This is a genomic window from Arboricoccus pini (assembly GCF_900187945.1).
GTDB classification, from domain to species: domain Bacteria; phylum Pseudomonadota; class Alphaproteobacteria; order Geminicoccales; family Geminicoccaceae; genus Arboricoccus; species Arboricoccus pini.
Map to the genome: position 1 here is coordinate 1 of NZ_FYEH01000013.1, position 56,599 is coordinate 56,599.

Below are 56,599 nucleotides of genomic sequence, written 5' to 3' on the forward strand. Positions count from 1 at the left end.
AGACGACTTTTTCCTTCGCGGCAGCGAGTACCGCCGCGTTGGTGTGGAGCTATCTATCCCCCACTCTCACCCAACGCAAGAGGGATGGGGGAGAATTTTGACAGTTTTTCGAAAAGGCCGTCCTCGACCTCAGCCCCCACGCTTTTCATGATAGCGCCCGAGGCTGACAAAAAATGGAGGGGCAACCATGCCGCCCGACGACCGAAAACTGCGCGAACGGATCGAGGCCAAGCTCTTCACCGCCGTCATCGGCGACGTCATGGACCAGCTCGGTCTGCTCCATCAGTTCCTGCCGCCCACCATTCGCGGGCTCAAGGATCGGATGCTGATCGGGCGCGCGATGCCTGTTCTCGAGGCGGACTGCCACGGCGACACCACTGGCAACGATGGCTCACCCGCAGCCTTCGGCCTCATGTTCAAGGCACTGGATGATCTTTGCCAGGGCGAGGTCTATGTCACGACCGGTGCTTCGCCCACTTATGCCCTCTGGGGCGGCCTGATGAGCCGCAAGGCGCAGCAAGCCGGCGCCGCCGGCGCCGTCCTGGATGGCTTTCACCGCGACACGCGCGAGATCCTGGCCCTCGATTTCCCTGTCTTCTCGAAGGGCGCTTATGCCCAGGACCAGCGCCTGCGCGGCCGCGTGATCGATTTCCGCTGTCCCATCGGCTTCAAGAACGGCGCCGTCGTCCAGCCAGGCGACATGATCGTCGGCGACATCGACGGTGTCCTGGCGATCCCCGGGGACCGCGTCGAGGAGATCGTCCTGGCCGCGCTCGCGAAAGTGGAGGGCGAGGACGAGGTACGCCGCCGGATCCAGGGCGGTCAGAGCACGGAGGCCATATTCCGCGAAACCGGCATCATGTAGCGCTGAATGCGTCAGCCGATCGGCTGGCTGTCGCCAAGCCTGGCTGCCTCGGCAAAGCTCTCGAGGCGAGCCAGGCCGGGGAACAGGCGGATCCAGAACAGGGCCACTGCGATCGTCCCGATCCCGCCCAGGACCACGGCCGGGACCGCGCCGATGAGGTCCGCGAGCAGGCCCGATTCGAACTCGCCCAGCTGATTGGACGTGCCGACGAAGAGGAAATTGACGGCACTGACCCGCCCGCGCAGCGCCTCCGGCGTTGCCAGCTGCACGAGCGAGCTGCGCACGACCACGCTCACATTGTCTGCCGCCCCCATCACCATCAGGGCCACCAGGGAAAGCACGAGATCGCGCGACAGGCCAAAGACGATGGTGGCCAAACCGAAGGCAATGACGGCCGCGAACATCGTCCGGCCGACCCGCGCGCGGAGCGGTCTGAAGCCCAGGCAAGTCGCCATGGCGATGGCGCCCACCGCCGGTGCCGCGCGCAAAAATCCCAGGCCAAGCACGCCCGCGTGCAGCACCTGGTCGGCATAGATGGGCAGGAGGGCGGTGGCCCCGCCCAGCAACACGGCAAAGAGATCGAGCGAGATCGAGCCCAGAACGATTTTCTGCCGTCTGATGAAGGCGATGCCGCCGAACAGATCCGCCAGCCGCGCGCCCTTCACGCCCTCAAGCCGCCGCAAGGGTCGGATCGCCAGCATGAGCAACGCCGCGGTCAGAAAGCAGAAGGCAGTGAGCGCGTAGGGCACGCCGGCACCGAAGGCGAAGAGCACGCCGCCGGCCGCCGGACCGGCGATGGTGGCCGCCTGGTTGGCTGAGCTCGAAAGCGCGGAGGCGCGCGGGAATTGCTCGGTCGTCACCAACCCCGGCAGAAGGGCCGCCATGGCCGGATTGAGGAAGGCGCGCGCACCCCCGACGACCATGACGGCCGCGTAGATCCAGCCCGTCGTCAGCCAGCCCTCCAGGCTCCCCAGCGTCAGAACGAGCGCGGCCAGCCCGGCACAGGTCTGCGAGACGGCGACGACGTAGCGGCGATCAAAGCGATCCGCGGCCTGGCCGGCCGGCAGGGTCAAGAGCACCATCGGCGCGAACTGCGCCAAGCCGACGAGCCCCAGCGCCATGGCACTGTGGGTCAGGTCATAGACATGCCAGCCCACTGCAGCGGCAACGATCTGCAAGCCCATGCCCGCCAGCACGCGTGCCACCCAGAAGAGGAGGAAGGGTACGTGGCCCGCAAGCGGCGGGCCCTCGCCGGCGGTATCATCGATCATGCAAGGCACTCCGCGCTCGGATCGGCGGGCCGGCTTCCTGTCAAAAGATCGTCCCGCTAACTCGCGGCTGCCGTTTCGGCCGTATCGGCGAACGTGTCCAGCCTGGCGCGAAGATCCCGGATCTCGCGAGTGAGCCTGGCCAGCTCCGTCGACCCGCAGCCCGCGGCCTGGGCGACACGCGCCGGCACCGGGCGCGCGCTGTCCTGCAATGCCCTGCCGGCCTCGGTCAGCTCCAGCCTCAGCTCGCGCTCGTCTGCAGGATTGCGCATCCGGCGAACGAGACCCGCTGCCTCCAGCCGCTTCAAGAGCGGCGTCAGCGTGCCGGAATCGAGAAACAGCGTCTGCCCCAGCGCCTTGACCGTCTGCCCCTCGCTGGCCCAGAGCGCACGCATCACCAGATATTGCGGATAGGTCAGGCCCAGTTTCTCCAGCAAGGGCTTGTAGACCCGGTTCATCGCATGTGCCGCCGTATAGAGCGAGAAGCAGAGCATCTCCTCGAGCGCGATCTCTTTCGTTGTCACCAATGCGTCCTCTCCCAGCTCGAATCCTTGAAGAAATGGGGACGGCCAAGGGATTGCGCGCAATTTATTAGCGCATGCCTGGCATGCGAATGAATTAAATTGTGAGCAATTTAATTGCGCACTATCTGAATTGGCGACGGCGCAACGACCTACGAGGACCGCTGCGAAACGTCAGCCAAAGGAGATCAATCAATGAGCATCATCGGCAAAACCGTGGCAGCGGCGGCGCTGCTTGCCGTCACGAGCGGGGCGGCCTTGGCAGCCCCGGTCCTGGAACCCGCGACGCAAGCCTTCATCGACGCCCTCGCCAAGGGCGGCGGCGCGCCAATCTACCAGCTGAGCCCGGCGGACGCCCGCAATGTGCTGGCGGGAGCGCAGGCGGGCAAGGTCGCCAAGCCAGCGGTCGACATCGAGGATACCAGCTTTCCGGTCGGCCCGACCGGCAAGGTCGCGATCCGCATCGTTCGGCCGCAGCATGCCAAGGGCGACCTGCCGGCCGTCATCTACCTGCACGGCGGCGGATGGGTCCTGGGCGACAAGAACACCCATGATCGCCTGGTGCGCGAGCTCGCCGACAAGACCAAGGCGGCGATCGTCTTCGTCGACTATGATCGCTCGCCCGAGGCAAAATTCCCCGTCGCGATCGAGCAGGCTTATGCTGCGGCGGTGCATATCCAGGACCATGCCCGGTCGCTTGGCATCGATCCCACCCGCCTGGCCGTCGCCGGCGACAGCGTCGGCGGCAACATGGCAGCGGCCCTCACGCTCCTGGCCAAAGAGCGGCATGGCCCTCGCTTTTTGAGCCAGGTCCTGTTCTATCCCGTGACGGACGCGAATTTCGACAATGGCTCCTACCAGACGTTCGCCGACGGACCATGGCTGACGAAGCCTGCCATGGAGTGGTTCTGGAATGCCTATCTGCCCGACGCGTCGGCACGGCAGAATCCGATCGCCACGCCTCTGAACGCCACGATCGAGCAACTTCGGGGCCTGCCGCCCGCGCTCGTCGTCACCGATGAGAACGACGTGCTGCGCGACGAAGGCGAGGCTTATGCAAGAAAGCTCGCAGCAGCGGGCGTGCGCGTCACCTCGACCCGCTACAACGGCACCATCCACGATTTCGTCATGCTGAACGCGCTGGCGGCAACACCGGCCAGCGAGGCGGCGATTGACCAGGCAGCGACAGTGCTCCGCCAGGCCTTCGCCCGCTGAGCGCGCCGTTCGCTTTGTCTTTTGACCTCACCCCAGGGCCGCCGATCCCACGGCGACTCCTCCAAGGAGAAACGATAATGTCAGTCGATGTGAAATACCGTACCCAGGCCACCGCCACCGGCGGTCGCGACGGCCATGCCGCAACGCATGACGGCAGCCTCGACGTCAAATTGACGACGCCCAAGGAACTGGGGGGCGCCGGCGGCCCGGGCAACAATCCCGAGCAACTCTTCGCCGCCGGCTATGCCGCCTGCTTCATCGGCGCCATGAAGTTCGTAGCGGCGACGGAAGGCGGCGCGAAGGTGCCGAACGACGCCAGTGTCACCGCCTCAGTCGGCATCGGGCCGCGGTCGGAAGGCGGCTTCGGGCTCGACATCGCGCTCGACGTCAAACTTCCGGGCGTGCCGGCCGAAGTCGCGCGGACGCTGGTGGAAAAAGCGCACCAAGTCTGCCCCTACTCCAATGCCACCCGCAACAACGTCCCCGTCCGGCTGACCATCGCCGATTAAGTCAGCCAAGCGAGGCCGCCTATGATCCCGGCACAGACCATGGGCGACCTTTGCCTCTCGGGGGACTTTATATACGCCCAACTGTTGCGTATATACACCATCGTCTAGTTAGGGAGCATCGGTCGTGGCCATCGGTCGACCGCGCGCGTTCGACATTGACGAGGCCCTGGACAAGGCACTCCTCGTCTTTTGGCAACAGGGCTATGAGGGGACCTCGCTCTCCGACCTGACGGCGGCCATGGGAATCAATCGTCCCAGCCTCTATGCCGCCTTCGGGAACAAGGAAGCGCTGTTTCGCAAGTCGCTGGATCGTTATTACGCGCGCGCCCGGGAAAAGATGGATACCGCCCTGGCCGAGCCCACGACGCGAGGCGTCGCCGAACGCCTTCTGGCCATCGTCATCGAACGCATCGCCGACCCATGCAACCCTTCGGGCTGCATGATCGTCCAATGCCGCAGCGAGAAGACCGAGGCGATCCGTCGTGCACTGGATGATTGCCGGATCAGCGGCGAGGCGCGGCTTTGCGAGCGCTTCACCAAGGCTCGGGCCGAGGGCGACCTGCCGCCCGATATCGAGCCCCGTGACCTCGCCCGCTATCTGGCAACGGTGATCCAGGGCATGTCGATCCAGGCCGCGGGCGGCGCGGATGCCGCCGACCTGAAGCGTATCGCCGCCTTGGCGATTCGGGCTTGGCCAGTGCCCACCACAACGCCAAAGCGCGCCGGAAAATCCGTCGCCGCCTAAAGGTCGCACGCGGCCTCTCATGATTTTCGTGGGCACGACCTTGACGCAGTGCACCACCATTCTTACTTCGCGCTAATCTGTACCGCTTGGTAAGTAATTCTATTGCTGCCGCGCGGTGTTCTCGATCCGCGAGGCACGATGAGTGTGACCCCTCCCTCTTCCCCTGTCGCGGCCCGAACCAGCCCCCGACATGCCCGTCGCTGGCTGGGAGCCGGCTTCCTGGCTCTTCTGGCCGTCGGCGGTGTCTTGAGCTTCGAGCAGTTCAGCCAAAGCACCGATGCGGCCGAGACCGCCGCAGCACCTCCACCCCCTCAGGTAACCGTCGCCCACCCCTTGGAGCGCCAGGTTGCCGGCTCGACGGAATTCACCGGCCAATTCTCGGCGGTCGACTATGTCGAGATCCGCGCGCAGGTGAGCGGCTACCTGACCGAGATCCATTTTACCGACGGCCAGATCGTCAAGAAGGGCGATCTGCTCTTCGTCATCGATCCCCGCCCCTATGAAATTCAGCTGCAGCAGGCGCAGGCCCGGCTACAGACGGCCCAGGCCAACCTCGAACTTGCCAACAAGCAGCTCTCGCGCACCACCGAGCTGAAGCGCAGCGACTTCGCCTCGGGCGAGTTGCTCGACCAGCGGACCCAAGGGCAGCGATCGGCGCAAGCCGACCTTGACGACGCCAAGGCCGCCATCCGGGCAGCGGCGCTCAACGTCGAGTTCACCCATGTCATCGCTCCCTTGAGCGGCAAGATCAGCACGCATCGGGCCTCGATCGGCAGCCTCGTCAATGGTGGCCAGACTGCTTCCAGTTCGACGCTTCTAACGACGATCGTCTCGCTCGATCCGATCCATCTCGATTTCGAGATGAGCGAGAGCGACTATCTGGCCTTTCGCCGCTACCAGCAGGACGTCGGCCCGACGGCGATCGATCGCAAGGTGGATGTCCGCCTGAGCGACGAGAAAGGCTGGCCCCGCCAGGGCATGCTCAGCTTCGTCGACAACCAGATCGACCGTGCCAGCGGCACCATCCACGCCCGGGCCGACATTCCCAATCCCGATCTCTTCATCGCCCCCGGACAATTCGCCCGGCTGCGCCTGCCTACTTCGGCCGCGCGGAGCACGCTCCTCGTTCCCGATGCCGCCGTCATGCTCGATCAGTCGACGCAGCTCGTGCTGACGGTCAAGGCGGACGGCACGGTCGTCCCCAAGCCCGTCGAGCTCGGGCAACTGGTCGACGGGCTGCGGGTCGTCAAGTCCGGCCTGGCCCCCGCCGACCAGGTCATCATCAACGGCCTGATGTTGGCGCGTCCCGGCACCAAGGTGACACCGGCGCCAGGCTCGATCGAGCCGCAACCGGAAGGCTGAGGAGCCCCCATGCGCCTGTCCCACTTCTTCATCGACCGGCCGATCTTCGCAGCCGTCCTCTCGGTCTTCATCACGATCGTGGGTGCCGCCGCCTATTTCGCGCTGCCGACGGCCGAATATCCCGAGATCGCGCCGCCCACGGTGCAGATCACCACGACCTTCCCCGGCGCATCGGCCGAAACCGTCAGCAAGAGCGTCGCCACGCCGCTCGAGCAGCAGATCAACGGCGTGGAGAACATGCTCTACGTCAGCAGCCAGGCGACCGGCGATGGCAAGCTCACCATCACCGTCACCTTCAGGCTCGGCACCGACCTGGATACCGCCCAGGTGTTGACGCAAAACCGGGTCGCCATCGCCTTGCCGCGCCTGCCCGACGAGGTCCAGCGCCAGGGCGTCGTCGTGAAGAAGAGCAGCCCGGACATGCTGATCCTGGTGCATCTCTATTCGCCCGACCGCTCGCGCGACCAACTCTATATGTCGAACTACGCCACCTTGCGCGTCAAGGACGTGCTGGCGAGGCTTGAGGGCGTTGGCGACGTGCAGGTCTTCGGCGCGCGCGACTATGCGATGCGCGTCTGGCTCGATCCCGACAAGGTCGCTACCTATAATCTAACGGCCGGCGACGTCGTCAACGCGCTGCGCGCGCAGAACGTCCAGGTCTCGGCCGGCATCTTGAATCAGCCACCCATGCCGGGCGGCGCCGACGATGGCGCTTTCCAGCTGAACGTCCAGACGCTGGGCCGGCTGACCGAGCCCGCCCAATTCGCCGACATCATCATCAAGTCCGACGGCCAGGGCCGCGTCACCCGCGTGCGGGACGTCGGCCGGGTCGAACTCGGCGCCCAGGACTATGGCAGCAACGGCTATCTCGACACGCAGTCCGCCGTTCCGATCCTCGTCTACCAGCAACCAGGCTCCAACGCGCTGGCGACCGCCGACAGCGTGCGCGCGACGATGACCGAGCTTGCCAAGGATTTCCCCCCGGGGCTGGCCTATGACATCATCTACAACCCGACCGAGTTCATCGCGCAATCGGTGCACGAGGTTCTCAAGACCATCATCGAGGCGATCGTCCTGGTCGTCATCGTCGTCATTCTCTTTCTCCAGACTTGGCGCGCCTCGATCGTGCCGATCATCGCCATCCCGATCTCCCTGGTCGGCACGCTGGCCGTCCTCCTGGCGATGGGCTTCTCGCTGAACAACCTTTCCTTGTTCGGCCTGGTGCTGGCGGTCGGCATCGTCGTCGACGATGCCATCGTCGTCGTCGAGAATGTCGAACGCAACCTGCATGCCGGGCTCTCGCCCCGGGAGGCGGCGCACCGGACGATGGACGAGGTGGGCGGGGCGCTCATCGCCATCGCTCTCACGCTTTGCGCCGTCTTCATACCCTCGGCCTTCATATCCGGCATCCAGGGCCAGTTCTTCCGTCAGTTCGCCGTCACGATCGCGGCCTCGACCGTCATTTCCTGCTTCGTCTCGTTGACGCTGAGCCCCGCTCTCTGCGCGCTGCTCTTCAAGCCACACGTGCACGAGGCGCATCGTCGCAAGACGCCCATCTATGCGCGGCCCATCACCCTCTTCTTCAAAGGTTTCAACGCCGTCTTCGCCTGGCTCTCGGACCGCTATGGGCGCCTCACCTCGCGCCTGATCCGGCTCTCGATCATCGTGCTTGTGGGTTATGCCGGCCTGATCGCACTGACGGGCTACCAGTTCAACCGCGCGCCCCGCGGCTTCATCCCGAATCTCGATCAGGGCTACCTGATCACGGTCATCCAGCTCCCGCCGGGCGCCTCGCTGGCGCGGACCGACGAGGTCGTCCTCAAGGCAGCGCGCGACATGCTGGACGTGCCGGGCGTTCGCCACGTCGTACCGTTCTCGGGCTTCGATGGCGCCACCTTCACGAACGCCTCGAATGCCGGCGCCATCTTCTCCTCGCTGGCCCCCTTCGAGGAACGGGAGAAGCAGGGGCTGACGGCGGACGTCATCCTGGCCAGCCTGCGCCAGCGCCTGGCGGGCATCAACGATGCCTTCATCATCACCATTCCGCCGCCGCCCGTGCGCGGCATCGGCACGGCCGGCGGATTCAAGATGATGGTCCAGGACCGCGACGGCGCCGGGCCCCAGGCCCTCGAGGCAGCCGCCCAGCGCCTTAGCGCTGCCGCCAATCAGGTGCCTGGACTGGTCGGCGTGTTCTCGCTCTTCAGCACCAAGACGCCCACGATCTACGCCGATCTCGACCGGCTCAAGGCGGAGAAACTGGGCGTCACGCCGGCCAAGCTCTTCGAAACCCTCCAGGTCTATCTGGGCTCGGCCTATGTCAACGATTTCAACTATCTCGGCCGCACCTACCAGGTGACCGCGCAGGCGGACGCGCCGTTCCGCCGCTCGCCCGAGGACATCAGCCGCCTCAAGACCCGCAACGAGAGCGGGGCCATGGTACCGATCGGGTCGATCGCCAACTTCAAGAGCGTCACCGGTCCCTACCGCGTGCCACGCTACAATCTCTATCCGGCGGCCGAGGTCCAGGGCAATGCCTTGCCAAACGTCTCCTCGGGCTACGTCCTATCGGCCATGGAGCAGACGGCGCGGGCGACGCTGCCACCGGGCATGAGCTTCGAGTGGACCGACCTCTCCTTCCAGCAAAAGGTGGCGGGCAATACCACGCTCCTCATCTTCGCGGCCTCGGTCCTCTTCGTCTTCCTCGTGCTGGCGGCCCAGTATGAGAGCTGGACCTTGCCGCTGGCCGTCATCCTGATCGTGCCCATGTGCCTTCTGGCCGCGGTGACCGGCCTTTTGATACGCGGCATGAGCGTCGACATCCTGGCCCAGGTCGGCTTCGTCGTGCTCGTCGGCCTGGCCGCCAAGAACGCGATCTTGATCGTCGAGTTCGCCAAGCAGAACGAGGATGAAGGTGCCGCACCGGGCCAGGCGGCGATCGCCGCCGCGCGGATACGCCTCCGCCCGATCTTGATGACCTCGTTCGCCTTCATCCTAGGCGTGGTGCCGCTGGTCAGGGCGACGGGTGCTGGTGCCGAGATGCGCCAGTCGCTGGGCACGGCCGTCTTTGCCGGCATGCTGGGCGTCACCGTCTTCGGCCTCATCTTCACGCCCGTCTTCTATGCGGTGATCCGCAAGCTGGCGGGCCGCCGCCGGGTCCAAGACGTGCCTAGCAGCGGCCTCGCCCAGCCCGCGGAATAAGGCGGGCTCAGCCGGGCCGGCTTGCCACGAGATCGATCTCGATCAGGGCGTCATAGGCAAGGCCCGTGACGCCCACGCAGGTCCGGGCCGGCAGGCGGCCGGCGGGAAAGAAGGAACTCCAGACGGCGTTCATGGCGGCGTAGTCCTGCTTAAAGCGGGTAAGATAGATCCTGGCCATGACGACGTGCTCGAGATCGAGCTCCAGCCCGTTCAGCACTGTGCGAAGATTGGCCATCACCGCCCGGGTCTGCGCCTCGATGCCCTCCGGCAGCACGCCCGGCGCCTCGGGCGTGTCGGGCATCTGGCCGGTGACAAAGACGAAACCTTCCGCCTCGACGGCGTGGCTGAAGGGGGCCACCGGCCGGGGACCGCCGGCGATCATATGAAAGGCCATCATCGAAGCGTTCCCTTCCTGTACATCAAGCCCATGGTGGACTTCAGGCCTTGCCTTGAAGCCGATGGCGGTCCAAGGCGGGCTCCGGATCGAGAATGCGCGACTTCCAGCACCTCGCATGGCACCGCTGATCACGAGGGGGCCGGACCTCTGCCGTCACGCCGGCGCGTCAGGCGATCAGTCGATCCGCAGCTCCATGGAGCCGACGCCGTCGAAGACGGTCGTGATCTCGACCGGCGCGTCGACGAAGATGGTGCCGGTGGTCGAGCCGGAGGTGACGACGTCGCCGGCCTTCAGGCCCCCATGGCGGGCGGCCACGTGGTTCGCCAGCCAGACGAGGAGCCGCATCGTCTCGCCGGCAGAATTGCCGCCCACTTGGTCATGCGTGACCTTGTGGTCGATCTCCTGGTGCACATGGGTGGCGATCGAGACCACATCCTGCCAGGCGGTCAGCCCCGGGCCGATGACCAGCGCGCCGTGATTGCCCTGGTCGGCCAAATGGACCGGTGCCGGCTGGCTCTTGAAGACCTCGAACCTCAGATCGACGATTTCGATCGCCGGGTGGATCGAGCCGATGGCAGCCCGGACCTCCTCCTCGCCAAAGGGCGCCTCGCGCGCGGGAAGGTCCTTGGCGAAACGGTAGGCGAGTTCGGATTCGATGCCGATCTTGTGGAACATCGCGGCCGGCAGTCGTGCAACGTCGTCGAAGAAGGTCTCGGCCAGGATGGGCGCGCAATTGGGCTCGGCGGTCGGACTGGCCGCTCCCACCTTCCAGGCGACGATCCGGCCGCCCAGCCCGGCCGCGACCTCGTCTTGCACCTGATAGGCCTCAAGGTCGCTGGCCGGCGCTTCCCCGGCCGGCAGACTGGTCAGCCAGACGCCATCGGCACGGGCCTGGAGGAGACGGGCGGCGGCGGGCTTGGGGTCGAAGCTCATGGGCAAAGGCTTTCCCGATTTACCTACTTCCCCACTCCCTTCCTCCCTTGCGACAGGCTTGGCAATCCCGGCAAGGAGACGTCCTTTGCAAGGATCGCGGCTTCCATGCGCGAACACCCCTTTTCCCGCCGCCTCTAAGGCGCCACCCTCGGAGCTTGGCAGGTCATTCGAAGGAGACCACCCTTGGCCGACCCACGCCAGATGAAGCTCGGCTTGTCGCTCCGCTATCTGGGCTATCACATGGCGGCCTGGCGCCATCCGGACGTGCCGGCCGACGGTGCCATCCATTTTGACTATTTCCTCAAGAGCGCCCGCAAGGCCGAGGCCGCCAGGTTCGACATGGTCTTCTTTGCCGACGGCATCGGCGTGCGCGCCGACGACAAGCCCGAGGGCTCGCTTTGTCGCGACATGAAGAATGCCGAGCTTGAACCCTTGACGCTGCTGGCGGCCCTTGGCGCCTGCACCAGCCATGTGGGCCTCGTGGCGACTGCCTCCACCACCTATAACGAACCCTTCCATATCGCCCGCAAATTTGCCTCGATTGACCATATCTCGGGCGGTCGGGCCGGCTGGAACGTCGTCACCTCCTGGTCGGAGCAGGAGGCCTGGAACTTCAATCGCGATGCGCATCTGGGCTACGAGGAGCGCTATGAGCGGGCCCTGGAGTTTGTCGAGGTCGTCACCAAGCTCTGGGACAGCTGGGAGCCGGACGCGTTCATCCGCGACAAGGCATCCGGCGTCTTCTACGATCCGGCCAAGCTGCATGTGCCGCACCATGTGGGCAAGCATTTCAAGGTGCGCGGACCGCTGAACTCGGCGCGCACGCCGCAGGGGCGCCCGGTCATCGTCCAGGCCGGTGCCTCCGAGCAGGGCCGCGAGATCGCCGCCCGTTATGCCGACGTCATCTATTCGGCGCCACACGCGCTGGATGCAGCCAAGGCCTTCTACGCCGACCTCAAGGCGCGCGCGGTCCGGCACGGCCGGCGGCCGGAGGATCTCCTGATCCTACCCGGCATCACGACTTATGTGGGCCACACCCGGGAGGAAGCCGCGGAGAAGCTGGCCTTCCTGCAGCGCCTGATCCATCCGCTCACGGGCCTGGCCACGCTCTACAACCATATGGGCGACTTGCGCGACCATGATCTGGACGGACCGGTCCCGCCACCCGTCAATCCCAGCATGCGCAGCATGGCGGCTGATCTCTACAAGGTAGCGCAAACGGAAAATCTGACTATCCGCCAGCTCTATGAGCGGGCGGCGGCGGGCAATGGCGGCCGGATCCTGGTCGGCACGCCAAACGAGATCGCCGACGACATGGAACGCTGGATGGACGAAGGCGCGGCCGACGGCTTCAATCTCTGCCCGGCCACGGTGCCGCCGGGCGTCGACGACTTCATCGAGCTCGTCCTGCCCGAACTCAGGCGGCGGGGACGGTTTCGCCAAGCCTATGAGGGCCGCACGCTGCGCGAGAATCTGGGCCTTTTGCCCTTGGACCCATCCTGATCAGGCCGCGCGGCCGATCATCCCAATCGGCCATATTCGTAGCTGGGATTGGCCGGCCTGGCACCGAACTCGAATTCGAGGATCAGCCGCGGCTTGTCCTCACATAGCGAACCCGTGTGAAAGACGAACGGGTCCTCGGCAAAACCCGTCCCGGCCTCCCCGATGATCGTCCGGAAGGCCTCCTCGCCATAGACGTCCTCCAGTTCCTCCGTGGGACGACCGACGGTCACCGTGAATTGCTGGCGCAACGGCCGTCGCCTGTGGCTACCGACAATGCATCGATGCGGGCCCGATTTCTCGTCGATGGGCGTCAGGTAGAAGAAGAATTTGAGCGTGCGCCACTCGTTCATGTCGAAGTGAAACTTGTCCTGCGCCACCGCATGCAGATCCGCGTCCGACACCCGCTTGGCGGGAAAGCTCCACCAGAGACGCGTACGGTTCCAGATCGGCTCTTGCCCCAGATAAGCCTCGGCGATGCTCAAGAGCACCGGATCGTTCCGCAGGCTCCGAATCTCCGGAGATTCCTCCACGGCCTCGAAATAATAGGCAGCGATTACATCGCGCTCCCGTGTCCTGTTCACGCTCTCGACATCCTCGGGCAGGAAGGGTTGGTCCTGCCGGTCGCGCGCATAGCAATGCTTTGCGAGCGCAAAGTTCCTGATGGCCGCGACCGTCTGGTCCTCGAGCCGCAGGCCAATGAAGACGCCCTGTGTGACCAGTCCGTCGACCGCTTTGTCCAGATCGATGGGCGAGAGCTGGTGGCTGGTTGCCGGACGGGGATGACGATAGGCAGCCCGGTGCAGCAGGCGCTCGAGACGCCGTCCGGCCAGGGTCCGCGCACAGATGAACATCACAAGCCAGGAGGGCTTTTCCCGCACGTATCGCATGTAAGCCGGAGCCCGCGCGCGAACGCGTCGGAACAACGACGTCTGCGACAGCGTCAATCTATCAGCCGTCAAAGCCCTTCTCCGTCCTCGTCCATCAACCATGAAGCGCAAAGAACGATATCGGAACGGCGCTCAATGCGCTGATCATCCACATGCTCGACAAATAACGTAAGCAACCTCTGATAGCGAAAGAAAAAATGATTCAGCTCAAAATGTCGACAATATATGGAAATTATAGGATTTTATTCTGAATACACGCCGGATAAGTCCAATTTTTGGTTGGGCTCCGCATTTTCAACAAGCGGCGACGCATGCCGCACATCAATAACCGATATCTAACGTCGTGGTTTTATTCCTTCGGCCGTCCCCTTCTGGCTAGCCTCTGATATCGACGCAAGGTTGATCGAGCCTGAGGCCTACCGATCTGGCGCCTAGTCGTCCGGTTCCTGGCCGAGCAGGTCGAGCTGGCGCGCCGTCGGTGCTTCCTCGCCCGCGGATTGTGCACGAAGCCAGCGCTCTATCAGGGCCAGGACACGCGCGCGATCGGCGGGCGTCAGGGCACTGCCCTTCTCAATACCGTACCATTTCGCGAGGCAGGAGCGGCAGCAGGTGGCCGTGGCGTGCTGAGCCGTGAAGACGGGGTGACCCTGCCAAGGCGTCTGGCGGCCATCCCGTGCTGGCTTGCCTGGCGCCAACCGGCGGTCGATGAACTCCGCGGCATGCGCCAGGACAACCGCCAGCCCTTTCGCGTACAGATAATCGCGATCGTGAGCCGAGAGCTTGAATTTGGCGCGAAACGGGCTGGCGCGCAGCCGCGCCCAGATCACATCGTCTTCAGGCATCCTCAAGGTCGCGAAGATAATAGTGACGGAGCGGATGCAACGCATCATCCAACTCGTAGACCAAAGGCTGGCCCGTCGGGATCTCGAGATCGACGATCGCATCGTCGGCAATCCCGTCCAGATATTTCACCAAGCCGCGCAGACTGTTGCCATGCGCCACCACCAGGGGTGTCTGACCTGCGCGCAGGGCCGGGGCAATGGCCTCCTCCCAGTAGGGAAGCGTGCGCGCGATCGTGTCCTTCAGGCTTTCCGCTCGCGGCATAGCCTCCTTGCCGATCGCACGGTAGCGCGCCTCCTGATCCGGCAGCCGCGTATCACCGTCGGGCAAGGGGGGTGGAGCGACATCGAAGCTGCGGCGCCAGAGATGCACCTGGGCCTCGCCGACATCGCGCGCGGCCTCGGCCTTGTTCAGCCCCTGCAAGGCGCCATAATGGCGCTCGTTCAATCGCCAGTGCGCCCGTGTCGGCAACCACATCCAGTCGCACTGCTCCTGCACGATCCAAAGGGTGCGGATCGCCCGACGGAGATAGGACGTGTAGCAGATGCTCGGTGCCAGATGATGGCGCCTTAGCTGCTCGGCTGCGCGCTCCGCCTCGCGATGACCCTGCTCGGACAGATCGACATCCGTCCAGCCGGTGAAACGGTTCTCCCGATTCCACGTGCTCTGGCCATGCCGCAGTAGCACCAGCTGTCGCATTGTCCTCGCCCCTTGCCGCATCCCCGCCCTTCTAAGATAGGTAGAGCTCGCTCTCCGGACGAGCGCCGCCCTGGACAAGAATTAGCCAGAGCTGCTCAACGCCGGGTCATCAAGCCGGCCCTCGGGGCTGATTGCGCGCCGCCGGCGCAGAAGGCTGGCAGGCGGCACGCTTCTTGTTTGATTAAACGTCCACTAGGTCGCGGCGTGGTTTTGGCCGCCATGGTAAGCACCGGAGACTCTCCATCATGTCGTTGTCGTTGGATGCGGGCAGCCGCCCGTCCACGAGCATTGCCCATCCCCTCGATCCCCTAAGCGTCGAAGAGATCGGCAATGCGGCGTCTATCATCCGCGCGCATTACAACTGGGGCGACGACCTGCGGGTAGAGACGATCGATCTCGAGGAAGCGGCCAAGGACGTCGTACGCGGCTTCAAGCCCGGCGCGCCGATCCAGCGAATCGCCACCTACAACGTCTATCGGCGTGGCGTCATGGGCGTGCATCAGGGCCGGATCGATCTCGGCAAGAGGGAGATCCTGGACGAGCATTTCCTGCCCGAGGCGCGCGCCATGGTCGCGGTCGAGGAAGTCCTGGCGATCGAGGCTACTGTTAAGGCCGACTCGCGCTTCCAGGCTGCCCTGGCAAGACGCGGCATCCTCGACAAGCTCGACTTGATGTGCGTCGACCCATGGACCGTGGGTAGCTTCGGCCATACCATCGAGAGCGGCCGGCGGGTACTCAACTGCTTCATCTGGATGCGCGCCTTCGAGCTCGACAATTACTATGCCCATCCCGTCGAGGGGCTGCACGCCCTGGTCGACCTCTCGGATCTGACGATCCTCGAGGTGACGGACCATTTCGCCGAGAACGGCGACTATATTCCCGTGCCGATGACGCCGCTCAATTATGACGCATCGCTGCTCACTGCCTTTCGCGAACCTTCGGCGCCTTTGAATGTCGTGCAACCCGAAGGTCCGGGCTTCAAGGTCGAGGGCAACAAGGTCACCTGGGAGAACTGGGACTTCCATGTGGGCTTCAACGGCCGCGAGGGTCTGGTCCTGAACACGATCGGCTACACCCACAACGGCCAGCGGCGGCCGCTCGTCTATCGCGCCTCGATCGCGGAAATGGTCGTGCCCTACGGCACGCCGGAGCGCTCGCATTACCGCAAGAACGTCTTTGACAGCGGCGAGATCGGCTTTGGCCGCATGGCCAATTCCCTGAAGCTCGGCTGCGACTGCCTGGGCGTCATCCATTATTTCGACGCCGTCGTGCCAACCTTGTTCGGCGATCCGCGCACCATCGAGAACTGCATCTGCCTGCATGAGGAAGACGACGGCCTGGCCTGGAAGCATTTCGACGTCCGCACCGAGCGGACCGACGTGCGCCGGGCAAGGAAGCTCGTCATCTCGTCGATCTCGACCATCGGCAATTACGAATATGCCTCCTACTGGTATCTCCACCAGGACGGCCGTATCGAATATGAGATGAAGGCAACCGGCATCATCAACACGGCCGCCTGCCACCCGGGCCAGCCCGGCAAGTTCGGCACCGAGGTTGCCCCCGGCATTGTCGGTCACATCCACCAGCACATTTTTTGTGCCAGGCTCGACGTCGAGATCGACGGGCCGAACAACACCGTCGTCGAATGCGACACCATCGTGCCCCCCATGGGCAGCGCCGAAAACCCCTACGGCAATGCCTTCTATGTCGAGCAGCGGGTGCTCAAGAGCGAGCTCGAGGCAATGCGGGACGTCGATTTCGACCGCATGCGCTTTTGGAAGGTGATCAACCCCGAGAAGACCAACTGGGTCGGCACGCCGGTCGGCTTCAAGCTCGAGGCGACCTCGCCCGTGAAGGCCTTCACCCACCCGGACAGCGTCTCCGGCAAACGCGGCCGCTTCATCCAGCACCAGCTCTGGGTGACGCCCTTCGCGCCCAATGAGCGTTTCCCCGCCGGCGAGTTCGTCAATCAGTCGACGGGCGACGACGGGCTCGAGGCCTGGATGCAGAAGGATCGCCCAGTCGAGAATACGGATATCGTGCTCTGGCACTCCTTCGGCCTGCATCACCTGCCGCGTCAGGAGGATCACCCGGTTCAGCCCTGCGTCGTCTGCGGTTTCAAGCTGATGCCCGCCGGCTTCTTCGACCAGAATCCCGTGATCGACCTGCCGCCCTCGGTCAATCACGCAAGCTGCAGCGCCTTTGACGACAAAGGCGGATCCAGCTGCTGTCATAGCTGATCCCTGGAGCCTCCCCGCACGGACGGGGAGCGCTCGCCGCAATCTCGAGCTGGAAGCCAGGAGCCCGCAAGATGGCACGATCCCTGTCGGCGGAGAGCCCGCACGGCTCCAACCAACCCGATCTCGACACCGAGGCCGTCTGGGAGGCAAGGCGGGATCTCGCGGCCTGCTTTCGCATGGCCGCGCGCCATGGGCTGGAGGAAGGCATCTGCAATCACTTCTCGGCCCTGGTGCCAGGTTATGACGACCTCTTCCTCGTCAATCCCTATGGCTACGCGTTTCGCGAGATCACCGCGTCCGGGCTCCTGGTCTGCGACTTTCACGGCAATGTGGTAGCCGGCGACGGCGAGCCCGAAGCCACGGCGTTCTTCATCCACGCCCGCGTCCACAAGGCCCTGCCGCGGGCGAAGGTCGCGTTCCACACACACATGCCCTACGCCACCGCGCTCTCGATGACGGAGGGCGATCCTTTGATCTATGCCGGTCAGACCGCGCTCAAATTCTATGGCCGGACCAGGGTGGATCCCGATTATAACGGCCTTGCCCTCGACGAGCGCGAAGGCGACCGCATCGCCGCCGCGGCGGGCGATGCCGATATCGTCTTCATGAAGAACCACGGGGTCATGGTCCTGGCCCCCTCAATCGCCGTTGCCTGGGACGATCTCTATTATCTCGAGCGCGCCTGCGAGGTGCAGACGCTGGCACTCTCGACCGGCCGCCAGGTTCTGCCGGTCGACAGGGAGGTCGCCGAGGCGACGGCACGCCAGATGCAGGGCGGTGGCGACGAATCAGCCAGGCTGCATCTGGCTTCGGTCCGCCGGACGCTGGACCGCCTGGAGCCCGACTACCGGACCTGAAGCCCGAGCTCAGCTCAAGGGCTGGGTCAGCTGCCGATCGATGCCGGCGATGAACTCGCTGATACCGGGCCAGCTCGTGATCCGGCCAACCTTCCTGGCCCCCTTGAAGAGAAAGAAGGTCGGAATGCCGTGGAGGCCGAAACGGGTCGCCATGTCCAGGTCGTCATAGACATTGGCATGCAGCCAGCGCACGTCCTGCCATTGGAAGCGCTCCGGCTGCTGCATCAAGGCGCGCTTGGCGACCTCGCAGTTCGGGCAGTTCCGGCCCCAGAGAAAGAGAATGGCGTAGCGAGGCGCATTCGGCTCGGCCAGGATCTCTTCCAGGTTGGCACTGGATACTGGCCGCATGGCGAAATGCGTGAAGAAGCCCGGCACCGCGCTTTCCATCAAGATTGCCTCCCTTTCAGGTCATCATATGTATTTTCAGGATAGGAAATATCCATGTCCGCATGGTGCAGCCCATGGCGGCTGGCGACAGCGCGACCATGACGTCCTACCTTGCCGCGTGACAAAATCTGCCCCAACCGTTTGCTGACGCGGCCAACGGCAAGAACGAGGGTGAATGATGCGCGAGTTCGGCAAGATTCTGCGCAAGGCTGCGCAGCTCACCCAGTCCGGCAACTTCAAGGAGGCGAGTTCTGCCTTGATGGAGGGGCTGGGCACGGCCACGTCCATGCCGCGTACGCGTGAACGGCCGGCCGCCCCGCCGGGGCGCTTTCTCTGGCGCGACCATGACGGTCCGACCGGTACGAGGCGCTACAAGCTCTATGTGCCGGCCGGCTATCGCGGTCAGGAGATGCCGCTGCTGCTCATGCTGCATGGCTGCACTCAGGCGCCCGACGATTTCGCCGAGGGCACGCGCATGAACCATCTAGCCGAGGATTTGCAGATCCTGGTTGCCTATCCGGCACAGGCCGGCGCCGCCAACCCGCAACGCTGCTGGAACTGGTTTCGGAAGGAAGATCAGGCGCAAGGCAGTGGCGAGCCCGCCATCATGGCCGGCATTGTCGAGGATATCATGCGCGACTATGGCGTCGACCGCCGCCGCATCTTCGCCGCCGGCCATTCCGCCGGTGGTGCTGCCGCCATGGTCCTGGGGCAGACCTATCCCAGCCTCTTCGCGGCGGTCGGGGTGAATGCCGGCCTGCCCTTCAAATCGGCGACCAATGCCGCCCAAGCCTTATCGGTCATGCGTGAGGGGCCATCCCTCGCGAACCTGCCACCGGGCGTCGGCCATCCGACAATTGTCTTTCATGGGGCCGTGGACAAGACGGTCAATCCCGCCAATGCCCGCGCGATCATCGCTCAGGCGCTGGGCCCCAATCCCGGCGTGCGCGCCGTGGTGGACGAACTGGGCACGGGAACCAGGCGCCCGGTCGAGCGGACCCGCTATCTGGATTCGGCAGGCAGATTGCGGGCCGAGCTCTGGCTGGTCGAAGGGCTGGGTCATGCCTGGTCGGGCGGCGAGACTCTTGCCAGCCACACGGACCCGCGCGGTCCCGATGCCAGTCGCGAGATGCTGCGCTTCTTCCTCGAACAGCCGACCGACAGCTAGATCGAACACCCAGCACCCAGTCGCATGGCGATCGAGACGCCGGAGATGGCTCTAGCCGCCCGCGCCTAAGCCTCGTCCGCCTGCAGGCCCCAGGCATCCGATAAGGTGAACCCCGTCTGGAAGGGATCGCTCGCATCCATGCGCAGCGTCTCCTTGCCATAGACCCAGCCCCGGCCGGTAATGCGCGGGATGACGGCGGGCCGGCCTGCCACCGTCGTCTGGCCTATCGCCTCGACCTTGAACATGCCGCCCGTGACCGAGCGCGACCAGCGCGTGTCGCCGATGCCGACAAGACCGCGGGCAAAGAGGGTGGCAAGGTTGGCGGAGCTGCCTGTGCCGCAGGGCGAACGGTCCACGCGGCTGGCCAGCGTCGTGCAGGTACTGATGACGCCATCAGGCTGCGTGGAGCGGAACATGACATAGGCGATCTTGTCGATACCGGGCCGCAGCGGATGCTGGACCTTCACCTGCTGACTGATTAGAGCGTGCAGCCGCATGCCGATCTCGGCCAGGGCTCGACTATTGCCGGCGTCGATCGCAAGGCCGATCTGCTCGACGTCGACGATGGCATAATAGACTCCCCCAAAGGCGATATCGGCCTTGATCCTGCCCCATTCCGGCGTCTCGACCGGCAAGTCCAGCGACTCGGCAAAGGCCGGCACATTGTCCAGGCTGACCGATCGGCAGCTGCCGCCCTCGACATGGGCGATGGCCTCGATGCGCCCGGCCGGCGTATCGAGGCGGACCACGGTCTTTTCGCCCGTCGCCTCGACCCGGCCACTCTCGATCAATGCCGTGACGACGCAAATACAGTTGCTGCCCGACATCGGGTGTGCCCGGTCCGCCTGAAGGACGATGAAGCCCGCATGCGTGTCGGCCGAAGCGGGCGGGGTCAGAAGATTGACCGACATCTGGGCGAAGCCGCGCGGTTCACGCGTGACGATGCGCCTCAGGCTGTCATCGACCTGATTGATATGGTTCATCTTGTCGAGCAGCGTCGTACCCGGAATGTCCGGGGCTCCGCCGACGATCACCTTGCCGATCTCGCCCTCGCAATGAACCAGAAGAAGGTCGAGCGTGCGCTCCCACTGCATTGGGCCGGATTCCTGTCTTGGGTTGATCAGACGTGGCGGGTGACGCCGCCATCGACGCGGATGTTTTGCCCCGTGATGTAACCCGCATCGTCGGAGAGAAGAAAGGCCGCCGTTTTCGCGATTTCGGCCATCTTGCCGATACGCTGCATCGGAATGGCTTCCGCCGTGCCGGGCTTGTGCTCCAGGCTGTCGATATAGCCGGGCAGGAGCGCGTTCATGCGGATATTCTCTGCCGCGTAGCGATCGGCGAAGAGCTTTGTGAAGCTGCCGACGGCCGCCCGGTAGGTGCAGGAAACCGGCAGGGCGTTCGTGGGCTCGAAGGCCGCAAAAGTCGTGATGTTGAGGAAGGCCCCCTTGCCCTGCTCGAGCATGATGGGGGTGACGAGCCTGGCCATGCGCAGGACGGAGAGGACGATCATCTCGTGGCCGCTTAGCCATTTTGCCTCGTCCATCGCGAGGAGGTCGCCCTTGGGCGGGTGGCCGGTATGGTTGACGACGGCGTCGACGCGCCCGAAGCTGCTCCTGGCCGCGTCGACCAGCCGCTCCAGGTCGAAGGCATTCTCCGCCCGCCCCTCGATGCCGACGCCGCCCATTTCCGCCGCCAGCTCCTTGGCGCTTGCCGAGGGCGACATCAAGGCCAGTCTGTAGCCGCGCGCGTGCAGTTCACGGGCGATCGCCGCCCCCATGCCTCGGCCGCCGCCCGTAACGATGGCAACAGGGCTCGCCTGCTCGGACCCGCTCATCATGCATTCCTCCTTGGTATCAAACGGAAGAAAGAGGGGTGTGGGAGCTCCGGCGTCAATGTCGGACGCGCCATGACGATAGGGTCAGGCCGCGAGCTCGAGCCCCGCCTCCGCACCCGGCTGGTACCAACCCTGGCGCCGCCGCCAGTCGGCCGGGACGTCCTTGAATCGATCGAGCTTCAGGGTCGAGAGGTCGGCGAAGCCGCACTGGCCATCCATGACGAGGTCGCGGATCGCGTGGCCCGTGGCAGGCGAAAGCCCGAAGCCGACGCTCGACATCGTGGCGACCGTGACATTCTCGGGCGAGCCCAGCCGTTCAAGGACCGGCCGGCCGTCCGGCGTGTTTTCGATCACACCCGCCCATGAGCGGATGACCCGGACATGGGCGGCCTTGGGGAAGAGCTCGTAGAGTCGGCGGGCGAGGTTGCGCAGAACGGGCGTGGAGGGACGCGGCGGCTCGCCTTCGGCCGGCACGTTCTCCAGCCATTCATGCGGGCCGCCGCCATAGGCGAGATTGCCGCGCAGCGTCTGCCGGCCATAGAGCCCGTTGCCATCGACACCCCCCAGGGGCATGAGCGGCAAGGGCTCGGTGACGATCATCTCGGCCCGTGCCGGCGCCATTGGCAGGTCCACGCCGACCATGGCCAGGAGGCCGCCGCATTGCGGCCCGGCGGCGACGACGAGCTGGTCGCAGGCAAATCGTCCGCGTGTCGTCAGCACGGCCTTGATCTTGCCGCCCTCGCTCTCGAGGCCGGTCACCGCGGTGTGCTGGAGAATGCGGCCGCCCAGATCCTGCAAGGCGAAGGCATAGGCCTGAACGGTGCGCTGCGGATTGGCATGGCCGCCAAAATGGAGATGCACGCCGCCAGCCGCATTGTCGCCGGCCAATGGCACGGCCTCCCGCACCTGCCGGGCGTCGAGCTCGTCCCACTTGAATTGCGGCGGCATCTTGCCCTGGATCATGCGCCGGTAGAACGTCACCTGGGTGGAATCGACCGAGAAGATGATCCGCTCGCGCTGATACTCGGTCGGATAGCCCAAAAGCTCGTCCATCTGTGGCCAAAGGCGCTGCTCCTCTTCGAAGAGCGGGCTCATGTAGTGGGTGCAGCCACCGCCATTGCGGCCGGAAGCCTCCCAGCCGACGATCCCCTTTTCGAGGACGAGCACGTCGACGCCCTCACGCGCGAGCCACCAGGCGGCCGAAAGCCCGGTGACGCCGCCGCCGATGATGATGACCGAAGCCCCGTTGCCGGACATGGCTGCCATTCCCAAGGAAGACTGATCAGAGATGGACATTCTCGCCGAGCTGCTCGCGTTCTCGCTCGGTGCCGATGTCCTTGAAGTGGATCCACTGCGTCGGAATGCCGAACCAGACGTCCCAGCCGGGCCCCATGTCCGGATGCTCCTCCATGTCCGCCAGCGTCGCCAGCGGCAAGGGTCGGACCGGCGCTCGATAGCCGGCAAGCGGCACGGAGCCGGCCTCGGCACCGCTCTCGATCTCGAGCAGCATGGCCACCTGCTCGCGGCAACGCCTGGCCTGACACTGGCCCATGCAGGCCCGGGTCAGCCGCTTGACCTGATCCTGATTCAAAGGCCCGTCCTTGGCCAGCGTGCCGAGATCGCGTCTGCCCATGGCATTCCAGCGCCAGCCCAGGTAGCGCGGCGGCTGCACGCCCAGAAGCTCGCCGCGCGTGACTTCCTCGCAGACGCAGGCCAAGACGTCGCGACCACCCGTCGCCAGCATCGTCCGCATCCAAAAGCTGCGATAGGCAAGCACATCAGGGCCCGCCGGTGCCGGGGCTGCCGAGGATGCTTCAACCTCCCGGCCGAGCGAACGCAATGCCGCGAGGCTGGCGGCCTTACCCTGCGCTACGGCGTCGCCGCCCAGCCCCGCGCAGTCACCGGCGACATAGATCTGCGGCGCGTCGGTGGCGCCGTCGGCCCCGGCCTTGCCGATCCAGCCGCCACGTGTCGCATCCAGAACCGGTTTGAGGCCCAGGACGTCGAGAAGCTCGACCACGGGGACCACGCCCAGGGCCAGGCAGACCGTGTCGCAGGCGATCTCGCGCGAGGTACCCGAGCCATCGACCGCCGAAATTGTGAGACCAGTCACACCCTCTGCATTGCCTCGCGCTTTGAGCGGAACATGGCGGGTGATCAATTCGACCCCCTTCGCCGCCAATGCCGCCAAGAGGTCTGCCGGACCGGCGGGCTCGGAATGCGCCTCGATGATCGCCGCGACCTCAAGGCCGCGGGCGATGGCCAGCAAGGCTGTCTTTAGTGCCAGCTCGTCGCTGCCGATGACGACCAGCCGGCGCCCGGCGAAGGCATCGTAGCGGATGAGAAGCGCATGGAGCGCCTGGGCACCCATGACCCCCGGCTGATCGGAACCCTCGAAGGAAAGATTGAGGTCGCGAGCACCCGTCGCCAGCACCAGGCGGTCGAAGCTTACGAGCCAGCTCCGGCTCTCATTGGCGAGACCGACGATCGGGCAAGGCAGCGAGTGGAGGCCCGGGGCCTCGATCCAGGCGCCCCAGGCATAAGTCGAGAGCTCGATCTCCACGCCGAGCTCGAAGGCGAGGGCCAGTTCCTCGTTGCTGCCCAGCACCTGCTCCAGCATGCGCTCCTGGTTCTGCACCGAGCCATCCATGCGGCCGCCGAACTGGAAGGGCACGTCCATCCCCATGAGGGCTGGCGAGATTGGATGCTCGTCGACCAGCATGACCGTGACGCCGGCGCGCGCACCCTCGATCGCCGCCGCGATCCCGGCTGGCCCCGCGCCGATGACCAACAACTGGGCGTGCTTCTCGGGGGCCTTGTACTTGCCGGCGATCGACTTGAAATCGGGCCGCTGGTCGTCGGGCAGCGGAAAGAAGGGGTAGGTCATTGGATGGCTTCCAGCGCCTCTGAAAGATCGGCGATCAGGTCGTCGACATGCTCGATACCGACGGAGATACGCAGCGAGGAATCGTCGACCCCCACTTCCTCGCGCCGCTCGCGCGGCACGGCATAATGCGTCGTGGTGGCCGAGTGGCAGATCAGGGATTCGGTGCCGCCCAGGCTGACCGCCATGCGAAAGACGCGCAATCGATCCAGGAAGGCGAAGGCCTCGGCCTCGCCGCCTGCGATCTTGAAACTGAAGGTCGAGCCGGCGGCGGCGCATTGGCGCTTGAAGAGCGCATGGCCGGCCTGGCCCTCCTCAAGCAGTCCCAGATAGGTAACGCTCTTGACCTTTGGATGGGCAGTAAGGAAGGCTGCGACCTTGGCAGCGTTCTCATTCGCCCGCTCGCTTCGAAGCGGCAATGTCTCGAGCGAGCGCAACAAGAGCCAACAATTATAGGGATCGAGATGACTTCCAAGCGTGGTGCGCAGCTTTCTGAGCTGACCCACGAGCTCCGCGCGGCCAGAGACGCAGCCGGCCAGGAGATCGCTGTGGCCGCCCGCGTATTTGGTGAGCGAGGTTAGGCAGAGATCTGCCCCCTGCTCCAGAGGTGATTGCTGGAGCGGGCCCAGGAAGGTGTTGTCGACGACGAGAACGGGCCGCCTGCCCTGGCGCAGCCGGATGGCATCCGCGACGCGAACGGTCATCGCGATGTCGGACAGGCCGGCCGTCGGGTTGGCCGGCGTCTCGACCATGATGACGCCGATCGGCCCCGTGCGCATCGCCGCCTCGGCAGCGGCCATGACCACGCCTTCGTCCTGACCATCGGCAAAGCCCTCGGCCTTGACCTGGAACTGGCGCAAGAGATTATTCAAAAGACCATCGGTGCCGCCATAGATCGGCCGGCTGTAGAGCACCGTGTCGCCCGGCCGCAGGAAGGCCAGCATCGTCGCCGTGACGGCCGCCATGCCGCTATTGAAGACGGCCGCATCCTCGGCCTGATCCAGCGCCGCCATCCGGCTTTGCACCATGGCGAGGTTCGGATGGTCGAGCCGCGCATAGATGAAGCTCGTGGCATCGCCCGTCTTCTCCGGTACCGCGCCATCGAAAAAGGCTGCATGCGCGTCCTTGCCGGCCTGCGCGTTCGGGTAGACGAAGGTCGAGGAGGCATAGATGGGGGGCTTGGCCGCGCCATGGCCATAAGCCGGATCGTAACCTTGCGAGATCGCCAGCGTCTCGCGCCGGAGCGGCCGGTCGTGTCTCTGGCCGCTCATGTCAGCGAGGCCGGGCTGCCTTCGGTCTCGTCGGCCGGCGGTGGCAAGGCGCAAACGCCGCCCGCGACCGGCGCCGCGCCATGGATCGTCGGCACGAAGGGCCGATTCTCACCCGTCACCACGTTGCGCGCCTCGTGGCAATACCAGTCGACGAAACGCTGGACCAACGATTCGGCCTCGTCGGAATAGCGGCCGGGCTTGTAGCCCACCGAGTTGACGCCGCGCTGGTTGGTCTCGACGAGATCGCGATCCTGTCGATTGGTGATGTCCCAAAGCTCGATCAGCTGATCGACGGCGTAATCCTGGCCTTCGACGGCATCCTTGTGGACGAGCCATTTGCCGGTGACGACCGTTTCGTTCACGTCAGTCGGCATGGAGCTGAAGTAAAACACCATGTCGGCGGTGGCATGGGCGAAGCTGTGGATCTCGCTCGTCCAGCGGAGCGAGCCCACATCGCCACCTTCCTTCTCGATCAGAAGCTTCTTGACGGCTGGCTCGCCGTCCATGGTCATCGACGTCATGCCGGCATTGAGCGGGAAGCGGGCCGCCTGCCACCATTCGCCCTCGGCGGGACCGATCGGCAGCCCGGCTGCCTCCATGCGGGCATTAAAGGCCAGGAGGCGCGGATCGTCCCCAGCCTCGAAATGCCGCTTGGTAAGTACGGGGAAGGTGACGGCCAGCTCGGGGTGACCAATCGCGCAGTGATAGCACTCGCGCGCATTCTCCATCACCAGCTTCCAGTTGCCCTTCTCCACCAGCGTCACCGTGGCCGCGACCTTGGCGTTCTTGATGTTGCAGGCCTCCAGCATCGGCCCGGCCTCGCGGCGAAAGGCCTCAAAGTCAGGCGCTTCCTCGGCCAGGCAGGCATAGATGCAGCCACCGGCCGTCTCGACATGGATCGCTCCCAGGCCATGCTGCGCCTTGTCGAAATCGGCCGGCATGCGGCCCGCATGGATCAGCCTGCCGTCGAGATCGAAAGTCCATTGGTGATAGGGGCAGACGATCCGGGAGCCCTTGCCGTGCCCCTCGGCGCATAGCTCTGCGCCACGATGCCGGCAGCTGTTATGGAAGCCGCGAATGACGTCGTCGCGGCCGCGGACGATGACGATCGGCGACTTGCCAACCGTGAGCGCTAAGCGGGCACCGGGCGTTGGCAGTTCGCATTCAAAGCCGACCAGCAGCCAAGTGCGCCTGAATATGTGCTCGAGATCGAAGGCGAAGACCTCGGGATCGTTATAGAACGCCTGCGGCAGGCTGTAGCCCGTCCGGCGTTGATCCAGCAAAGCGGCGACTTTGGCAAAAGCGACCATACCTATCTCCAGCAAGGCTGGACGATGGCATTGTCACAAGATCCATCTTAGAAAAAATCGTATTTTCAGATCGGCCCATCGAATCTGATCAAAGCGTGCACTCGACGGCCAGCCTGCGCATTATTTAGGCTGGCCGTCCGGGCAGCAATGCGAGGGCGATCCTTCGAGGGAGGCTCAAATATTTTGCTGCGCCGCCATCTCCTACCCCTGAACGCCCTGCGCGCCTTCGAGGCGGTCGCCAGCCAGCTCAGCTTCACCGGTGCCGCCAAAGCGCTCCACATCTCGCAAAGCGCGCTCAGCCGCCATGTGAGCAAGCTCGAGGAATTGCTCGGACAGCAATTACTGGAGCGCCGGCCGCACGGGCTGGTCCTCACCAGAGCCGGCGCCTCGCTCCTGCCCGTGCTGCGCAAATCGTTTGACCGGCTGGAAGAGGTCTTGAGCACGATCGAGCAGGAGGGCCAAGGCAAGCCGCGGACGCTGCGGGTGCACATGCCGCCCTCCTTCCTCCACCAGCAGGGCCTGCAGATCCTGAGGGAGTTCCGCGCCCTGGTGCCCGATATCGTTATCGACGTCTCGAGCAGCAACGGCACCGGCCTGCCCACCCGCGACCTTGACGTCGCCGTCGTCTACGACCGGCCGCAGGCCGGCGATGCCGTGCGTGATCTCCTCTGGATGACGCGCGAGCAGCCTGCCTGTGCACCCGACGTTGGCCGCCAGGCGGAGGGCCTGAGCCTACAGGAATTCCTTCTCGGCCAGCAACTCATCCACGTGAAGATGGAGGGCATGGATTCGAGCCTGCACTGGGCGAACTTCGCCCGCAGCCAGGGGCTTGCACTGCGCACCGACTCCGGCCTTGCCTTCGAGACCGCCACACTGGCGGTGCAGTTCGCCATGGGCGGCCTGGGCGTACTCCTCGTCGATACCGATCTCTTCGCTCGCGAACTTGCCGAGGGCCGGCTGGTCACACCGTTCGCCGAGACTTATGAGAGTGGCTATGGCTATTATCTCACATTGCACCCCGAAGACATGGCCGACCCGGCGATAGCCCTGTTTCGCTCCTGGATGATCGAGCGTTTCGCCCGGGCCCGCCGGGAACGCCCGCGAGGGTCTAGCCTGCCATCATGATGCGGGCCGCCGGGAGGTCGCCCGAGCGGCCCCGGCAGCCGGCAGAGCTGGCCAGATGCCAGATGACGCCGCCCGTGTCCTGCACCACCGCGCAGCGCTCGCCGCCGCTCATCGTCAGCGGAGCTCGCAGCGGCGTGGCACCGCCGGCCACCGCGCGTGCGAAGGTGCGGCCGGCATCCCTGACCTTGACCTGCAGAACCGGTCGCGCGGCGATGCCGTCGGCGTCCCTGACCACAAGCTGGCTGTGACCCAGACGTATTTCCGCCTGCCGCATGCGGCCCGAGGCGTCGTCCTCACGCCTGACGATATCGGCTCCCAGAACGTTCAGCATGAACGCCAGGCTTTGCGGCAGCGCCTCCACCGCGATGGCATACTCCACGCAAGGGGTCAGGCCCGGCATCTGAAGGGACATCACGTCAACCACCGTTACGGCCTCCTGATCTCATTTTCGTTTCGAGGCAGGACAGGATGGCTTGAACTTCCGGTCTTTGCACGACCAGATCGGGCAGGGTCGAGGCGATCTTATGGGTGGGCCGGCGTCAGCCGCCCGAGTTCGGCCCGCGGGATGTGGCAGCGTATGCCGTGATCATCCTCGCTCTGCATGGGGGGCTCGGTCGTCTCGCAGATTTCACCAACCTTGCGCGGACAGCGCGTCTGGAAGACGCAGCCCGAAGGTGGGTTGAGCGGGCTCGGAATCTCGCCCTTGAGCTTGATCCTCTCGTTGCGGCGCCCGGTATGGGAGGGAACGGCCGAAAGGAGCGCTTCCGTATAGGGATGATGTGGCCCGGTAAAGACCGCCTCCGCCGGACCCAGTTCCATCAGGCGGCCGAGATAAAGGACGGCGATGCGATCGGCGAGATAACGGACCACGCCCAGGTCATGCGAGATGAAGACATAGCTCACCTGCCGCTGGTCCTGGAGCTCGGCCAGAAGGTTGAGAATCGCCGCCTGGACCGAGACGTCCAAGGCCGAGGTGGGTTCGTCGCAGACGACGATGCGCGGATTGCCGGCGAAGGCGCGGGCGATCGCCACGCGCTGCTTCAAGCCACCCGAGAGCTGCCTGGGCCGCAAGGCCAGATGGCGCTCGGTCAGCCGCACGGCGCCAACAAGGCGCATCATTTCCTCGCGCAGCCTGCGGCCCCGCAGACCCGCCAGCCGGCTGAGCGCGCGACCGATGAGATGGCGGACCGTATGCGCGCGGTTCAGGGCCGAATCCGGATTCTGGAAGACAATCTGCATCGCCTTGACGTGCTCGGTCGGCCGCTCGGCGGCCGTCGGCGCCAGCGCCTCGCCGTCGAGCTCGATGCGACCGCCGGCGTCGGGAGCGACCAGACCCAGAAGCAGCCGGGCCAAAGTCGTCTTGCCGCTGCCCGATTCGCCGACCAGGCCCAACGTCTGGCCGGGCTGCAGCGTCATCGACACGTCGCGTACGGCATGCAGTGGCTGGCCTCCGACATGATAGGTCTTGGACACGGCATCGAGTGCCAGTGCCGGCTGCCGCGCGGCGGCAGGGGCCGAGACGACGACTGGCCGCAGATCCTTGCCCGCGATGAAGTCGACATGGTCGTGATAATGACAGGCGCTTTGCCGGCCGCCCAGGTCATAAGCAGGCGGGGATTCGTCGTGACAGCGCTGGCGCGCCATGCTGCAACGCGGCGCGAAGCAACAGCCCTTGATGATGGCCCCCGGAGGCGGCAGGAAGCCGGGGATCGTCTCCAGCGCACTCTTCCGCTTGGTGAGCCCTGCTTTGGGCAGGCAGCGCAGCAGGCTGGCCGTATAGGGGTGGCGCGGGTCGCTGAAGACCTGCTGGGCTGGCCCTTCCTCGACCAGGTGGCCGGCATAGAGCACGCCCACGCGATCGCAGATGCTGGCGATCGCACCCAGATTATGGCTGATGAAGAGGATCGAGCTGTTGAAGTCGCGCCTGAGGTCCGCCACGAGGTCCAAGACCTCGGCCTCGACCGTGGCATCGAGGCCCGTCGTGGGCTCATCCAGGATCAGGAGACTGGGATCCTTGGCCAGCGCCATGGCGATGACGACACGCTGCTGCATGCCGCCCGAGAGTTGATGCGGATAACTGGCCATCACCCGGGCTGGCCCTGAGATCTGCACGCGGGCCAGCATGGCGTGCGCTCGTTCGACCGCTTCCTGGCCACCTTGACCCAGCACCTCGAACACCTCGAGCAATTGCCGGCCGACGGTCATGGATGGGTTGAGCGCCCGGCCGGCATCCTGATAAACCATCGAGATATCGTGGGCGCGCATGTGGCGGAGGGCCGGCGCATCGAGCCGGCGCAGGTCACGCCCGGCGACCTCGAGCTTGCCGCCCAGCACATGCCCGTTGCCGGGCAGTGTGTGGAGCACGGTGAGTGCCACGGTCGACTTGCCGCAGCCAGATTCGCCCACCAGGCCATAGGCCTCGCCGGGCTCGATACGGATGGAGACCTTAGAGAGAACGCGCATGTCCCGGCCGCGCGTGCGATAGGCCACATCGACCTTGTCGAGCAGCAAAGCGGGCGGCGGGCTCTGCTCCATCTGGATCATGCTCATCCGGTCAACGCCCCGTGAATGCCTTCGGCCAGGAGATTGACGCCCACCACGAGAGAGCCGGTGGCCCCGGCGGCAAAGGCCACCGTCCACCAGTAGCCGCCAGCGATCACGCCATAGTTCTCCGAGATCGCGAGGCCCCAGTCGGGCGAAGGCGGCTGAATGCCAAAGCCCAAGAAACTCAAAGAGGCGACAAAGAAGATGGCGTAGCCGAGACGGACCGTCATCTCGACCAGGATCGGCGGCAGGACGTTGGGGAGAATCTCCACGAACATGATGTGAAGGGCGTTCTCGCCGCGAATCTGAGCCGCATCCACATAATCGAGATCGCGTTCGCTCTGGACGGCCGCGCGCACCGTTCGGCCGATGAGGGGCGTGAAGACGAGGCCGATAACGACGATGACGGCAGGCGTGGAGGGTCCCAGCGCCACCAGGACCAGAAGTGCCACGACGATGAGCGGCAACGCCACCATGACCTCGATGACGCGGCTGACGAGCATATCGACAATGCCGCCGAAATAGCCGGTCACCAGCCCGACGATCGTACCGCAAATCGTGCCGACGATGGTGGCAAGCGGCGCGATCGTCAGGATGTCGCGCGCGCCGACAATGACGCGAGAGAATACATCGCGGCCGAGCTGGTCAGTGCCGAACCAATGGAGAGCATCGGGAGGCCCTAGCGTGTTCATCAGGTCGTCGGCGAAGGGGTCCAGGGGCACGACCCAGGGGCCGAAGATCGCGCAGCAAGCCCAAAAACCCGTAATGATCGCACCGACCCAGAAGGTGCCGGAACGAAACAGAAGGCTCCAACGGCTGCGGATCCGGGGCTCCTCGAAGACGATCGGCGTCGAGCCGGGCTCGGCATCGAGCATCGTGGTCTGGGCGGTCATCGCAGGCTCGTCCGCGTGCGGGGATTGACGAGAAGGAAGATCAGGTCGGCAATCAGGACGGCGGCGATGAAGAGCGCGCCTATCGTCAGGATTCCGCCCTGCAGCATGGGGAAATCCTTGCCGCGCGCGGCTGTCAGGATGAGGCTGCCGATGCCCTGGTAGCGAAACAGGCCCTCGACGACGACGAGGCCGCCGATCAGGTAGCTGGTCTGGCTGGCGATGACGGTGATGGTCGGCAAGAGCGCGTTGCGCAGGACGTGGCGAATAATGACGGTGCGTCGGGGCAGCCCCTTGAGGATCGCCGTGCGGGTATAGTCCGAAGCCATCGCCTCGACCACGCCGGCCCGCGTCATCCGCGCGAAATAGCCAAAAAGGACGATGACGAGCGGCAGGCAGGGAAGGAGCAGATAATAGATCTGCGTAAGCGCGCCCGCATCCGCCGGAAAACTGGCGGAAAGCGGCAGCCAGCGCAGCCAGATCGCGAAGATCAGCAACAGCGCTATCGAGGAGACGAATTCGGGAATGACGGTGAGCGACAGGCTGGTCAGGCTGATCAGCTTGTCGGGCCAGCGACCGGCGAAGAGGGCCGCCACGATGCCGCCCAGGATGCTGAGCGGCACCACGATGACGAAGGCCAGGGCGGCCAGCTTGAGCGAATTGACCAGCGCATCGCGAACGAAGGGGGCGACGGGGGCCCTGAACGTGTAGGACGTCCCCATGTCGCCATGCAGCAGCTTGGTGATCCATTCCCAATAGAGCGACAAAGCGGGCCGGTCGGCCCCCAGCTGGTGATTAAGGGCGTCGACGGCGCGCTGGTCGGCGAAGGGCCCAAGGATGGCGCGCGCCACGTTGCCCGGCAGCACCATGCAGCCGGCGAAGACGACGATGCTCAAAAGGAAGAGGGTCAGGACAGCCAGGCCCAGTCGCTTCAGGACAAAGCGGCCGATCGCCTTCCCCATGCCTCAGACGACCGATGCGTTCTGCAGGAAGAGCTGCGATAGGGCGGTTCCCGTTATACCTTTGACCTTCTTCGTCTGCGGGATGAGGAAGTCGTAGAAATAGCCGAAGATGACCGGCACCTCGTCATTGAGGAGCGTCTCGATCTGCTTGGCGGTCTTGCGCTGGGTGTCGAGATCCACGGCCGCCACATAGTCCGCCACCAGCTTGTCATAGGCGGGATTCTTGAAGTGCGCCGAGTTCCAGCTGCCATTGCTGACAAGTGGGGCCGAGAGGATGACGTTGGGCGTCCCTCGATGACCATAATCCGTGATGCCGAGCTCACTATCCAGCCAGGGCGAGTTGCCATAGGTCGCGCTGCCATAATAGGCACCTTGATCCATCACGTTGAGATTGATCTTGATGCCGATCTCGGCGGCCGCGTTCTTGATGAGCACGGCGTAGGTGGGAATCTCCTGGTATTGCTCCGTCGTCAGCGTCACCTCGAAGCCGTTCGGCACGCCAGCCTCGGCCAGGAGCTGCTTGGCTTTGGCGATGTCCTTCTGGCGCTGCGGTACGCTCCGGTCGGTCGAGGGATAGACGGGCGCCATCGGGCTGTCATTGCCAAGGTCGGACATGCCCCGAAACAGGCCTTTGACGATGGCCTGTCGATCCAGGGCCAAGGCCAGTGCCTGGCGGACCCGCTTGTCCTTGAAGTTGGCGGAATCGGTCCGCATGTGGACCTGGCGGTGCGTGGCGGCCTTGATCCGGTTGATCTCGATGTCGGGGTTGCTCAAGATGGCCTGGCCGCCTTGGACCACGACCTGCTGAAGCACGTCGACCTGGCCGCCCATGAGGGCCAGGATTTGCGGCTGCTGGTCGGCGTAGAAGCTGAACTCCAGCCGGTCGGGGAGAACGGCACCGCCCCAGTAATCTGGGTTCCTGACGAAGCTTGCTCCGACCTTGGGTGTATACTTCTCCATCCTGAAGGGCCCCGTCCCGTCGAAGCTCTTCTCATAGCCGCCATCGAAGGAGGCCGGCAGAATGATGGCGTTGTAATTGTCGGTCGAGACGGAATAGGGGAAATTACCGTTGGGCGCATCCAGGTGGAACTCGACCGTCAGGTCGTCGACTTTCTTGGTGTTGCCCTTGGAGAGCACGCCGCTGAAGACCGAGAGCGCGTTCGAGCTGTTGGCGGGATCAGCGAGACGGTCGAACGTGGCGACGACATCGTCCGCCGTCAGCGTCTTGCCGCTGTGGAACTTGACCCCCTGGCGCAGCTTGAAGGTCCAGACCGAGCCGTCCTTGTTGGGCTTCCAGGATTCCGCCAGCATCGGCTTCAAGATCAAGTCCGGACCGTCATAGATCAGGAAATCGCCCAGCTGCTGGATGATGATGAGCCCACCCGCATCGGCGATTGCCACCGGATCGATCGAGGCGGTGGGCACGGTCAGGCCGACGCGGATCGTGCCACCCGGATTGCCTGCCGCACGGGCGGCGGAGGGGAAGAGCGAGAGACCGCCACCGACAAGCCCGCTCATGAGAGGGGCCGACAGACCGAGGACGGCACCCCGCTGGAAAAAGCCTCGGCGGCTAAGCCGGCCCGCGTTGAACTCGTCGACGAGATGGTTCGCGACCTCGGTGCATCGCCGCCGCAGAGCGTCGCGATCGTCCTGTTGATGACCCATGGCGCTTCCCCCGCTCGATTTCAGTTCATTAGACCGAGTGAAAGCAAGCCACATGCCGGCCAGCGGCGCAACCGTGGTCGGCTGGCCCACCTGTTGCTTTGAAACGGGGCCGATAATGGCAGCACCCGGGGAAACGCGGCATGTCCCAAACGATCGCCTCCTGGCCCTATGCGTGGCCCTATGATGGCAGTCTCGATCCCGCCAACACAGCTTTGATCGTCATCGACATGCAGACCGATTTTTGCGGCATTGGCGGTTATGTCGATCGCATGGGCTACGATCTGGCGCTCACCCGCGCGCCGATCGAGCCGATCAGGACGCTGTTAGAAGCGATGCGGGCCCAGGGCTTCCACATCATTCATACCCGCGAGGGCCATCGACCGGACCTCTCGGATCTGCCGGCCAACAAACGCTGGCGCTCGCGCCAGATCGGTGCCGGCATCGGCGATCCTGGACCCTGCGGCAAGATCCTGGTGCGCGGCGAGCCCGGCTGGGAGATCATCGACGAGTTGAAACCGCTCCCTGGCGAGATCATCATCGACAAACCCGGCAAGGGCAGCTTTTGCGCGACCGACCTCGAGCTCATCCTGCGCACGAAGGGCATCTCTAATTTAGTCCTTACGGGCATTACGACCGATGTCTGCGTCTCGACGACGATGCGCGAGGCCAACGACCGGGGCTTTGAGTGCCTCATCCTCGAAGACTGCTGCGCTGCAACCGATCCCGCCAATCACAAGGCGGCAATCAACATGGTGACCATGCAGGGCGGCGTCTTCGGTGCCGTCGCAACGAGCGGCATTCTCCTTGAAGCGCTCACCAGCCGAAAGGCAGCCTAGGCAGGAAGATGGTCAAGGATTGCTCATCCGCCCCATTAAGATGAACGTCCTATGGGCAGACCCCACGAGGGTGCCGCGATCCTTCAACGAATGTTCAAGTTGGCATGGGCATTGCTACTCTGGCGGCACCCCGCCGTCCGCTTAAGGAAGTCCAGCCACGTCCACTTCGATGATCGTGCTTCGACGGCTCGCCGAGGCGGTGCCCAGCCTTGTGGGCGTCGTAATCGTGACGTTCCTTCTTTCGCACGCCCTGCCAGGCGACCCCGCCGCCTATTTCGCTGGCCCCGCCGCCAACGCCGAATCGGTGGCGGAGGTACGCCGGACGCTCGGGCTCGATCGCAGCCTGCCGGTCCAGTTCGGTTATTATCTCTTGGATTTGGCAAAGGGTGATCTCGGGCACTCCTTGACGACGGGCCAGCCCGTAACGAGCGATCTGCTCCAACGCCTGCCGGCCTCAATGGAATTGACGCTGGCGGCTCTTATCGTCGCCATCGCCGTCGCCTTGCCGCTCGGCATCGTCGCGGCCCTGCGGCCCAATTCACTGGCCGACCATTTCTGCCGGCTCACCGTCACGATCGGGGCGGCCTTCCCGACCTTCTTCGTGGGTCTGCTCCTGGTCTATCTGCTCTATTTCAAGCTCGGTCTCGTGCCGCAGCCTTTGGGGCGCCTGGACGAGATCTATTTCACGCCTCCGCCTACGGTCACCGGCTTCTACCTGATCGACACGCTCCTGAACGGCGACGTTGACGCCTTTCGCGCGGCCCTGTCGCAATTGATCCTGCCGGCCGTCTCGCTGGCGCTTTTCGCCATGGCGCCGCTCGCCCGGATGACGCGGGCCGCAATGCTGACCGCCCTTGGCAGCGACTTCGTGCGCACCGCGCGCGCGAACGGGCTGCCGGCGCGCAAGGTTATCTTCACCTACGCGCTGCGGAGCGCCATGCTCTCCATCGTCAACGTTATGGGAATGGTCTTCTCCTTCCTCCTGGGCTCGAACGTCCTGATCGAGCAGGTCTTCGGCTGGCCCGGCATCGGCGCCTATGCGGTCAGCGCCGTGATCGCCTCCGACTACGCGGCCGTACAGGGCTTCGTCCTGATGATGGCCATCCTCTACGTGCTCCTCAATCTCGCGGTCGACCTCGCTGCCACGGCGATCGATCCCCGCGTGCGCTTCGAGAGCTGAGCCGATGGCCGTCTCGACGCTGATCCGCGACACGCGCTACGCCTTTGGACAGAATCCGCTGACCCTCATGGCAGCGATCCTCTTTGTCTTCCTCGTCGCCTGCGCCCTGCTTGGGCCCACCCTCGTCCCCTACGATCCGCTTGCCAGCGATGCCATGGCGAGGATGCAGCCGCCTTCGCTGGGTCATCCCTTCGGCACCGATTCGCTCGGTCGCGACATGCTGAGCCGCACGATCGTGGCCACTCGCCTCGATCTCGGCATGGCCGTCTTCGCGGTTGCCCTCTCCTTCGTCGTCGGCACCGCGATGGGCGCGGTCGCGGGCTATCTGGGCGGCTGGATGGACAAGGTGATCGGCCGGATCTTCGATACCATCATGGCCTTTCCACTCTTCGTCCTCGCCATGGGCATCGTCGCGGCGCTTGGCAACAGCGTCATCAACATCGTCATCGCGACGGCCGTCATCAATCTGCCTTTCTATGGCCGCTTCGCCCGTGCCGAAGTGAACGTCCGTCGCGACCTTGCCTTCATCGAGGCGGCGCGCATGGGCGGCAACGGGCCGATGAGCGTGATGGCCCGCCACATCGTGCCCAACATCCTCCCGCCCATGATGGTGCAGATCTCGCTCAACATGGGCTGGGCGATCCTGAACGCCGCCGGGCTTTCCTTCATCGGCCTGGGCGTCCGGCCGCCGGAGCCCGAATGGGGGATCATGGTCTCCGAGGGGGCCGCCTACATCTTCTCCGGCGAATGGTGGACGTTTGTCTTTCCCGGCATGGCGCTGGTCCTGGCGGTTTTTTGCTTCAACCTCCTGGGCGACGGGCTGCGCGACATGATCGATCCGAGGCGGCGCACATGAAGGCCGGCCTCATGCGCGCTACCCACCCGGCCGAAGCCGCAGCGGCGCATGGCGTCCCGCTCCTTGAGGTCGACCGGCTGACGCTCGACTTCGCCACGCGCGGCGGCCGGGTCAAGGCCCTGGACCAGGTCGGCTTCACGCTGGATCGCGGCCAGATCCTGGGGCTCGTCGGCGAGAGCGGCTCGGGCAAGTCCGTCACGGCCTTTGCCATCATGGACCTCTTGGACCAGGCAGCACGGATCGAGACTGGCCAGATCCGCTTTACCGGCATCGACCTCCTGGCCAGGAAGCGCCGGGCGCTCAAGGAATTGCGCGGCCGGGAGATCGCCATGATCTTCCAGAGCCCACGCACGGCCCTTCATCCGATCCGTAAGGTCGGCCACCAGATCGAGGACGTGCTGCGCGCCCACAGCTCGGTGCCGCCGGGCCTCCGCCGGCAAAAGGCGATCGAGGCCCTGGAGCGGGTGCGCATCCCGGACCCGGCGCGGCGCTACGAGGCTTATCCCTTCGAGCTTTCGGGCGGCATGTGCCAGCGGGTCATGATCGCCATGGCGCTCTCGGCCGATCCCTCCCTCCTGATCGCCGACGAGCCCACCACCGGCCTCGATGTCACGACTCAGGCGGTCATCATGGATCTCATTCGCGACCTCGTGCGCGAGAGCGGCATGTCCGTCCTCCTGATCACGCACGATCTGGCGATGGCCGGCGAATATTGCGATCGGATCGCCGTCATGCATGCGGGCCACATCGTCGAGACGGCTCCGGCCCATCTCCTCCTTCGCGAGCCCGCCCATCCCTATAGCGCCAAGCTGATCGCCGCCACGCCCGCCAAGGCTGCCAGCATCGAGGCGCTGGCCGCCATTCCGGGCAACCTGCCGGACCTGCGCCAGCCGCAGCCGCCCTGCCGCTTCAGCACCCGCTGCGAGCGCCATCGTCCCGACTGCGACCAGCCTCCCTTGGACGCGGCCAGGCTGGGTCAGGATCATCTCGTGCTCTGCCGGCATCCCCTATGAGCGACGCCCCGCTCCTCTCGGCCCTGGGCCTGACCAAGTTCTTCAAGGTCGGCGGTCGCGAAGGCGGCCTCCTGCACGCCGTCGATCATGTCGACCTTTCGATCGGCCGCGGCGAGAGCATCGGGCTGGTCGGCGAATCCGGTTGCGGCAAGTCGACCCTGGCACGTGTCCTGGCCCACCTCACGCCACCCTCCGCGGGCCAACTCCGCTTCGAGGGCGTCGATATCGGCCAGATCCCCGAGCGGCGCTTCGCCAGCCGTCCCGAACGGGCGCGAATCCAGATGGTCTTCCAGGATCCGACCGAGAGCCTGAACCCGCATCTTACGGTGGAAGGCGCCATCCTGGATCCAATCCGCCGCCTGCTGCCGGGCATGAGCGCGGCCAATGCGGCAGCCCGTGTCGACGAGGTCCTGGACCTCGTGGGGCTGCCGCTCGCCTTCAAGCCGCGCTATCCGCACCAGCTCTCGGGCGGCCAGCGGGCCCGCGTCGGCATCGCCCGGGCGATCGCCGTCGAGCCCGCGCTCCTGATCCTGGACGAGCCGACCTCGGCCCTGGACGTCTCCGTGCAAGCCGTGATCCTCAAGCTCCTGGCCGATCTGAGGACGAGGCTCGGCATGAGCTATCTCTTCGTCAGCCACGATCTCAATGTCGTGCGCCTGCTCTGCCAGCGCGTCGTCGTCATGTATCTGGGCAAGGTGATCGAAAGCGGGCCCGTGGAGCGCATCTTCGCCCACCCGCGCCATCCCTATACCCGGGCCCTGCTGGCAGCCGTGCCCGATCCGGCGCGGCGCGACACCCGGCCCCCGCGCCTGGCCGGCAGCCCGAGCAGCCCGGTTAATCCCGACCCCAGGGTCTGCCGCTTCTACGGGCGCTGTCCGATCGGCACGGAGCGCTGTGCCGAGGACATGCCGAATCTGCGACCGATCGGGGCCGAGCATCTGGTCGCCTGTCATTATGCCGAACAACAGAAAGGCCTTGCCGCATGAGCCTCGACGCGAACGCGATCTGCAGGATGGAGGCAACCGAGCTCAGTGCGCGCATCAAGGCCAAGGAACTCTCGGCCGTCGAGGTGACCGAGGCGGTGCTGGCGCGCATGGAAAAGCTCGAGCCCCATCTCCACGCCTTCTGCACGCCAACGCCCGAGGTCGCCCGCGCCGCCGCCCTGGATGTCGAGACCCGAATCATGGCCGGCCAACCGGTTGGGCCGCTGGCCGGCGTCCCGGTCGGCATCAAGGACCTCGTCTGCACCAAGGGGATCCGGACCGTCAGCGGCTCCAAGCTCTACGAGGACTTCATTCCCGAGGAGGATGATATCGTCGTCGAGCGGCTGAAGGCCGCCGATGCGGTCATCATCGGCAAGACCAACGTACCGGAGTTCGGCTATAGCGGCGTTGGCCACAACCCCGTCTTCGAGACGACGCGCAACCCCTGGAACCTCGCCATGACGCCCGGCGGCTCGAGTGCCGGGTCGGGCGCTTCGGTCGCGACGGGGGTGGCGCCCTTCGCCATCGGCAGCGATGGCGGTGGCTCGGTGCGTATTCCCGCGGCCCATTCGGGCCTCTTTGGCATGAAGGCCTCGATGGGCCGTGTGCCGCTCTATCCCGGCTGTCGCGACGAGCGCTATCCGGGCGTCTCCAGCTGGGAATCGCTGGAACATATCGGGCCGATGAGCCGGACGGTGGCCGACAGTGCCGCCATGCTGGCGGTGATCGCCTCGGGCCCGGACCCGCGCGATCGCCACACTTTGCCCGGCCCCGAGTTCGACTGGAACGCCGTGGCCAAGCCGCGCGCCCTGAAGGGCCTGCGCATCGCCTACAGCGCCGACTGGGGCTATGCGGCCGTCGATCCCGAGGTCCGCCGCGTCGTCGGCGAGGCGGTCAAGGTCTTCGAGAGCGACCTTGGCTGCATCGTCGAGGAGGCGCACCCGGGCTGGGAGAACCCGGGTGCCGCCTTCTGGGCCCTGGTCGCCATGGAGAGCGACCTCAAGGGCATGCGCGCCATGATCAAAGGACGCGAGCACGAAGTCTCGCCGCACCTGGTCGCCATGCTGGAGCGTCCCTGGACGGCGGAGGAATTCACCGACGCCAACATCGCGAGGAAGGCGCTTTGCAACAAGATGTGGCGCTTCATGCAGCGCTACGACCTGCTGCTGACACCGACCTTGGCGGTCCCGCCCTTCCCCATACACATGCAGGGCCCCGAGAAGATCGAGGGCCGGATCGTCAATCCGGCGGACTGGCTCTGCTTCACCTTCCCAGTCAACATGACGGGCCAACCAGCCGCCAGCATCCCCGCCGGCTTCACCGCGGACGGTCTGCCGGTCGGCCTGCAGATCATCGGTCGCCACCTGGACGATCCGCTCGTTCTTCAGGCCTCTGCCGCCTTCGAGGCCGCTCACCCCTGGAAGCATGTCTGGCCCGGCCTTTTGGCCGAGCTCGGCCTCTAGTCTTTCGCCCCCGCCCTTTGACCTTTTGGAATTTCGCGCATGCTCCCTCTCTCGCGTCGTGTCGCCATGGGGCTCCTGGGCTCCGCGGCGCTGCTGCCGGCCGTCAGCGCCAAGGCCGCCACACCCAAGAACGTCCTGATCGTTGTCGGCGAGCAGGGACCGAACTCGCTAGATACCATGCTGGCGGCCGCGAACGATTATACCCGCATGGTCGACTGGCAGATCTATGACCGGCTGGTGTCGCATGGCACCAAGCAGTTGCCGAACGGCGCGATTGGCTACGACAAAGACGTCATCAAGCCCGAACTCGCGACCAGCTGGGAGGTCAGCGAGGACGGCAAGACGATGATCTTCCATCTCAGGCAGGACGCCACCTTCCACGACGGCACCCCGGTCACTGCCGATGACGTCAAATATTCCTTCGACCGCGCCGTCTCGGTGGGTGGCTTTCCGACGATCCAGATGGCGGCCGGTGCCCTGACCAAGCCTGAGCAGTTCTCGGTGGTCGACAAATATACCTTCAAGATCACCTTCGATGTGCCGAACAAGCTGACCCTGCCGGACCTGGCCGTGCCGGTTCCGGTCATCGTCAACTCCAAGCTCGCCAAGGCGCATGCAACCGAGAAGGATCCCTGGGCGCTGGAATGGACCCAGCGCAACGATGCGGGCGGCGGTGCTTTCAAGGTGCAGAGCTGGAAACCCGGCGACCAGCTCGTCTTTGCCCGCTTCGATGATTGGAAATCCGGCCCAAAGCCGCAATTCGAGCGCGTCGTCTACCGTCAGGTGGCATCGCCCGGCACGCGCCGGGCCCTTCTCGAGAAGGGCGACGTCGACATCTCGGTGGGCCTGCCGCCCAAGGATTATGCCGAGCTTGCCAAGGCGGGCAAGCTCAAGGTCATCGGCACGCCCATCCAAAACGACCTCTTGTTCTTGGACATGAACGTCAAGCTGAAGCCCTTCGACAACCCGAAGGTGCGCGAGGCGATCGCCTACGCGATCCCCTATCAGCAGATCATGGACGCCGCCCTCTATAACCGGGGTGTCGCCATGTTCGGCGGCGATCCGGCCCAGCCCTTCGATGGCAGCTGGCCGCAGCCCTCGAAATTCAGCTACGACCCGGACAAGGCCAAGAAACTTCTGGCCGAGGCAGGCTATCCGGACGGGTTCTCGACCACGCTCTCCTACGACCTCAGCCAGGCGACGACGCGCGAGCCCATCGCGATCCTGGTGCAGGAGGCGCTCCTCAAGATCGGCGTCAAGCTCGAGCTCGAGAAGGTGCCGGGTGCCAGCTGGTTCGCCAAGATGGGTGAGAAATCGATGCCCTTCGTCATCGGCGAATTCTATGGATGGCTGGATACGCCCGAATATTTCTTTTTTTGGACGTTCGACGGCAAGAACAACTCCGTCTTCAACACAGCCAACTATCAAAATCCGGAGTTGGACGCGCTCATCGACAAGGCGCGCTACGAGAAGGACCAGGCGGCCTATACGGGCCAGATCAAGCAAATGACCGAGATCGTCATGAAGGACATTCCCCGCATTCCGCTGGCCAGACTCTTCTATGACGTAGCGATGCAGTCAAACATCGCCAACTATGTCTATTGGTTCCACACCCAAATGGATTTTCGCACCCTCGGCAAGAATTGAACCGCCATGTCGAACTATGAAGGCGCTTTCGTTCCCGGTTCCGACATCGTCATCGCGGGCGCAGCCGAAGGCCCCCTCAAGGGCCTGACTCTGGCGGTCAAGGACCTCTTCGACCTTGCGGGCCACGTGACCGGATGCGGCAATCCGGACTGGGCCAGAAGCCACACGCCCGCCCTTCGCCACGCGCGGGCCGTGCAGCTTCTTCTCGATGCCGGCGCCGAGGTCGTCGGCAAGACGATCACTGACGAGATTTCGCTGGGTCTCCTAGGCCGTAATCAGTTTGAAGGCACGCCCTTGAACCCGAAGGCTCCCGACCGCGTGCCGGGTGGCTCCTCCTCGGGCTCGGCCTCGGCTGTGGCGAGCGGCAAGGCCGATATTGCTCTTGGCACCGACAGCGGCGGCTCGGTCAGGACACCCGCCAGCTTCACGGGCATCTACGGCCTTCGCCCGACGCTTGGGCGCATCCCCATCGAGGGGATGATGGTGCAGTCGCCGAGCTTCGATACGGTAGGCTTTTTTTGCAGGCACGCCGATCTTCTCCCCCTGTTGGGCGACCTGCTGCTCGATGTGGCAACGCGCGTCGAGGGCAAGGTGGAATCGGTTCTCGTCGCAACCGATGCCTTCGCGCTCGGTGAAGGACCGATCGCCGCCTCGGCACCGCTTCTCACGACGAGGCTGGATCGGCTAGGCTTACCGTGGCGCGAAATATCGCTGGCCGAGGGACGGCTTGCCACCTGGGTCGAGAGCCAACGGCTTTTGCAGATGGCCGAGTTCGGCGCCACCTTCGCCCCCTGGGTCGATCGCTGCGTGCCGCGCTTCTCGATCGAGGTCGGCCGCTCGCTGACGATGGCCTCCCTCCTCGACCAGAACCGCCTGCCGGCGGCACGGGCCGTGCGCGCGGAGGTCAAGGCGCGCCTTGACACCCTTTTGGAGGGTCGGCACCTGATCTGCATCCCGACCACCCCCATCTTGCCGCCGCCACGCGATGACGGCCTGGCCGACATGCGCCGCGCGGTGGATCGCATCACCGAAATGACCTCGATCGCCGGCCTGACCGGCCTGCCGCAGATCAACCTGCCTCTGGGCGAGGCAGGCGGCATCCCCTTCGGCCTCTCCCTCATCGGCTGGCGCGGCGGCGACGAGGTGCTGCTCGACATGGCGAGGCGATTGGAGGCGGCGGCCTAGGCACGCCGGGTTGCATCGTCCTGGCGCGCTTTGCACCGGATCACCGCGCAGCCACTTGATGGCTTACATGCGCGCTGACGATGCGCCAGCCCTCGGGCAGGCGAACCCAGGTCTGGCTTTGGCGGCCATGCAGCTCGGCGCCCCCGCGGCGAAATTCAGTATTCACGACCGCCATGTCGCGGCCGAACGTGGTGATTCGGGTCCCCTCCAGAATGCGCGTGGCGTTACCCCAATTGACGGCGCGACGATACTCACGGATCGCCTGGATGCCGTGCAGGACCTCGGCCACGCCATAGCGCAGCGTCCGCGGATCGTCCCAGAACATGTGATCCAGGACCTCGACGTCGTTCGCGACCAAAGCCTGCTCATAGCGGGCGAACAAAGCTTCGATTTCGGCGACGACGTCAGGCCGATTGATCTCCATGTGTTCCCTCCTTTTGGCATTCGCGGGCGGGGCAAGCAAAAAGCTTGCGACGATCGCGCTTCCAAAAGGCTTCCTTGACTGGCTAGAGGCCCGTGGCGGCATCGACGCCCTGCATCGTCGGTCAGGTGGCCGCCGCTCGTGCCGCAACCTCCTCCGCCACGGCGGACGGATTGTCCGATGCATCGGCTTTCAAGCTGAGGCACTCACCGTCCGATTCCGCCCGCCGGTCTTGGCGCGATAGCAGGCATCGTCGGCCCGCTTCAGCAAGGCGGAGCCACCCTGCAGGGCGGCGTTCGAGACCACGCCGGCCGAAAAAGTATAGCTGACGCAAATATCGCCAACCACGCAGGGGGTTTGCGCAAGGTCGGCGCGAATCCGCTCCAGGATCTCCATGGCCTGCTTCGCATCGCCACCAGGCATGACGAGCAGAAATTCCTCACCGCCGATTCGCCCAAACGCATCCGAACGACGCACGCATGCACGCGCGCGGTTGGCAAAGTCGATGAGCACGCTGTCGCCGACCAAGTGGCCGAAATCATCGTTGATGGACTTGAAGTGATCGATATCCAAGATGGCCAGGGCCAGGGGCTCGGATTTGGCCAGCTCCGCCTCGAGCAACGCCATCATAAAGCGGCGATTGGCTAGCCCCGTGAGTTCGTCCGTCTGCGACGCCCGCTGCGCCAAGTCGCGCTCATGGCGTAAATGTCGATCCGAGGCCGCCAGTGCCGTGATATCGACGGCGACGCAAAGCATGCTGCCATTGGCACCGAGCCCCTCGGTCATCCAAAGCCAACTGCCGTCCGTGAGATCGGCTTCAAACGCGCGAAATGACGTCTTGCCGCGCCGGGATGTAGCCGAGGCCAGCCACTTCTCGAAATCATCCGCGACGATGGAGGCGCCATGCGCGTTGGCGAAATTGCGTCGCAGCATTTCCGTCCAGGTCGGATAGCTCCCATCATCGATGCCATAGGACCGGCGAAAGGCGGTATTGGCGAAGACGAGACGGTCGCTTCGATCGAAGATCGAGACCAGAACTGGCGACCCCATGACGAGCTCTGCCAGATGGATAGCAACGCTGCAAAAATCCGCCGAGACCCCGTCAGGCCGCCCAGGTGGAAGATGCGCGCTCCCGCCAGGCTCATCGGCCGATGAGCTTGATAGGCAGGGACCGTTGCCGCTCATTTCCCCACGGTTTTCTCGCCAGCCGACGCAAGCAGCCATGGCAGCAATTTCTACCTCTCTGAACTCGTTTCTCGCGTCGAAGCGGGCGCGCCTAAGGCGCTCCTTTCGACAGCAGGTTCAAGTATAGCGCTCAGAGATTAATAGAATCTTGGGTTGAATTGCTTACGCAAGAATTATCGTCTTGCGTTTGTCTAAACTTAGCTGGCAAGGCTGTTCGCCGGATCGGATCGGCAGAGCGCCGTCTTCCCGGAGACGCGTTCCGCACGTTGCGACGAGCTGACCGGCAGGGCTCGACGTCGCGCAGCCACCGCGAGAGTCTTGCTGTAGGCTTGGCCGACAGCACCGGGGTCCTCTAGGAAGATCGCGGCCGGAACGGCGCCTCAACTGAGGCCCGCTGCCAGGTTTTCGAGACGCTCCTGATCGAGAATCAAGATCTCGTTGGTCGAGGGCAGGTCGATCAGGCGCTGACCGCGCAACCTAGTGAAGGTACGGCTGACGGTTTCGATGGTGAGGCCTAGATAGTCGGCAATGTCGCTGCGTCCCATGGGCAGTTGGATATGGCGACGACTTGGCTTGCTACCCGGACACAGGCGTTGGCGGCCGAGGAGAAACGAGGCCAGGCGCTCGCGTGCCGTCTTGCGGCCGAGCAGCAGCATCTGATCCTGGGCTAGGGCCAGCTCCGCTGAGGCTCTCGCAAGAAGATGCTTTTCCATCGCCGGAAAACGCCGCAAAAGATCTTGCATGTCACCGCGTGTAAAATGGCAGAGATGTACTTCGCCGATGGCTTCCGCGCTGTAGCCATACGTCTCGACCACTGCCAGGCCGAGAAAATCCCCACGCTCGGCAAAGCCGGTGATCTGCCGCCGCCCGTCCGGTAGAAGCTTCGAGAGCCGTACCGTGCCATGGGTTATGTTGTAGAAGGCATCCGCGCGCTGTCCTTCCTCGATAAAGATCTCACCAGAGGCCTGACGCAACTTGCGCGCCGCCGCCATGAGGTGCCGCAATTCGTCGGTCTCGACGACGCCGCACACGCTATCCGCCCTCGCTTCGCAATAGATGCAAAGGTTTGTCGCCACGTTCACGAATGGCGAGGCCACGCGCGAGGTCAACATTTTCGCGAGCGATTTCGGCATGGCGAATCAGTCGTTCCTGGATGATCAACACGTCTGCATATCAGATCATGCCACGCATGCCAGATTGGAAGAGGGACGGCGACAGGCTTCGCCGCTATCACCGCATGGCAGCCCACATGCATGCCGATGCCTGCACAGTTTTGCTGGGCGGATCACGCGCTGGCGCTGTCTGTCGCGATATTGATGCCGACCCTCCGGCATCGGCTTTTGCACGGGCGCCAAGGCCACGACCGAGGGCGGGATCGCGACATGCGTGCCTTCATCGGCAACGCGCCGCACCGTCAACGGCTGTTCGACGACTTCTTAATAATTAAGGGGAGACGCCGGTTTTCTTTGCCACGTCGACGTTGAAGCGCTCCAACTCGCAGGCTTGCTAGCCGCTGCCAACGCCAAGGGCGGCTCGACGCCGCTCAATGGGTCCGGAGCGCCACGGCACCCAGCCTGATGTGCTTGCTGTATCCGGCCGCATGCGCCGCCAGGAGCAAGGGCGAGGCACTGATTGAATAATGAGTGAAATGATGCTCGGCGCACCAGGCGATATCGAAGTCGGCATCCTCGGCGGTCTCGACCATGCGGCGTGTATCGCGAAGGACACCGACAATGGCGCCCGGTTTCTCGCGCGGCGACATAAGATTGAAGGTGCCGCACTTGACCGAATGAGACCCTCGTCAGGCGCGATCGTGCGGCATGATCAGCAAGGAGTATACCCGCTCGATCGAAAAGGTCTCGTGCCAGCTTTCTCGCTCAGCAAGCCAGCCATCGATCGGCTTCCGCAAAGCGCCATGGCATGTCGGGTGTACGAGCTGGCAGCGATGCGCGGCTCGGCCGAACCTGTCGCGGCCTTGCCCCTGGCGTGCCGAGATCGGTGCGGGTGACGAGGCCCACCAGGCGATCCTGGCACAACACCGGCAGGCAACCGATGCGATGGCCCTCCATGAGGCGATGGAGAGTAGCAAGCGGGGTCGATTCGTCGACGGCAATGACATCAGGCGTCATGATCAGTCTCGCGGGCTTGCCGCCGGTCGCCAGATAATCGGCCCAGCTCTGAGCGGCGGGCGCGTCTTGCACCCTGCGCGCAAGGCAGTGCTTGACGCAAAGAAAGTCGCTGCGCCGCACGATGTCGCCGCGGCTTACGATGCCCAGGACCCGATCGGCCGTATCTACGATCGGCAGAATGTCGACGTTGAAGCGGCCCATACGCAAGATCAGGTCGAGCGAGCTCGCGTGCGGGCCCGCCGCTACGACCTGGCGGTTCATCAGCAAGCCGGCGGTGGCGGACTTGAGCCGCCAATCCGCCATCGCTTCGTTCAAAGCCAAGGACAGACTGGGCATAGTTCGTCTCGCTCTCAGGGACTTCGAGGAACAGGCACATGCAGGAAAGCACAGACTCGCTGGCGATACCTTGATTGAAATCAATCGATGCGCCCGATCGGCGCGATGGCATATCCGGGGCCGCCCAAGGCAGAGTCGCGGGCGCGGTAAAGCTTGGCGGCCAGAATGCGACAGGCTAGCGGGCGGACAGCCCCGCGAAGGCGCTACCTATCGTCCATCTACGATCGCGACAGGCGACGGGCACCCGCCTCAATGGGACGACTAGAACTTGTAGCCCAACCCCAAGCCGATGAGCCAGGGATCGACATCGACCTTGGCGTCGATCGACCGGTTCACCTCGGCATTGGTATTGAGGAACAGCTTCTTGACGTCGACATTGAGATACCAATTGCCGACGATCTGCACGTCCATGCCGGCCTGCAGCGCCCAGCCAAAGGAATTGTCGAACTTCAGGCTGTTGGCGATGCCGCTTTCCTTGCTGTCATAGAAGATCGTGTAGTTGATGCCGGCCCCGACATAGGGGCTGAATTTGGCATCCGGCAGGAAATGCCATTGCGCAAGCAAGGTGGGCGGCAGGAGGCTCACCCGGCCCAGCTTCTGGTCGCCCAGCGCGGTGTCCTTGACCTTGACGTCGTGCCGGGTCGTCGCGGCGATCAGTTCGGCCGCCAGATGCCGGGTGAAAAAATAGGTGACGTCAAGCTCGGGAACGACCGTGTTGGAAAGATCCGTATCGCCGCCGATCTTGTCGATCTGCGCCTTGTCGGCCGGGATGACGCCCAGGCCCCGCAGGCGGATCATGACGTCCCCGCCCTGCTTGCCGTGCGTTGCGTTATCCGCCGCCATGGCGACACTGCTCGCACCCGCAAACAACGTTGCGGCAAGAAAGGCTCTCTGCAAACTGCGCTTCATCGTTCGTCACCGCATGCCTGGTTGGCAGGCGGCCCCTACACCATTCAAGAATGGCAGAAGGTTAGCCGAACGTTCAGATGGGGCTTTTGATCCTGATCAAGGCAGCCGCACAGCATGCGCCACCGCGACGATCAAGCCACATCCGACAATGCGATACTGGCCCTGCTTGGTCAGCACTAGGCCAGCCCGGGCAGATCGAGCTGATACTGGCGGGCGCAGGCGATGGCCTCCTCATAGCCGGCATCGGCATGCCGCATCACGCCCGTGGCCGGATCGTTGTGCAGGACGCGGGCGAGGCGACGGTCGGCGGCCTCGCTGCCGTCGCAGACGATGACCATCCCGGCATGCTGGGAAAAGCCCATGCCCACGCCGCCGCCATGGTGGATGGAGACCCAGGTGGCGCCGGAGGCGCAGTTCAAGAGCGCGTTTAAAAGCGGCCAGTCGGAGACGGCATCGGAACCATCACGCATGGCCTCGGTCTCGCGGTTGGGCGAGGCGACGGAGCCCGAATCCAGATGATCGCGGCCGATGACGATGGGTGCCTTGAGCTCGCCCGAGCGGACCATCGCGTTGAAGGCCAGGCCGAGCCTAGCACGATCCCCCAGCCCCACCCAGCAGATGCGGGCTGGCAAGCCCTGGAAGCTGATCCTTGCCCTGGCCATGTCGAGCCAGCGATGCAGGGACGCATTGTCGGCCAGGATCTCCTTCACCTTGGCGTCGGTCCTGAAAATATCCTCGGGATCGCCGGACAAGGCCGCCCAGCGGAAGGGACCGATGCCCCGGCAAAAGAGGGGGCGGATATAGGCCGGCACGAATCCCGGAAAGGCAAAGGCGTCGACGACACCCATCTCCTTGGCCATCTGGCGGATATTATTGCCGTAATCCAGCGTCGGTACGCCCGCTTTGTGAAAGTCGAGCATGGCCTGGACATGAATCGCCATCGATTCCTTGGCGGCCCTGGTGACGGCTTCGGGATCGAGGCGACCTTGCTCCTGATACGCTTCCCAGCTCCAGCCGATCGGTAGATAGCCGTGCAGAGGATCGTGCGCCGAGGTCTGATCGGTGACGATATCGGGCCGCACGCCGCGGCGGACCAGCTCCGGCAGGATCTCCGCAGCGTTGCCCAAAAGGGCAATCGAGCGCGCCTCCTTCCTGGCGCAAGCCTGCTCGATCATGGCCAGCGCCTCGTCCAGGTCGCGCGCTTGGACGTCGACATAACGGGTGCGCAAGCGGAAATCGATGCCGGCCTGGCGACACTCGATGGTGAGCGAGGCGGCACCGGCGAAGCTTGCCGCCAGCGGCTGCGCGCCGCCCATGCCGCCAAGCCCGGCCGTCAGAATCCAGCGGCCGGCGAGCTCGCCGCCATAATGGCGTCGCCCCGCCTCGACGAAGGTCTCATAGGTCCCCTGCACGATGCCCTGGCTGCCGATATAGATCCATGACCCGGCCGTCATCTGGCCGTACATCATGAGCCCCTGACGATCGAGCTCGTTGAAATGCGCCCAGTCGGCCCAATGCGGGACGATGTTGGAATTGGCGATGAGCACGCGCGGCGCATCCACATGCGTGCGAAACACGCCGACCGGCTTGCCGGACTGAACGAGAAGGGTCTCGTCCTCCTCAAGCCTCGCGAGCGTGGCGGTGATTCTGTCGAACGACTCCCAGTCGCGCGCCGCGCGGCCTATGCCGCCATAGACGACAAGTTCCTTGGGATTCTCGGCCACGTCGGGATCGAGATTGTTCATGAGCATGCGCAAGGGCGCTTCGGTCTGCCAGCTCCTGGCCGTCAGCGTCGTGCCGCGCGGCGCGCGGATCTCGATGTCGCGAAAGCGCGTATTGCTCAGCATGACGACCCCTTGCTCAAGTTGTATATGCAAGCTAGCGTGACGAATCGGGCTGTCAACGGAATTGCGGCGGCGAATGATCAACCTGCCTGCTGTCGGCCCGCCAGCTTGTGCCGGCCGCCGGGAATGAGAAGCCGGACCGCCGTGACACCCCGTTCCGCCACGCGCGTACGCCGGCGCATCAGGAGACAGGGGTCCGTGCGCGCGATCGCCAGCAGCCGCGCCTCCCAGGCGGCGGGCAGGACGGCCTCGATCTCGTGCAGCGCCTCGGTCCAGGGAATGAGTGCTGTCAGATAGGCGTTGGGCGTCTGACGGGTGAAGTCCTGCTCGAGATAAGCGGGTGCCACGGCACCGTTCACGTAACGATCTTCGAGCTGGACCGGGATGTCGTCGGCGGCGTGGACGATGACCGAGTGGAAGACCGCATCGCCGATCCCTACGTCCAGGGCCTCGGCCACCTCCGGCGAGGCGCGCGTCGCATCCAGGCTGATGACCGCCGCAGTATGGCGACTGCCGCGCCGGGCGATCTCGTCCGCGATGTTGCCCACCTCGAAGATGCTGGACTGGCCCTTGCCCTGGGCGACGAAACTGCCCAGACCCTTGACGCGCACGATCCGCCCCTCGGCCGCCAGTTCGCGAAGCGCCCGGTTGATGGTCATCCGGCTGACGCCGAGCTGCGCCACCAGCTCGTTCTCGGACGGGATGCGATGACGTGGCGGCCAGTCGCCACTCTGGATGCGCCGCGCGATCAGGCGCTTGATTCCCTCATAGAGAGCAGTGCCGCCCTGCGCGCCGTCATTGCTCATGCTATCCTTGGCGAGGTCCAAATCTGCGATCCCTCGAGTGAGCGGGCCAGGAAAATCCTTGCCGTAGCGGAAAATCCAGTTATTCATCTTGTATAGGCAACACGGGCCGTTGCACAGCATGAAATCCCATCTTTACGCCTCAGAGGCTCTTCTGCCGACCGGCTGGGCCAAGGATGTGCGCCTCACGATCGATGAGGGGCGCATCCTCGAGGTCGTGCCAAACGTGCCGGCCGGGCAGGCGTCACGCGCGGCCGGCCCCGTGCTGCCGGCCATGGGCAATCTCCACAGCCATGCCTTCCAGCGCGCCATGGCGGGACTGGCGGAGCGAGCGGCCGACGGCAGCGACAGTTTTTGGACTTGGCGCGAGGCCATGTACCGGCTGGTCGGCCTCCTGCAGCCCGACGAAATCGAGGCGGTCTCGGCCAAGCTCTATCTGGAGCTCCTGAAAGGCGGCTTTTCCGCCGTGGCCGAGTTCCATTACCTGCACCATCAGCCGGATGGCCGGCCCTATGCCGACCCTGCCGAACTCTCGCGGCGCGTCATGGCAGCGGCCGGACAGACGGGGATCGGCCTCACCTTGCTGCCGGTCTTCTACGCGCATGGCGATTTCGGCGGCCAGCCCGCAGCACCAGGCCAGGCGCGCTTCGTCCACGACGTGGAGGCCTATCTGCGCCTCCTGGATACCCTGGAAGATGATCTTCGGGCGATGAAGGCCGGGCTGGGCATGGCCTTCCACTCGCTCCGCGCTGCCACGCCCGAGGAGATCGGCGCCATTCTGGCAGCCCGGCCAGGACCGACCCCCACGCATATTCACGTGGCCGAGCAGCCACGCGAGGTCGAGGCCTGCCTCGCCTGGAGCGGCCGTCGGCCGGTCCGCTTCCTGATGGACGTGGCACCGGTGGATGCCAATTGGTGCCTCGTCCACGCGACCCACATGGACGAGGCGGAGATGAAGGCCCTTGCCGCGTCCGGCGCCGTGGTCGGCCTCTGCCCGATGACCGAGGCCAATCTCGGCGACGGCCTGTTTCCGGCCACGGCCTATCGCCAGCTTCAAGGTGCCTTCGGCATCGGCACGGACAGCCATGTGGCAACGGACGTGGCGAGCGAGCTGCAGCTGCTGGAACTGGGCCAGCGGCTGCGCGAGTTGAAGCGCAACCGTCTGGCGGACGGGCCGGGCCACTCGGTCGGCCGCAGCCTCTATGAGGCGGCCGGCGTCGGCGCCGGGCAGGCGCTTGCCCGTGGCTTCGGCCTGGCCCCGGGCATGCCGGCCGACTTTTTGGTCCTGGACGGCGACGATCCCTTCATCCAGGCGGCCTCGGGCGACCAGATCCTCGATCGCTGGATCTTCGCCCTGGGCCAGCGCGTCGTGCGCGACGTGATGGTGGCCGGCCGCTGGCGCATACGCGACAGGCACCATGCCGAGGAAGAGGTGATCGACCGGGCCTTTGCCCGCGTACTGCGACGACTGGCCGATGCCTGACCCTGCTCTCAAGCACGAAGGAAAGCGATGATGCTGGCCGACACGATCTGGACGCATGCGCGCCTCGCCACCATGGCGCAAGCGCGCGGGGGGCTTGGCATTGTCGAGGATGGTGCCATCGTCGCGCGCGACGGCCAGATCCTTTATGCCGGCCCGGCAAAGGCGCTGCCGGCGGACCTGGATGCACGCCAGCGCATCGACCTTGAGGGTCGCTGGGTGACGCCGGGCCTCATCGACTGCCACACCCATATCGTCCATGGCGGCGATCGGGCTATGGAATTCGAGATGCGCCTGGAAGGTGCGAGTTATGCCGACATTGCCGCTGCCGGCGGCGGCATCGTCTCAACGGTACGCGACACGCGCGCCGCCGGCCGCGACAGTCTCGTGGCCCAGACGCTTCCCCGCCTCGATGCCCTGATCGCCGAGGGGGTGACGACGATCGAGGTGAAGTCGGGCTATGGCCTCGACGAGACCACCGAGCGCTGCATGCTTGAAGCGGCGGCGCTGCTCGGGCAGCGGCGAAAGGTGGACGTCGTGCGCACCTATCTGGGCGCCCACGCCCTGCCGCCGGAAGCCCGCTCGGATCGGGAGGGCTATCTGGATCTGGTCTGCGAGCGGATGATTCCCTTGATCGCCGCCGAAGGCCTGGCCGATGCCGTGGATGCCTTCCTGGAAGGCATCGCATTCACGCAGGACGAGGTCAGCCGCGTGTTCCAAGCCGCCCGGCGGGCCGGCCTGCCGGTCAAGCTCCATGCCGATCAGCTCTCCGACCTTGGTGGCGCGGCGCTGGCCGCCAGCTTCAAGGCACTTTCAGCAGATCATCTGGAATATGCGAGCGAGGCCGGCGCCGCGGCGATGGGTGCCGCCGGCACGGTTGCCGTCATCCTGCCCGGCGCCTTCTATGTGCTGCGCGAGCGCCAGGCCCCGCCCATCGAGGCCTTCCGCCGCCACGGCGTGGCGCTTGCCGTCGCCACCGACTGCAATCCCGGCACGGCCCCCATCACCTCGATCCTGGCGACGATGAACATGGCCGCCACCTTCTTCCGCCTGACCGTCGAGGAATGTCTCCTGGGCGTGACGCGGGTGGCCGCGCAGGCCCTCGGGCGCTCGGCCCGAATAGGCACGCTCGAGCCCGGCAAAGCCTGCGATCTGGCGATCTGGGACATCGAACGCCCAGCCGAACTCGTCTATCGCCTGGGCTTCAACCCGCTGTGGCAAAGGATCTACCGGGGATCATGACCCTCACTCTGGTTCCAGGCGAGGTCAGCCTCGCGGCATGGCGGGAGCTCTACGAAGGGGCCGCCATCACCCTCGATCCCGCCTGCCGTCAAAGCGTGGAGCGGGCGGCCGCCACGGTCGCGGCGATCGTTGGCGACGGCCAGCCCGTTTACGGGATCAATACGGGCTTCGGCAAACTGGCGACAGTGAGGATCGCGTCCGGCGACCTTGCCCGCCTGCAACACAACATCGTGGTCTCACATGCGGCGGGCGTGGGTGAGCCCTTGCCGGCACCGGTCACCCGGCTCGTCATGGGATTAAAGCTGGCGAGCCTGGCGCAGGGCGCATCGGGAGTTCGCTGGGCAGTGATCGAGCATCTCGCGGCCTGCCTCGCGGCCGATCTTCTACCGGTCATTCCGGCGCAGGGCTCCGTCGGCGCTTCCGGCGACCTCGCACCCCTTGCCCACCTGGCCTGCGCCCTCATCGGCATCGGCGAGGTGACGCTCAAAGGCAAGCCCATGGCGGCCGCCTCGGCGCTGTCGATTCTAGGCCTCCCCCCGCTCGAACTGGCGGCCAAGGAAGGCCTGGCCCTCTTGAACGGCACCCAGGTCTCGACCGCGCTGGCGCTGGCCGGCCTGTTTGCGGCCGAGGATGCTTTCCAAGCGGCCCTTGTCACGGGAGCGCTCGCGACTGACGCCGCGCGCGGGTCCGATGGCCCATTCGATCCGCGCATCCACGCCGTGCGGCGCCACCAAGGTCAGAGCGAGGTCGCGGCTACGTTGCGGGCTCTGATGGCGGAAAGCGGCATTCGACGCTCGCATCTCGTCAACGACGACCGGGTCCAGGACCCCTATTGCATCCGCTGCCAGCCGCAGGTCATGGGGGCCTGCCTCGACGTTCTACGCCAGGCGGCGGCGACGCTCGGCATCGAGGCCAACGCCGTCTCCGACAATCCGCTCGTCTTCCCTGCGGCGAACGAGGTCATTTCCGGTGGTAATTTCCATGCCGCGCCCGTGGCCTTCGCCGCCGACATGATCGCGCTTGCGCTTTGCGAGATCGGCTCGATCACCGAGCGGCGGATTGCCATGCTGGTTGATCCGGCCCTCTCCGGCCTCCCCGCTTTTCTTACCCCGGCTCCTGGCCTGAATTCGGGGTTCATGCTGCCGCAGGTAACGGCGGCGGCCCTGGTGGCGGAGAATAAGCAGCGAGCCCACCCGGCAAGCGTCGATTCCATTCCAACCTCCGCCAACCAGGAGGACCACGTCTCGATGGCGACGCACGCCGCAAGGCGACTTTTGCCCATGGCCGAGAATCTCATCCAGGTCGTCGGCATCGAACTCCTCGCGGCCGCCCAGGGTTGCGATTTCCACGCTCCCCTTTCGACCAGCGAGGCGCTGGGCCGGGTGCACGCCGCCCTTCGTCAGCGCGTGCCGATGCTGAGGGAGGACCGGCTGATGGCGCCCGACATGAGCGCCGCCGCCGACCTCGTCAGAAGCGGTCAGATAGCACGGCTGGCGGGCCTGGAGCTGCCGGCTATTTCGCGCGAGCGCCGGACATGAACAGCATGACGGCCCCGCCGACGACCAGGGCGACGAGAATACCCCAAAGCCCGATCCACATTCCCGAAACGATGCCGGCCAAAACGCCGATGATCATCGAGACGCCATAGCGCAAGGGCATGTCGATCTCCTTCTGTTCACATGCTCATTAATGGCCGACGCGGGCGGAAGTTGCCAAACCGGCGGGTGCAAGGTCGCAACCACCTAAGGTGGCAGCGATGATCCGGCCAGCCGACGCCGCGACCCTGTCGTAGTCAGCGGGCGGCACCATGGCACCGATGAGGAAGACGGTAGCCAGGATCGGCGCGCCGCTTCGTGTCGCTTAGAAACGCGGTGTTCAAGATGGACTTGATACGGGCCCGACGGGAGATCGTGTCGCCGATCGAGCGGACTCGGCCCTCCAGCCGGGCGGTCCGCCTATCAGGCGGCGTGGTAGATTGACTGTCCTGTGGTCGCTCCACTGGACGGCGGCGACGGCCGGGGCATCCACGCATGCAGCCGGCGCAGTGGCCGAGACCGCATCGATGCCGGCGCGCCGGCCGCTGGCCAATGAACGTGCGTTGAGCCATCCCGTCGACGCGATGGCAAGCAAACCGGCGGCAGGCGATCGACGACTCGGTTCCAGCGTCATCTGGATCGTCTGCCGGTTGGCCGACCTCCCGCCTGGCGGGAAGGGCATTCGCGGAACAGACCAGCTGGCCTGCACGCCGGCCCGGACGGGTTTCGGCGATCGTCGTCGCTTTCAGCCGGCGATGGCCCAGGGCGACTTGCCCAGATGCAGCGCCAGATAGGTGCTGAGGGCCTCGACATGCGGCGGCCTCGGGCTGGAGGGCGGCGTGAGCACGTGGAGGGCGATGCCGGGCGGCGACCAGTCCGGCATCACGGTCTCGAGGGTGCCGGTCAAAAGATCCTCCCAGATGAGGAACTCCGGTTGCAGCGCCAGTCCCAGCCCTTCCTTGACGGCCACGGCCAGCGCCTCGGCATTATTGGCGCGCAGCGGGCCTGAGGGAGCAATCGAGATCTCGGCGCCATCAAGATGTGTGAAGCGCCAGCGATCGGGATTGGGAAGGTTGGCATAGCTCAGACAGACATGCCGCTCGAGGTCGCGGGGATGCAAGGGGCGTCCGTGACGGGCGAGATAGGCGGGGCTGGCCACCAGGTGCCGACGGACCTGGCAGAGACGGCGGGCCCGCAGGCGCGAATCGGAGAGTGCCGCGATGCGCAGCGCCATGTCGTAGCCCTCGCCGATCAGGTCCACCTGCGCATCGGAGAGATGCAGGTCGATCGCGATCTCCGGGTGCTCCCGAAGGAAGGCTGGCAGCAGCGGGGCGACGTGGCCGATGCCGAACGACATTGGTACGGCCAGCCGGATCGTGCCGCGCATCGTCTTGCCGCTAGTCGTCGCCTCGGCCTCCTGCCCGGCCGCCAGGATGCGGGCCGCGCCGGCGAGCGCCTCCCGCCCGGTTT

At 65.1% G+C, this 56,599-nt stretch carries 51 protein-coding genes (1 of these 51 cut by a window edge); 22 read left to right on the top strand and 29 right to left on the bottom strand.

Annotation, left to right across the window (positions count from 1 at the left end):
- Positions 1 to 187 precede the first annotated feature (187 nt).
- Positions 188 to 865 carry an RraA family protein gene (locus tag CFB17_RS15250; protein ID WP_088562441.1) on the top strand — a complete coding sequence of 226 codons (678 nt, stop codon included), beginning with the start codon at positions 188 to 190 and terminating at the stop codon, positions 863 to 865.
- An 11-nt stretch (positions 866 to 876) separates the two neighbouring features.
- Here the strand turns inward: CFB17_RS15250 and CFB17_RS15255 are convergent, their stop codons facing one another.
- A complete protein-coding gene (locus CFB17_RS15255) occupies positions 877 to 2,136 on the bottom strand; it encodes an MFS transporter (protein ID WP_088562442.1) in 1,260 nt (419 codons plus the stop codon).
- Between the two features lie 56 nt (positions 2,137 to 2,192).
- Positions 2,193 to 2,657: a MarR family winged helix-turn-helix transcriptional regulator gene (locus tag CFB17_RS15260; protein WP_322112145.1), complete on the bottom strand. Its 465-nt coding sequence runs from the start codon at positions 2,655 to 2,657 to the stop codon at positions 2,193 to 2,195.
- Positions 2,658 to 2,849: 192 nt separating this feature from the next.
- On the opposite strand from CFB17_RS15260, the gene CFB17_RS15265 reads away from it, so the two are divergent.
- The 5 genes from CFB17_RS15265 (at position 2,850) to CFB17_RS15285 (ending at position 9,683) form a co-directional block, all read left to right on the top strand.
- Entirely contained in the window at positions 2,850 to 3,869 is a 1,020-nt protein-coding gene (locus tag CFB17_RS15265) for an alpha/beta hydrolase (protein WP_088562443.1), read from the top strand.
- A 77-nt stretch (positions 3,870 to 3,946) separates the two neighbouring features.
- Complete coding sequence (locus CFB17_RS15270; protein WP_088562444.1) at positions 3,947 to 4,378, top strand: organic hydroperoxide resistance protein; 432 nt, start codon at positions 3,947 to 3,949, stop codon at positions 4,376 to 4,378.
- A gap of 124 nt (positions 4,379 to 4,502) precedes the next feature.
- Positions 4,503 to 5,123, top strand: coding sequence for a TetR/AcrR family transcriptional regulator (locus CFB17_RS15275; protein WP_088562445.1), 621 nt, complete (start codon positions 4,503 to 4,505; stop codon positions 5,121 to 5,123).
- Between the two features lie 138 nt (positions 5,124 to 5,261).
- Entirely contained in the window at positions 5,262 to 6,485 is a 1,224-nt protein-coding gene (locus CFB17_RS15280; RefSeq protein ID WP_088562446.1) for an efflux RND transporter periplasmic adaptor subunit, read from the top strand.
- A 9-nt stretch (positions 6,486 to 6,494) separates the two neighbouring features.
- Positions 6,495 to 9,683 carry an efflux RND transporter permease subunit gene (locus CFB17_RS15285; RefSeq protein ID WP_088562447.1) on the top strand — a complete coding sequence of 1,063 codons (3,189 nt, stop codon included), beginning with the start codon at positions 6,495 to 6,497 and terminating at the stop codon, positions 9,681 to 9,683.
- Between the two features lie 7 nt (positions 9,684 to 9,690).
- On the opposite strand, the gene CFB17_RS15290 is transcribed toward CFB17_RS15285, so the two are convergent.
- Together CFB17_RS15290 and CFB17_RS15295 are read right to left on the bottom strand one after the other, a co-directional pair.
- Entirely contained in the window at positions 9,691 to 10,077 is a 387-nt protein-coding gene (locus CFB17_RS15290; RefSeq protein WP_088562503.1) for a RidA family protein, read from the bottom strand.
- Positions 10,078 to 10,254: 177 nt separating this feature from the next.
- Positions 10,255 to 11,013: a 2-keto-4-pentenoate hydratase gene (locus tag CFB17_RS15295; protein WP_088562448.1), complete on the bottom strand. Its 759-nt coding sequence runs from the start codon at positions 11,011 to 11,013 to the stop codon at positions 10,255 to 10,257.
- A 201-nt stretch (positions 11,014 to 11,214) separates the two neighbouring features.
- Between CFB17_RS15295 and CFB17_RS15300 the strand changes: the two genes are divergently transcribed.
- Entirely contained in the window at positions 11,215 to 12,516 is a 1,302-nt protein-coding gene (locus CFB17_RS15300) for an LLM class flavin-dependent oxidoreductase (RefSeq protein ID WP_088562504.1), read from the top strand.
- Between the two features lie 17 nt (positions 12,517 to 12,533).
- Here the strand turns inward: CFB17_RS15300 and CFB17_RS15305 are convergent, their stop codons facing one another.
- The 3 genes from CFB17_RS15305 to gpmA all read right to left on the bottom strand — a co-directional run bounded on the left by CFB17_RS15305 (position 12,534) and on the right by gpmA (position 14,942).
- Positions 12,534 to 13,403: a phytanoyl-CoA dioxygenase family protein gene (locus CFB17_RS15305; protein ID WP_165769643.1), complete on the bottom strand. Its 870-nt coding sequence runs from the start codon at positions 13,401 to 13,403 to the stop codon at positions 12,534 to 12,536.
- A gap of 431 nt (positions 13,404 to 13,834) precedes the next feature.
- A complete protein-coding gene (locus CFB17_RS15310) occupies positions 13,835 to 14,245 on the bottom strand; it encodes a DUF4186 domain-containing protein (RefSeq protein WP_088562450.1) in 411 nt (136 codons plus the stop codon).
- Entirely contained in the window at positions 14,238 to 14,942 is a 705-nt protein-coding gene (gpmA, locus tag CFB17_RS15315) for a 2,3-diphosphoglycerate-dependent phosphoglycerate mutase (protein ID WP_088562451.1), read from the bottom strand. The genes CFB17_RS15310 and gpmA overlap by 8 nt, the downstream gene beginning before the upstream one ends.
- Before the next feature lie 245 nt (positions 14,943 to 15,187).
- Here gpmA and CFB17_RS15320 point away from each other — a divergent pair, with 245 nt between their 5' ends.
- Together CFB17_RS15320 and CFB17_RS15325 are read left to right on the top strand one after the other, a co-directional pair.
- Entirely contained in the window at positions 15,188 to 17,182 is a 1,995-nt protein-coding gene (locus tag CFB17_RS15320; protein ID WP_088562452.1) for a primary-amine oxidase, read from the top strand.
- A gap of 71 nt (positions 17,183 to 17,253) precedes the next feature.
- The gene (locus CFB17_RS15325) at positions 17,254 to 18,039 is read left to right on the top strand and encodes an aldolase (protein ID WP_088562453.1); all 786 of its coding nucleotides are present in this window, start codon (positions 17,254 to 17,256) and stop codon (positions 18,037 to 18,039) included.
- A 9-nt stretch (positions 18,040 to 18,048) separates the two neighbouring features.
- On the opposite strand, the gene CFB17_RS15330 is transcribed toward CFB17_RS15325, so the two are convergent.
- Positions 18,049 to 18,426: a thioredoxin family protein gene (locus CFB17_RS15330; protein WP_243389908.1), complete on the bottom strand. Its 378-nt coding sequence runs from the start codon at positions 18,424 to 18,426 to the stop codon at positions 18,049 to 18,051.
- A gap of 175 nt (positions 18,427 to 18,601) precedes the next feature.
- Here CFB17_RS15330 and CFB17_RS15335 point away from each other — a divergent pair, with 175 nt between their 5' ends.
- Positions 18,602 to 19,594 (top strand): extracellular catalytic domain type 1 short-chain-length polyhydroxyalkanoate depolymerase, encoded by a 993-nt coding sequence (locus tag CFB17_RS15335; protein WP_207762126.1) that lies wholly within the window; start codon positions 18,602 to 18,604, stop codon positions 19,592 to 19,594.
- Between the two features lie 65 nt (positions 19,595 to 19,659).
- Here CFB17_RS15335 and CFB17_RS15340 read toward each other — a convergent pair whose 3' ends face one another.
- The 6 genes from CFB17_RS15340 to CFB17_RS15365 all read right to left on the bottom strand — a co-directional run bounded on the left by CFB17_RS15340 (position 19,660) and on the right by CFB17_RS15365 (position 26,896).
- Positions 19,660 to 20,688: a proline racemase family protein gene (locus CFB17_RS15340; protein ID WP_088562455.1), complete on the bottom strand. Its 1,029-nt coding sequence runs from the start codon at positions 20,686 to 20,688 to the stop codon at positions 19,660 to 19,662.
- Positions 20,689 to 20,714: 26 nt separating this feature from the next.
- On the bottom strand, positions 20,715 to 21,431 hold the full coding sequence (locus CFB17_RS15345; protein ID WP_088562506.1) for an SDR family oxidoreductase: 717 nt from the start codon (positions 21,429 to 21,431) through the stop codon (positions 20,715 to 20,717).
- A gap of 84 nt (positions 21,432 to 21,515) precedes the next feature.
- The gene (locus tag CFB17_RS15350) at positions 21,516 to 22,688 is read right to left on the bottom strand and encodes an NAD(P)/FAD-dependent oxidoreductase (RefSeq protein WP_243389909.1); all 1,173 of its coding nucleotides are present in this window, start codon (positions 22,686 to 22,688) and stop codon (positions 21,516 to 21,518) included.
- Positions 22,689 to 22,713: 25 nt separating this feature from the next.
- Positions 22,714 to 24,318: an FAD-dependent oxidoreductase gene (locus CFB17_RS15355; protein WP_088562457.1), complete on the bottom strand. Its 1,605-nt coding sequence runs from the start codon at positions 24,316 to 24,318 to the stop codon at positions 22,714 to 22,716.
- On the bottom strand, positions 24,315 to 25,586 hold the full coding sequence (locus CFB17_RS15360; RefSeq protein ID WP_088562458.1) for a cystathionine gamma-synthase family protein: 1,272 nt from the start codon (positions 25,584 to 25,586) through the stop codon (positions 24,315 to 24,317). Before CFB17_RS15360 ends, CFB17_RS15355 begins: the two co-directional genes overlap by 4 nt.
- Positions 25,583 to 26,896, bottom strand: a complete 1,314-nt coding sequence (locus tag CFB17_RS15365; RefSeq protein WP_088562507.1) for an aromatic ring-hydroxylating oxygenase subunit alpha — start codon at positions 26,894 to 26,896, stop codon at positions 25,583 to 25,585. Before CFB17_RS15365 ends, CFB17_RS15360 begins: the two co-directional genes overlap by 4 nt.
- A gap of 183 nt (positions 26,897 to 27,079) precedes the next feature.
- On the opposite strand from CFB17_RS15365, the gene CFB17_RS15370 reads away from it, so the two are divergent.
- Complete coding sequence (locus CFB17_RS15370; RefSeq protein WP_243389910.1) at positions 27,080 to 28,021, top strand: LysR substrate-binding domain-containing protein; 942 nt, start codon at positions 27,080 to 27,082, stop codon at positions 28,019 to 28,021.
- On the opposite strand, the gene CFB17_RS15375 is transcribed toward CFB17_RS15370, so the two are convergent.
- The 5 genes from CFB17_RS15375 to CFB17_RS19490 all read right to left on the bottom strand — a co-directional run bounded on the left by CFB17_RS15375 (position 28,005) and on the right by CFB17_RS19490 (position 34,082).
- Positions 28,005 to 28,433 (bottom strand): VOC family protein, encoded by a 429-nt coding sequence (locus tag CFB17_RS15375; protein WP_088562460.1) that lies wholly within the window; start codon positions 28,431 to 28,433, stop codon positions 28,005 to 28,007. The two genes, CFB17_RS15370 and CFB17_RS15375, sit on opposite strands and share 17 nt — an antisense overlap.
- Before the next feature lie 110 nt (positions 28,434 to 28,543).
- Positions 28,544 to 30,571 carry an ABC transporter ATP-binding protein gene (locus CFB17_RS15380; RefSeq protein ID WP_207762127.1) on the bottom strand — a complete coding sequence of 676 codons (2,028 nt, stop codon included), beginning with the start codon at positions 30,569 to 30,571 and terminating at the stop codon, positions 28,544 to 28,546.
- Positions 30,568 to 31,458 carry an ABC transporter permease gene (locus CFB17_RS15385; RefSeq protein WP_243389911.1) on the bottom strand — a complete coding sequence of 297 codons (891 nt, stop codon included), beginning with the start codon at positions 31,456 to 31,458 and terminating at the stop codon, positions 30,568 to 30,570. The genes CFB17_RS15380 and CFB17_RS15385 overlap by 4 nt, the downstream gene beginning before the upstream one ends.
- Positions 31,455 to 32,417: an ABC transporter permease gene (locus tag CFB17_RS19485; RefSeq protein ID WP_207762128.1), complete on the bottom strand. Its 963-nt coding sequence runs from the start codon at positions 32,415 to 32,417 to the stop codon at positions 31,455 to 31,457. Before CFB17_RS19485 ends, CFB17_RS15385 begins: the two co-directional genes overlap by 4 nt.
- A gap of 3 nt (positions 32,418 to 32,420) precedes the next feature.
- Positions 32,421 to 34,082: an ABC transporter substrate-binding protein gene (locus tag CFB17_RS19490; protein ID WP_207762129.1), complete on the bottom strand. Its 1,662-nt coding sequence runs from the start codon at positions 34,080 to 34,082 to the stop codon at positions 32,421 to 32,423.
- A gap of 140 nt (positions 34,083 to 34,222) precedes the next feature.
- Between CFB17_RS19490 and biuH the strand changes: the two genes are divergently transcribed.
- From biuH to CFB17_RS15430, 8 genes are all read left to right on the top strand, one after another.
- Positions 34,223 to 34,918 (top strand): biuret amidohydrolase, encoded by a 696-nt coding sequence (biuH, locus tag CFB17_RS15395; protein WP_088562461.1) that lies wholly within the window; start codon positions 34,223 to 34,225, stop codon positions 34,916 to 34,918.
- 169 nt (positions 34,919 to 35,087) lie between these two features.
- Entirely contained in the window at positions 35,088 to 36,098 is a 1,011-nt protein-coding gene (locus CFB17_RS15400; RefSeq protein WP_088562462.1) for an ABC transporter permease, read from the top strand.
- Positions 36,099 to 36,102: 4 nt separating this feature from the next.
- On the top strand, positions 36,103 to 36,954 hold the full coding sequence (locus CFB17_RS15405) for an ABC transporter permease (RefSeq protein ID WP_088562463.1): 852 nt from the start codon (positions 36,103 to 36,105) through the stop codon (positions 36,952 to 36,954).
- Entirely contained in the window at positions 36,951 to 37,967 is a 1,017-nt protein-coding gene (locus tag CFB17_RS15410) for an ABC transporter ATP-binding protein (protein WP_243389912.1), read from the top strand. Before CFB17_RS15405 ends, CFB17_RS15410 begins: the two co-directional genes overlap by 4 nt.
- Complete coding sequence (locus CFB17_RS15415) at positions 37,964 to 38,953, top strand: ABC transporter ATP-binding protein (RefSeq protein WP_088562464.1); 990 nt, start codon at positions 37,964 to 37,966, stop codon at positions 38,951 to 38,953. The genes CFB17_RS15410 and CFB17_RS15415 overlap by 4 nt, the downstream gene beginning before the upstream one ends.
- Positions 38,950 to 40,413, top strand: a complete 1,464-nt coding sequence (locus CFB17_RS15420) for an amidase (protein ID WP_088562465.1) — start codon at positions 38,950 to 38,952, stop codon at positions 40,411 to 40,413. Before CFB17_RS15415 ends, CFB17_RS15420 begins: the two co-directional genes overlap by 4 nt.
- Positions 40,414 to 40,452: 39 nt before the next feature.
- On the top strand, positions 40,453 to 42,060 hold the full coding sequence (locus CFB17_RS15425) for an ABC transporter substrate-binding protein (RefSeq protein WP_088562466.1): 1,608 nt from the start codon (positions 40,453 to 40,455) through the stop codon (positions 42,058 to 42,060).
- Positions 42,061 to 42,066: 6 nt separating this feature from the next.
- Positions 42,067 to 43,245, top strand: coding sequence for an amidase (locus tag CFB17_RS15430; RefSeq protein ID WP_088562467.1), 1,179 nt, complete (start codon positions 42,067 to 42,069; stop codon positions 43,243 to 43,245).
- 40 nt (positions 43,246 to 43,285) lie between these two features.
- On the opposite strand, the gene hpxZ is transcribed toward CFB17_RS15430, so the two are convergent.
- From hpxZ to hutC, 8 genes are all read right to left on the bottom strand, one after another.
- The gene (hpxZ, locus tag CFB17_RS15435; protein ID WP_088562468.1) at positions 43,286 to 43,669 is read right to left on the bottom strand and encodes an oxalurate catabolism protein HpxZ; all 384 of its coding nucleotides are present in this window, start codon (positions 43,667 to 43,669) and stop codon (positions 43,286 to 43,288) included.
- Positions 43,670 to 43,858: 189 nt separating this feature from the next.
- Complete coding sequence (locus CFB17_RS15440) at positions 43,859 to 44,716, bottom strand: GGDEF domain-containing protein (RefSeq protein ID WP_088562511.1); 858 nt, start codon at positions 44,714 to 44,716, stop codon at positions 43,859 to 43,861.
- Between the two features lie 515 nt (positions 44,717 to 45,231).
- Positions 45,232 to 45,984 (bottom strand): helix-turn-helix domain-containing protein, encoded by a 753-nt coding sequence (locus tag CFB17_RS15445; RefSeq protein WP_243389913.1) that lies wholly within the window; start codon positions 45,982 to 45,984, stop codon positions 45,232 to 45,234.
- 410 nt (positions 45,985 to 46,394) lie between these two features.
- A complete protein-coding gene (locus CFB17_RS15450; RefSeq protein WP_088562469.1) occupies positions 46,395 to 46,613 on the bottom strand; it encodes an LLM class flavin-dependent oxidoreductase in 219 nt (72 codons plus the stop codon).
- 115 nt (positions 46,614 to 46,728) lie between these two features.
- Positions 46,729 to 47,316, bottom strand: a complete 588-nt coding sequence (locus CFB17_RS15455; protein ID WP_088562470.1) for a CBS domain-containing protein — start codon at positions 47,314 to 47,316, stop codon at positions 46,729 to 46,731.
- Positions 47,317 to 47,577: 261 nt separating this feature from the next.
- Positions 47,578 to 48,225, bottom strand: a complete 648-nt coding sequence (locus tag CFB17_RS15460; RefSeq protein WP_088562471.1) for an OmpW/AlkL family protein — start codon at positions 48,223 to 48,225, stop codon at positions 47,578 to 47,580.
- Between the two features lie 176 nt (positions 48,226 to 48,401).
- On the bottom strand, positions 48,402 to 50,072 hold the full coding sequence (hutU, locus tag CFB17_RS15465) for a urocanate hydratase (RefSeq protein WP_088562472.1): 1,671 nt from the start codon (positions 50,070 to 50,072) through the stop codon (positions 48,402 to 48,404).
- 77 nt (positions 50,073 to 50,149) lie between these two features.
- Entirely contained in the window at positions 50,150 to 50,875 is a 726-nt protein-coding gene (gene hutC / locus CFB17_RS15470) for a histidine utilization repressor (RefSeq protein ID WP_088562513.1), read from the bottom strand.
- Positions 50,876 to 50,993: 118 nt separating this feature from the next.
- Here hutC and hutF point away from each other — a divergent pair, with 118 nt between their 5' ends.
- Genes hutF through hutH form a run of 3 tightly spaced genes read left to right on the top strand, consistent with a single transcriptional unit; the run spans position 50,994 to position 55,132 of the window.
- Entirely contained in the window at positions 50,994 to 52,355 is a 1,362-nt protein-coding gene (gene hutF / locus CFB17_RS15475; protein ID WP_207762130.1) for a formimidoylglutamate deiminase, read from the top strand.
- A gap of 30 nt (positions 52,356 to 52,385) precedes the next feature.
- Positions 52,386 to 53,594, top strand: a complete 1,209-nt coding sequence (hutI, locus tag CFB17_RS15480; RefSeq protein WP_088562514.1) for an imidazolonepropionase — start codon at positions 52,386 to 52,388, stop codon at positions 53,592 to 53,594.
- Positions 53,588 to 55,132, top strand: a complete 1,545-nt coding sequence (gene hutH, locus CFB17_RS15485; protein ID WP_322112146.1) for a histidine ammonia-lyase — start codon at positions 53,588 to 53,590, stop codon at positions 55,130 to 55,132. The genes hutI and hutH overlap by 7 nt, the downstream gene beginning before the upstream one ends.
- Here the strand turns inward: hutH and CFB17_RS19275 are convergent.
- Positions 55,107 to 55,253: a hypothetical protein gene (locus CFB17_RS19275; RefSeq protein WP_165769644.1), complete on the bottom strand. Its 147-nt coding sequence runs from the start codon at positions 55,251 to 55,253 to the stop codon at positions 55,107 to 55,109. The genes hutH and CFB17_RS19275 overlap by 26 nt on opposite strands.
- Before the next feature lie 621 nt (positions 55,254 to 55,874).
- On the bottom strand, positions 55,875 to 56,599 hold the 3' portion of the coding sequence (locus CFB17_RS15495) for a LysR family transcriptional regulator (protein WP_088562476.1). Its footprint extends 187 nt past the window's final position; only the last 725 of its 912 coding nucleotides appear in the window; the start codon falls outside the window, past its right edge; the stop codon is at positions 55,875 to 55,877.

Excerpts from the sequence above, each read along its gene's own strand:
- CFB17_RS15250 (WP_088562441.1), top strand. The coding sequence starts at position 188 with ATGCCGCCCGACGACCGAAAACTGCGCGAACGGATCGAGGCCAAGCTC.
- CFB17_RS15255 (WP_088562442.1), bottom strand. The coding sequence starts at position 2,136 with ATGATCGATGATACCGCCGGCGAGGGCCCGCCGCTTGCGGGCCACGTA.
- CFB17_RS15265 (WP_088562443.1), top strand. The coding sequence starts at position 2,850 with ATGAGCATCATCGGCAAAACCGTGGCAGCGGCGGCGCTGCTTGCCGTC.
- CFB17_RS15270 (WP_088562444.1), top strand. The coding sequence starts at position 3,947 with ATGTCAGTCGATGTGAAATACCGTACCCAGGCCACCGCCACCGGCGGT.
- CFB17_RS15280 (WP_088562446.1), top strand. The coding sequence starts at position 5,262 with ATGAGTGTGACCCCTCCCTCTTCCCCTGTCGCGGCCCGAACCAGCCCC.
- CFB17_RS15285 (WP_088562447.1), top strand. The coding sequence starts at position 6,495 with ATGCGCCTGTCCCACTTCTTCATCGACCGGCCGATCTTCGCAGCCGTC.
- CFB17_RS15290 (WP_088562503.1), bottom strand. The coding sequence starts at position 10,077 with ATGGCCTTTCATATGATCGCCGGCGGTCCCCGGCCGGTGGCCCCCTTC.
- CFB17_RS15295 (WP_088562448.1), bottom strand. The coding sequence starts at position 11,013 with ATGAGCTTCGACCCCAAGCCCGCCGCCGCCCGTCTCCTCCAGGCCCGT.
- CFB17_RS15300 (WP_088562504.1), top strand. The coding sequence starts at position 11,215 with ATGAAGCTCGGCTTGTCGCTCCGCTATCTGGGCTATCACATGGCGGCC.
- CFB17_RS15305 (WP_165769643.1), bottom strand. The coding sequence starts at position 13,403 with ATGCGATACGTGCGGGAAAAGCCCTCCTGGCTTGTGATGTTCATCTGT.
- CFB17_RS15310 (WP_088562450.1), bottom strand. The coding sequence starts at position 14,245 with ATGCCTGAAGACGATGTGATCTGGGCGCGGCTGCGCGCCAGCCCGTTT.
- gpmA (WP_088562451.1), bottom strand. The coding sequence starts at position 14,942 with ATGCGACAGCTGGTGCTACTGCGGCATGGCCAGAGCACGTGGAATCGG.
- CFB17_RS15320 (WP_088562452.1), top strand. The coding sequence starts at position 15,188 with ATGTCGTTGTCGTTGGATGCGGGCAGCCGCCCGTCCACGAGCATTGCC.
- CFB17_RS15325 (WP_088562453.1), top strand. The coding sequence starts at position 17,254 with ATGGCACGATCCCTGTCGGCGGAGAGCCCGCACGGCTCCAACCAACCC.
- CFB17_RS15330 (WP_243389908.1), bottom strand. The coding sequence starts at position 18,426 with ATGGAAAGCGCGGTGCCGGGCTTCTTCACGCATTTCGCCATGCGGCCA.
- CFB17_RS15335 (WP_207762126.1), top strand. The coding sequence starts at position 18,602 with ATGATGCGCGAGTTCGGCAAGATTCTGCGCAAGGCTGCGCAGCTCACC.
- CFB17_RS15340 (WP_088562455.1), bottom strand. The coding sequence starts at position 20,688 with ATGCAGTGGGAGCGCACGCTCGACCTTCTTCTGGTTCATTGCGAGGGC.
- CFB17_RS15345 (WP_088562506.1), bottom strand. The coding sequence starts at position 21,431 with ATGAGCGGGTCCGAGCAGGCGAGCCCTGTTGCCATCGTTACGGGCGGC.
- CFB17_RS15350 (WP_243389909.1), bottom strand. The coding sequence starts at position 22,688 with ATGTCCGGCAACGGGGCTTCGGTCATCATCATCGGCGGCGGCGTCACC.
- CFB17_RS15355 (WP_088562457.1), bottom strand. The coding sequence starts at position 24,318 with ATGACCTACCCCTTCTTTCCGCTGCCCGACGACCAGCGGCCCGATTTC.
- CFB17_RS15360 (WP_088562458.1), bottom strand. The coding sequence starts at position 25,586 with ATGAGCGGCCAGAGACACGACCGGCCGCTCCGGCGCGAGACGCTGGCG.
- CFB17_RS15365 (WP_088562507.1), bottom strand. The coding sequence starts at position 26,896 with ATGGTCGCTTTTGCCAAAGTCGCCGCTTTGCTGGATCAACGCCGGACG.
- CFB17_RS15375 (WP_088562460.1), bottom strand. The coding sequence starts at position 28,433 with ATGTCCCTTCAGATGCCGGGCCTGACCCCTTGCGTGGAGTATGCCATC.
- CFB17_RS15380 (WP_207762127.1), bottom strand. The coding sequence starts at position 30,571 with ATGAGCATGATCCAGATGGAGCAGAGCCCGCCGCCCGCTTTGCTGCTC.
- CFB17_RS15385 (WP_243389911.1), bottom strand. The coding sequence starts at position 31,458 with ATGACCGCCCAGACCACGATGCTCGATGCCGAGCCCGGCTCGACGCCG.
- CFB17_RS19485 (WP_207762128.1), bottom strand. The coding sequence starts at position 32,417 with ATGGGGAAGGCGATCGGCCGCTTTGTCCTGAAGCGACTGGGCCTGGCT.
- CFB17_RS19490 (WP_207762129.1), bottom strand. The coding sequence starts at position 34,082 with ATGGGTCATCAACAGGACGATCGCGACGCTCTGCGGCGGCGATGCACC.
- biuH (WP_088562461.1), top strand. The coding sequence starts at position 34,223 with ATGTCCCAAACGATCGCCTCCTGGCCCTATGCGTGGCCCTATGATGGC.
- CFB17_RS15400 (WP_088562462.1), top strand. The coding sequence starts at position 35,088 with ATGATCGTGCTTCGACGGCTCGCCGAGGCGGTGCCCAGCCTTGTGGGC.
- CFB17_RS15405 (WP_088562463.1), top strand. The coding sequence starts at position 36,103 with ATGGCCGTCTCGACGCTGATCCGCGACACGCGCTACGCCTTTGGACAG.
- CFB17_RS15410 (WP_243389912.1), top strand. The coding sequence starts at position 36,951 with ATGAAGGCCGGCCTCATGCGCGCTACCCACCCGGCCGAAGCCGCAGCG.
- CFB17_RS15415 (WP_088562464.1), top strand. The coding sequence starts at position 37,964 with ATGAGCGACGCCCCGCTCCTCTCGGCCCTGGGCCTGACCAAGTTCTTC.
- CFB17_RS15420 (WP_088562465.1), top strand. The coding sequence starts at position 38,950 with ATGAGCCTCGACGCGAACGCGATCTGCAGGATGGAGGCAACCGAGCTC.
- CFB17_RS15425 (WP_088562466.1), top strand. The coding sequence starts at position 40,453 with ATGCTCCCTCTCTCGCGTCGTGTCGCCATGGGGCTCCTGGGCTCCGCG.
- CFB17_RS15430 (WP_088562467.1), top strand. The coding sequence starts at position 42,067 with ATGTCGAACTATGAAGGCGCTTTCGTTCCCGGTTCCGACATCGTCATC.
- hpxZ (WP_088562468.1), bottom strand. The coding sequence starts at position 43,669 with ATGGAGATCAATCGGCCTGACGTCGTCGCCGAAATCGAAGCTTTGTTC.
- CFB17_RS15440 (WP_088562511.1), bottom strand. The coding sequence starts at position 44,716 with ATGGGGTCGCCAGTTCTGGTCTCGATCTTCGATCGAAGCGACCGTCTC.
- CFB17_RS15445 (WP_243389913.1), bottom strand. The coding sequence starts at position 45,984 with ATGCCGAAATCGCTCGCGAAAATGTTGACCTCGCGCGTGGCCTCGCCA.
- CFB17_RS15450 (WP_088562469.1), bottom strand. The coding sequence starts at position 46,613 with ATGTCGCCGCGCGAGAAACCGGGCGCCATTGTCGGTGTCCTTCGCGAT.
- CFB17_RS15455 (WP_088562470.1), bottom strand. The coding sequence starts at position 47,316 with ATGCCCAGTCTGTCCTTGGCTTTGAACGAAGCGATGGCGGATTGGCGG.
- CFB17_RS15460 (WP_088562471.1), bottom strand. The coding sequence starts at position 48,225 with ATGAAGCGCAGTTTGCAGAGAGCCTTTCTTGCCGCAACGTTGTTTGCG.
- hutU (WP_088562472.1), bottom strand. The coding sequence starts at position 50,072 with ATGCTGAGCAATACGCGCTTTCGCGACATCGAGATCCGCGCGCCGCGC.
- hutC (WP_088562513.1), bottom strand. The coding sequence starts at position 50,875 with ATGAGCAATGACGGCGCGCAGGGCGGCACTGCTCTCTATGAGGGAATC.
- hutF (WP_207762130.1), top strand. The coding sequence starts at position 50,994 with ATGAAATCCCATCTTTACGCCTCAGAGGCTCTTCTGCCGACCGGCTGG.
- hutI (WP_088562514.1), top strand. The coding sequence starts at position 52,386 with ATGCTGGCCGACACGATCTGGACGCATGCGCGCCTCGCCACCATGGCG.
- CFB17_RS19275 (WP_165769644.1), bottom strand. The coding sequence starts at position 55,253 with ATGCCCTTGCGCTATGGCGTCTCGATGATCATCGGCGTTTTGGCCGGC.